Annotated in this window: 45 protein-coding genes (1 of these 45 running past the window's edge); 36 read left to right on the forward strand and 9 right to left on the reverse strand. The window is 42.4% G+C overall.

Translation table 11 applies throughout. The annotated features are described in order from the left end of the window. From dnaA to gyrA, 8 genes are all read left to right on the forward strand, one after another. Positions 1-1,362, forward strand: a complete 1,362-nt coding sequence (dnaA, locus tag RBI_RS00005; protein WP_022287188.1) for a chromosomal replication initiator protein DnaA — start codon at positions 1-3, stop codon at positions 1,360-1,362. A gap of 446 nt (positions 1,363-1,808) precedes the next feature. Continuing rightward, a complete protein-coding gene (gene dnaN, locus RBI_RS00010) occupies positions 1,809-2,915 on the forward strand; it encodes a DNA polymerase III subunit beta (RefSeq protein ID WP_022287189.1) in 1,107 nt (368 codons plus the stop codon). A gap of 4 nt (positions 2,916-2,919) precedes the next feature. Then, positions 2,920-3,144, forward strand: coding sequence for an RNA-binding S4 domain-containing protein (locus RBI_RS00015; RefSeq protein ID WP_022287190.1), 225 nt, complete (start codon positions 2,920-2,922; stop codon positions 3,142-3,144). Position 3,145: 1 nt separating this feature from the next. Further along, positions 3,146-4,276 (forward strand): DNA replication/repair protein RecF, encoded by a 1,131-nt coding sequence (recF, locus tag RBI_RS00020; protein WP_038670137.1) that lies wholly within the window; start codon positions 3,146-3,148, stop codon positions 4,274-4,276. Beyond that, the gene (remB, locus tag RBI_RS00025; protein ID WP_022287192.1) at positions 4,276-4,536 is read left to right on the forward strand and encodes an extracellular matrix regulator RemB; all 261 of its coding nucleotides are present in this window, start codon (positions 4,276-4,278) and stop codon (positions 4,534-4,536) included. The genes recF and remB overlap by 1 nt, the downstream gene beginning before the upstream one ends. A 103-nt stretch (positions 4,537-4,639) precedes the next feature. Then, positions 4,640-6,568: a DNA topoisomerase (ATP-hydrolyzing) subunit B gene (gyrB, locus tag RBI_RS00030; protein ID WP_081856017.1), complete on the forward strand. Its 1,929-nt coding sequence runs from the start codon at positions 4,640-4,642 to the stop codon at positions 6,566-6,568. A gap of 15 nt (positions 6,569-6,583) precedes the next feature. Further along, positions 6,584-7,273 (forward strand): YcxB family protein, encoded by a 690-nt coding sequence (locus RBI_RS00035; protein ID WP_038670141.1) that lies wholly within the window; start codon positions 6,584-6,586, stop codon positions 7,271-7,273. A gap of 55 nt (positions 7,274-7,328) precedes the next feature. Beyond that, positions 7,329-9,866: a DNA gyrase subunit A gene (gyrA, locus tag RBI_RS00040; protein WP_437436332.1), complete on the forward strand. Its 2,538-nt coding sequence runs from the start codon at positions 7,329-7,331 to the stop codon at positions 9,864-9,866. Between the two features lie 169 nt (positions 9,867-10,035). Here the strand turns inward: gyrA and serS are convergent, their stop codons facing one another. After that, positions 10,036-11,319: a serine--tRNA ligase gene (gene serS, locus RBI_RS00045; protein WP_038670146.1), complete on the reverse strand. Its 1,284-nt coding sequence runs from the start codon at positions 11,317-11,319 to the stop codon at positions 10,036-10,038. A 315-nt stretch (positions 11,320-11,634) separates the two neighbouring features. Between serS and RBI_RS00050 the strand changes: the two genes are divergently transcribed. Both RBI_RS00050 and secF read left to right on the forward strand, forming a co-directional pair. Continuing rightward, on the forward strand, positions 11,635-13,017 hold the full coding sequence (locus RBI_RS00050) for a preprotein translocase subunit SecD (protein WP_038670148.1): 1,383 nt from the start codon (positions 11,635-11,637) through the stop codon (positions 13,015-13,017). Beyond that, the gene (gene secF / locus RBI_RS00055) at positions 13,010-13,990 is read left to right on the forward strand and encodes a protein translocase subunit SecF (RefSeq protein ID WP_038670150.1); all 981 of its coding nucleotides are present in this window, start codon (positions 13,010-13,012) and stop codon (positions 13,988-13,990) included. Before RBI_RS00050 ends, secF begins: the two co-directional genes overlap by 8 nt. A gap of 57 nt (positions 13,991-14,047) precedes the next feature. Here the strand turns inward: secF and RBI_RS00060 are convergent, their stop codons facing one another. Further along, complete coding sequence (locus RBI_RS00060; protein WP_022287199.1) at positions 14,048-14,743, reverse strand: JAB domain-containing protein; 696 nt, start codon at positions 14,741-14,743, stop codon at positions 14,048-14,050. A 260-nt stretch (positions 14,744-15,003) separates the two neighbouring features. Here RBI_RS00060 and RBI_RS00065 point away from each other — a divergent pair, with 260 nt between their 5' ends. Next, a complete protein-coding gene (locus RBI_RS00065; RefSeq protein WP_038670152.1) occupies positions 15,004-16,338 on the forward strand; it encodes an MATE family efflux transporter in 1,335 nt (444 codons plus the stop codon). A gap of 482 nt (positions 16,339-16,820) precedes the next feature. Then, the gene (gene guaB, locus RBI_RS00070) at positions 16,821-18,299 is read left to right on the forward strand and encodes an IMP dehydrogenase (protein ID WP_171028772.1); all 1,479 of its coding nucleotides are present in this window, start codon (positions 16,821-16,823) and stop codon (positions 18,297-18,299) included. A 71-nt stretch (positions 18,300-18,370) separates the two neighbouring features. Here guaB and RBI_RS00075 read toward each other — a convergent pair whose 3' ends face one another. Continuing rightward, the gene (locus RBI_RS00075) at positions 18,371-18,820 is read right to left on the reverse strand and encodes a C-GCAxxG-C-C family protein (RefSeq protein ID WP_038670154.1); all 450 of its coding nucleotides are present in this window, start codon (positions 18,818-18,820) and stop codon (positions 18,371-18,373) included. A 294-nt stretch (positions 18,821-19,114) separates the two neighbouring features. Here RBI_RS00075 and RBI_RS00080 point away from each other — a divergent pair, with 294 nt between their 5' ends. The 10 genes from RBI_RS00080 to cbiB all read left to right on the forward strand — a co-directional run bounded on the left by RBI_RS00080 (position 19,115) and on the right by cbiB (position 30,594). Beyond that, a complete protein-coding gene (locus RBI_RS00080; RefSeq protein ID WP_022287215.1) occupies positions 19,115-19,666 on the forward strand; it encodes an NADH peroxidase in 552 nt (183 codons plus the stop codon). A gap of 188 nt (positions 19,667-19,854) precedes the next feature. Continuing rightward, a complete protein-coding gene (locus RBI_RS00085; protein WP_022287216.1) occupies positions 19,855-20,196 on the forward strand; it encodes a hypothetical protein in 342 nt (113 codons plus the stop codon). Beyond that, on the forward strand, positions 20,193-21,149 hold the full coding sequence (locus RBI_RS00090) for a D-2-hydroxyacid dehydrogenase (RefSeq protein WP_038670156.1): 957 nt from the start codon (positions 20,193-20,195) through the stop codon (positions 21,147-21,149). The genes RBI_RS00085 and RBI_RS00090 overlap by 4 nt, the downstream gene beginning before the upstream one ends. 19 nt (positions 21,150-21,168) lie before the next feature. Beyond that, complete coding sequence (proB, locus tag RBI_RS00095) at positions 21,169-21,966, forward strand: glutamate 5-kinase (RefSeq protein WP_038670159.1); 798 nt, start codon at positions 21,169-21,171, stop codon at positions 21,964-21,966. A 5-nt stretch (positions 21,967-21,971) separates the two neighbouring features. After that, positions 21,972-23,225 (forward strand): glutamate-5-semialdehyde dehydrogenase, encoded by a 1,254-nt coding sequence (locus RBI_RS00100; RefSeq protein WP_038670160.1) that lies wholly within the window; start codon positions 21,972-21,974, stop codon positions 23,223-23,225. A gap of 134 nt (positions 23,226-23,359) precedes the next feature. Next, on the forward strand, positions 23,360-23,974 hold the full coding sequence (locus RBI_RS00105) for a TIGR04100 family radical SAM protein (RefSeq protein ID WP_242843644.1): 615 nt from the start codon (positions 23,360-23,362) through the stop codon (positions 23,972-23,974). Between the two features lie 142 nt (positions 23,975-24,116). After that, positions 24,117-25,880, forward strand: a complete 1,764-nt coding sequence (locus RBI_RS00110) for an RNA polymerase sigma factor (RefSeq protein ID WP_038670162.1) — start codon at positions 24,117-24,119, stop codon at positions 25,878-25,880. A gap of 236 nt (positions 25,881-26,116) precedes the next feature. Continuing rightward, positions 26,117-28,246: an RNA polymerase sigma factor gene (locus RBI_RS00115; RefSeq protein WP_038670164.1), complete on the forward strand. Its 2,130-nt coding sequence runs from the start codon at positions 26,117-26,119 to the stop codon at positions 28,244-28,246. 91 nt (positions 28,247-28,337) lie between these two features. Next, positions 28,338-29,399: a histidinol-phosphate transaminase gene (hisC, locus tag RBI_RS00120; protein ID WP_038670166.1), complete on the forward strand. Its 1,062-nt coding sequence runs from the start codon at positions 28,338-28,340 to the stop codon at positions 29,397-29,399. A 223-nt stretch (positions 29,400-29,622) separates the two neighbouring features. Continuing rightward, positions 29,623-30,594 (forward strand): adenosylcobinamide-phosphate synthase CbiB, encoded by a 972-nt coding sequence (cbiB, locus tag RBI_RS00125; protein WP_022287224.1) that lies wholly within the window; start codon positions 29,623-29,625, stop codon positions 30,592-30,594. 136 nt (positions 30,595-30,730) lie between these two features. On the opposite strand, the gene RBI_RS13830 is transcribed toward cbiB, so the two are convergent. Beyond that, positions 30,731-32,365 carry a cellulase family glycosylhydrolase gene (locus tag RBI_RS13830; RefSeq protein WP_051706202.1) on the reverse strand — a complete coding sequence of 545 codons (1,635 nt, stop codon included), beginning with the start codon at positions 32,363-32,365 and terminating at the stop codon, positions 30,731-30,733. A 716-nt stretch (positions 32,366-33,081) separates the two neighbouring features. On the opposite strand from RBI_RS13830, the gene RBI_RS00135 reads away from it, so the two are divergent. Together RBI_RS00135 and RBI_RS00140 are read left to right on the forward strand one after the other, a co-directional pair. Beyond that, entirely contained in the window at positions 33,082-33,822 is a 741-nt protein-coding gene (locus RBI_RS00135; protein ID WP_022287226.1) for an ABC transporter ATP-binding protein, read from the forward strand. After that, a complete protein-coding gene (locus RBI_RS00140) occupies positions 33,809-35,131 on the forward strand; it encodes an ABC transporter permease (protein WP_038670168.1) in 1,323 nt (440 codons plus the stop codon). Before RBI_RS00135 ends, RBI_RS00140 begins: the two co-directional genes overlap by 14 nt. Before the next feature lie 152 nt (positions 35,132-35,283). On the opposite strand, the gene RBI_RS00145 is transcribed toward RBI_RS00140, so the two are convergent. The 5 genes from RBI_RS00145 to RBI_RS00165 form a co-directional block, all read right to left on the reverse strand. Beyond that, complete coding sequence (locus tag RBI_RS00145) at positions 35,284-35,889, reverse strand: hypothetical protein (protein ID WP_038670170.1); 606 nt, start codon at positions 35,887-35,889, stop codon at positions 35,284-35,286. Beyond that, positions 35,856-36,053, reverse strand: a complete 198-nt coding sequence (locus tag RBI_RS15135; RefSeq protein WP_038670172.1) for a hypothetical protein — start codon at positions 36,051-36,053, stop codon at positions 35,856-35,858. Before RBI_RS15135 ends, RBI_RS00145 begins: the two co-directional genes overlap by 34 nt. An 81-nt stretch (positions 36,054-36,134) precedes the next feature. Then, complete coding sequence (locus tag RBI_RS00155) at positions 36,135-37,352, reverse strand: pyridoxal phosphate-dependent aminotransferase (RefSeq protein ID WP_038670174.1); 1,218 nt, start codon at positions 37,350-37,352, stop codon at positions 36,135-36,137. 1 nt (position 37,353) lies between these two features. Beyond that, positions 37,354-37,722 (reverse strand): MmcQ/YjbR family DNA-binding protein, encoded by a 369-nt coding sequence (locus RBI_RS00160; protein WP_038670176.1) that lies wholly within the window; start codon positions 37,720-37,722, stop codon positions 37,354-37,356. 209 nt (positions 37,723-37,931) lie between these two features. Beyond that, entirely contained in the window at positions 37,932-39,398 is a 1,467-nt protein-coding gene (locus tag RBI_RS00165) for a S1C family serine protease (protein ID WP_038670178.1), read from the reverse strand. Between the two features lie 811 nt (positions 39,399-40,209). Here RBI_RS00165 and RBI_RS00170 point away from each other — a divergent pair. The 12 genes from RBI_RS00170 to RBI_RS00225 all read left to right on the forward strand — a co-directional run. After that, entirely contained in the window at positions 40,210-40,887 is a 678-nt protein-coding gene (locus tag RBI_RS00170) for an ABC transporter ATP-binding protein (RefSeq protein ID WP_038670180.1), read from the forward strand. A 40-nt stretch (positions 40,888-40,927) separates the two neighbouring features. After that, the gene (locus RBI_RS00175; protein ID WP_046439215.1) at positions 40,928-41,827 is read left to right on the forward strand and encodes an ATP-binding cassette domain-containing protein; all 900 of its coding nucleotides are present in this window, start codon (positions 40,928-40,930) and stop codon (positions 41,825-41,827) included. A 131-nt stretch (positions 41,828-41,958) separates the two neighbouring features. After that, positions 41,959-44,925, forward strand: coding sequence for an extracellular solute-binding protein (locus RBI_RS00180; RefSeq protein WP_051706204.1), 2,967 nt, complete (start codon positions 41,959-41,961; stop codon positions 44,923-44,925). 17 nt (positions 44,926-44,942) lie between these two features. Further along, entirely contained in the window at positions 44,943-45,881 is a 939-nt protein-coding gene (locus tag RBI_RS00185) for a carbohydrate ABC transporter permease (RefSeq protein WP_022287235.1), read from the forward strand. A gap of 18 nt (positions 45,882-45,899) precedes the next feature. Further along, a complete protein-coding gene (locus RBI_RS00190) occupies positions 45,900-46,802 on the forward strand; it encodes a carbohydrate ABC transporter permease (RefSeq protein ID WP_022287236.1) in 903 nt (300 codons plus the stop codon). 41 nt (positions 46,803-46,843) lie between these two features. Continuing rightward, complete coding sequence (locus RBI_RS00195; RefSeq protein WP_148303533.1) at positions 46,844-48,454, forward strand: tetratricopeptide repeat protein; 1,611 nt, start codon at positions 46,844-46,846, stop codon at positions 48,452-48,454. A 1-nt stretch (position 48,455) separates the two neighbouring features. Beyond that, complete coding sequence (locus RBI_RS00200; RefSeq protein WP_022287238.1) at positions 48,456-49,085, forward strand: Yip1 family protein; 630 nt, start codon at positions 48,456-48,458, stop codon at positions 49,083-49,085. Between the two features lie 26 nt (positions 49,086-49,111). Further along, positions 49,112-51,589 (forward strand): DUF5696 domain-containing protein, encoded by a 2,478-nt coding sequence (locus RBI_RS00205; protein WP_038670184.1) that lies wholly within the window; start codon positions 49,112-49,114, stop codon positions 51,587-51,589. Then, positions 51,589-52,671, forward strand: a complete 1,083-nt coding sequence (locus tag RBI_RS00210; RefSeq protein WP_242843645.1) for a carbohydrate ABC transporter permease — start codon at positions 51,589-51,591, stop codon at positions 52,669-52,671. The genes RBI_RS00205 and RBI_RS00210 overlap by 1 nt, the downstream gene beginning before the upstream one ends. 12 nt (positions 52,672-52,683) lie before the next feature. After that, positions 52,684-53,733, forward strand: a complete 1,050-nt coding sequence (locus RBI_RS00215) for a carbohydrate ABC transporter permease (protein WP_038670186.1) — start codon at positions 52,684-52,686, stop codon at positions 53,731-53,733. 258 nt (positions 53,734-53,991) lie between these two features. Further along, positions 53,992-55,044: an efflux RND transporter periplasmic adaptor subunit gene (locus RBI_RS00220; RefSeq protein ID WP_022287242.1), complete on the forward strand. Its 1,053-nt coding sequence runs from the start codon at positions 53,992-53,994 to the stop codon at positions 55,042-55,044. A gap of 18 nt (positions 55,045-55,062) precedes the next feature. Next, positions 55,063-57,671: the 5' portion of an ABC transporter permease gene (locus tag RBI_RS00225; protein WP_038670188.1), read on the forward strand. It continues 367 nt past the right edge of the window; the window shows 2,609 of its 2,976 coding nt (coding positions 1-2,609); its start codon is at positions 55,063-55,065; the stop codon falls past the right edge of the window.

The raw sequence follows: 57,671 nt of genomic DNA on the forward strand, positions 1-57,671 counted from the left end.
ATGGATTCCTTTAATGACGTATTTCAGGAGGTCCTGAAATATTGCCGAAACTGCAAAAGTATCAGCGAGCCGGGATATAACAAATGGATAAAGATACTTGAACCGATGAAGCTTGAAAACAATGTGGCTTATTTGCTCACTGATTCTGATTTTTCAAGAGATATCACTATGAACGCCTATGAGAATCTTTTAAAAGAAGCTTTTCTCAATACTTTGGGCTTTGAGGTAGATATAAAAATACTTGTTAAAGACAAAGAAGAAGTTAATGAAACTGAGGAAAAGGATATAGAAGTCAAGGTGGCTGACTTTTCTGATGAAGAAAACAACAATCTTACCTTTGATAACTTTATCAAAGGTAAATCGAATGATCTTGCCTATGCTTTCAGCACGGCTGTCGCACATAAGTATGACGAGGATCAGAAAACACCGTCTAACACAAATACTATATTCAACCCTCTCATCATATACGGTGATTCGGGACTTGGAAAAACTCACCTTATGAAAGCTATCGAGCATGAGGTAAAGAAAAATCACCCTGAGCTGAAAATTATTTACACCACAGGTGAATCCTTTATAAACCAGCTCGTTAAAGCTATCGAGTCAAAGGAAACTAATAAATTTCATGATAAATACAGGAATGCCGACTATCTTATGGTAGACGATATACAGACCATTGCAGGCAAGGAGCGTATGCAGGAAGAATTTTTCCATACCTTCAATGATCTTTACAATGCAGGCAAGCAGATAGTTCTCACATCGGATATTGCACCGTCAAAGATATCGAAGCTTCAAAACAGGATACTTACCAGATTTTCACTGGGCGTACAGGTAGACGTTACACCGCCTGATTTTGAAACAAGAATGGCTATCGTAAAGAAAAAGGCTGATATGCTGGACTTACAGCTTTCTGACAATGTCGTAAGGATAATAGCAGAGAAGATAAAGACGAACATACGTCAGCTTGAGGGAACTGTAAACAAAATAAAGGCTCTTACCATTTATACAAATGAAAGCCCGTCCATATCTATGGCTCAGAGGATAATCAAGGAAATAATCATTGAAAATCACCCTGCTGAGATAACGGTTGACAGGATACTTCAGGAGGTAGCAGCGGCATTTGACGTTACTGCTGACGACATAAAGTCAACAAACAGACGTGCAAACGTATCCCTTGCAAGAAAAATAGCGATCTATCTCTTCAAGGACGTAAAGGGCATGACCTTTATACAGATAGGAAATGAGCTTAACAAAAATCATTCAACTATGACCATACACTATCAGGACGTTGTTAAAAATCTTAAAGAGAATAAACAGCTAAAAGATACCGTTGACGACATAATCAAAAACCTCAAGGACAATTAAACGGACTATTTCAACATTTTCAACATAGTTTTCAACAATTTTGTTGAATATCCGGACTTGGATATATAAAGCTTTGCGGAATGTTTTTCAAAACTTTGCACAATGAAGTTTAAACAATGGTGTTATAAAATAAAACACCGATTTTCAGGTTTCAACATTTTTTGCGATAATAATAAACATTCAACAAACATTTTTTCAACTTTTTAAACACAAAAAAAGTTTTTGAAAACACAGTTGAAGTGATGTTAAAATAAACTTGAAAAGCAAAACAAGTCTGCAAAAGGCTTTGAATAACTTTTCAACCATTTCAACACACTCTACTACTAATACTAATTTAATATTGATTTATTTATATATTATCAGAGCAAAAAATATAAATTTGAGAAATTCATATGTTGAAAAAACAAGAGTCAGATAAATGTAATTTTTTTAGAAAGGAAATTGCTATGAAAATTCTGTGTAATAATGCTTCACTTTGCGGAGCAGTAACAAATGTTTCAAAAGCAGTGTCAGAACGTGCTGCACTTAAATCTCTTGAGGGAATAAAATTCAAGCTTGAAAACTCAATGCTGGAGCTTACCGGCTATGACCTTGAGATAGGTATAAAAACTGTTATTCCGGTAAAGAGCGACGATTCGGGAGAATTTATACTTAATGCAAGACTTTTTGCTGAAATGATAAGGAAAATGCCTTCTGAAGAGATCCTGATAGAGGTTTCTGAAAATTTTCAGGTAACGATCTCAGGAGGAGTTACCACATTCAATATCCCTGCAACATCAGCAGAGGAATATCCTGCACTTCCTAAGAAAGAGGAAGAAAACAAGATAACTATCTCTCAGCCTGTTCTTAAGGATATGATAAATCAGACAAAGTTTGCCGTGGCTGTTACAGATCTCAAGCCTGTTCTTAAGGGCGAGCTTTTTGAGATCGAAAACGGTACTCTTACTCTTGTTGCCCTTGACGGATATAGACTTGCTGTGAGATATGAGCCTATAAAGTATGACGGAAGTCTTAAATTCGTCGTTCCTGCAAAAACTCTCTCTGAAATAGCTGCACTTCTGGGAGATAATGACGAAGAAACAGCCTCCGTTTATCTCTCAAAAAATCATGTTGTGTTTGAATTAAACGGCTATCTTGTTTATTCAAGACTTATCGAGGGCGAGTTCCACCCTTATAAGTCAGCTATACCAACTACTTGCACAACTGAGGTCATTGTTGACAGGAAAGAGCTTATTGCCGCTCTTGAAAGAAGTTTGATACTTATAAGTGACAGAACACCGTCACCTGCAAGATGCTATTTTGAAAATAATTCTATAAAAATAAACTGCTCAACAAGCGTTGGAAAGATAACAGACGAGATAAAGGCTGATATAGCAGGTCCTGTTATCGAGATAGGCTTCAAGTGCAAATATCTTCTTGACCCTCTGAAGGTCATAAAGGAAGATAAGGTCAAATTGCAGATGAGCGGAAGTCTGCTGCCTATGAAGATAGTTCCGTGTGAGGGCGACGCTTATACTTACCTCGTTCTCCCTGTAAGACTAGCAAAGGAATAAGAATATGAAATATCAACAGATAGATGTAAATATAAAATCAGAGTTTATAAAGCTCGATTCTCTGCTTAAATATGCAGGCGTTGTGGAAACAGGCGGCATTGGCAAGGAGATAATCCTCGAAGAGAGAATTAAAGTAAATGGTGAGGTCTGCACAATGAGGGGAAAGAAGATCCGCCCCGGGGATAAGGTGCAGATAGACGAGATAGCTACAGAGATAGTGGTAAAATAAAATGGTGATAACCAAAATTTCCGCAGACGGATTTAAAAATCTCAAAAAAGTCGAGATATATCCTCATGAGAAAATGAATATTTTCTGCGGAAAGAATGCTCAGGGCAAAACAAATCTTATAGAAGCTATATGGCTTTGCAGCGGAGTGAGGTCTTTTCGCAACACAAAAGACAGAGAAATGATAGATATAAACGGACAGTTCATGAATATCGACATTTCATTTAAAAACAGCTTCCGCAGTCAGGATATACATTTTGCAATGGCTAGACCTAATGTGAGAGAAAAAAACGTCACCTTGAACGGCGTAAAACTGAAAACTCCCTCAAAGCTTTTCGGAAGCCTTGATTGTGTTATCTTTACTCCTGAGGATCTGGAGCTTTCAAAAGGCTCTCCCGAAAACAGACGGCAGTTTCTTGACCTTTCAGTGTCACAGATAAAAAATTCCTACAGCTCTGTTATCTCAAAATATGATGATCTTATAGAGCAGAGAAATATATTGTTAAAAAATATATGTTACGGCAGATCAAAAAGAGAAGAGCTTGAAGTGTGGGATATCCAGCTTGCTCAGCTTGGGGCTTATATCTCGCTTTTAAGATATAATTATACCAAAAAGCTCGATATGTTCGCAAAAAAGCTTTATGAGGATATATCAGAGGGCAGAGAAATGTTGGAGCTTGAATATTATTCCACTGTGTATTCAAATCTGGAGGGCAGAAAAGATTATGCAGGAGAAATGGCTGAAGAGTATCTAAGCTGTCTGCAAAATAATCTTGATGACGATATAAGAGCAGGATTTACACAGAAAGGCGTTCACAGAGACGATCTTGCGGGAAAAATAAACGGACTGGCAGTTAGACAGTTCGCTTCTCAGGGACAGCACCGCTCTCTTGCTCTTATTTTGAAGCTTTCGCAGGCTTATATACTTGCCGAGGAGATAGACGACAGCCCGTGTATACTTCTCGATGATGTTTTGAGCGAGCTTGACCTATCAAGGCAGAAGTTCGTTATCTCGAAAATACACGATATGCAGGTCTTTATAACCTGCTGTGACAGGAATATCCCCTTTGACGAGAAAAGCCATGGAAAGATATTCAATATAGAAAACGGAATGATAGTTCAGGAGAATAAGTGATGTTTCTGCATTTAGGAAATAACTATTTAGTCAATACTAAAGATATCATAGGGATCTTCGATATAGAGAACACCTCTGTTTCTGCCAACACAAAGGAATTTCTTAATTTTGCGGCAAAAAACAGACGTGTTGTGAACTGCACATATGAGATGCCTAAAAGCTTTGTGGTGTGCCTTGATAAAGACTTTACGGAAACTGTGTATATAAGTCAGATGAGCTGTGCCACACTTTTGAAAAGAAGCAAAAGAATGCCTGAATAATGAATAAAAGATATAAGATGATAAGATAAAAACCAAGTGATGAGGGGGTTATTTTTTGGAAAATAACAACGAGATCGAGATCCAGAACACCGAGGAAATATCCATGGTGGATAAGCAGAATGATTATAATGAAAATCAGATACAGGTGCTGGAGGGTCTTGAAGCGGTAAGAAAAAGACCTGGTATGTATATCGGATCAACAGGTCCAAAGGGACTTCACCACCTTGTCTACGAGATAGTTGACAACGCTATCGATGAGGCATTGGCAGGATATTGCACTGAGATAGAAGTAGAGATACTTCCCGGGGACATTATCAGAGTTACCGATAACGGACGTGGTATCCCTACAGGTATACACCCAAAGGAGAAAATATCTGCTGCAACGGTAGTTTATACCATTCTCCACGCAGGCGGAAAGTTCGGCGGCGGCGGATATAAGGTAGCAGGCGGACTTCACGGCGTTGGTGCGTCTGTAGTAAACGCCCTCTCGGAATATCTTGAGCTTACGGTTTATGACGGAAAACATATTCATTTTCAGAGGTTTGACAGAGGTAATTATTCAGAGCCTCTGAAAATAATCGGCGATACTGATAAAACAGGTACTTCCGTTCTCTTTAAGCCTGACCCTGAGATCTTTCAGGAAACAACAGTGTTTGACTATGAAACACTGCTTAAAAGACTTAGAGAACAGGCATTTCTTAATGCTGGCATAAAGATAATATTCACTGATAAGAGAAATGAATCAGAGCCTGTGGGCGAAACTCTCCATTATGAGGGCGGTATAAGACAGTTTGTGGAGCATATCCACAAAACAAGAGGCGTTACACCACTTTCTGAGGAAGTTATCTATGTCAACGGCATGGAGGGCGATACTTTTGCCGAGATAGCTTTGCAGTATAACGATACTTATAATGACCTTATACTTTCATTTGCTAATAATATCCATACTCCTGACGGCGGTACTCATGAAACAGGTTTCAAGAACGCTCTTACAAAGGTAATAAATAACTACGGTAAGAAGTTCGGCTATCTTAAAGACGACGATAAGCTTCTTGGCGACGATGTAAGAGAGGGTCTGACGGCTATAGTATCCGTTAAGCTCACAAACTGTGAGTTTGAGGGACAGACAAAGGGCAGACTTGGCAATCCTGAGGTAAGACCTTTCGTTGATAAGATAGTTACCGAAAAGCTTATGAACTACTTTGAGGAAAATCCTACTGTAGCAAAGGCTATATTTGATAAATCCGTTCAGGCACAAAAGGCAAGAGAAGCCGCAAAGAAAGCAAGAGAACTTACAAGAAGAAAATCTGCTCTTGAATCCTCTTCATTGCCTGGCAAACTTGCAGATTGCTCAGAGAGAGATGCTTCACTCACCGAGATCTATATCGTCGAGGGAGATTCTGCGGGCGGTTCTGCAAAGGAAGGCAGAGATAGAAAATATCAGGCTATACTTCCTTTGTGGGGAAAAATGCTCAACGTTGAAAAAGCTAGGATAGATAAGGTATACGGCAATGAAAAGCTTATGCCTGTTGTTACCGCACTTGGAACATCAATAGGCGAGGACTTTGACCTTTCAAAGCTTCGTTACGGCAAAGTTATAATCATGGCCGATGCCGATGTGGACGGTTCTCATATCAGAACGCTTCTGCTTACATTCTTCTTTAGATTTATGCGTCCTCTTATCGAGGATGGTCATATCTATCTTGCTCAGCCACCGCTTTTCAAGGTTGCAAGGGGCAAGCAGGTCAGATATGCTTTTTCAGACGCAGAAAGAGATCAGTATATTTCTGAGCTTTCAGGAGAGAACAACCTGAAGGTAAACGTTCAGAGATATAAAGGTCTTGGTGAGATGGACCCTGAACAGCTTTGGGAAACAACCATGGATCCTGAAAGAAGAACTATGATAAAGGTGACAATGGAGGACGCTGTTAAGGCGGACGAGATATTCACTATTCTTATGGGCGATAAGGTCGCACCGAGAAAAGAATTTATAGAGAAAAATGCAGAGTATGTAAAGGATCTTGACGTTTAAAGAAAGGATACTGCTTTGGATAACAACGAAAATAAAAATCAGGAAACAGAGCTTGAAGAGGTAAAAACAGAGGAAGCTGTTGAAACGGCTGAGAAAGCTGTTGATAATGCTGATGAGGTGGAAGAAGCACAGATAGAAAAAGAGCCTGTTTTGAGCTTTGAGTATGATGTGAAAAACGAGGAAGAGGAAAGAGCTTTTTTAGCCTTTCAGAGAAAATTCGTTTATGCGCATAACTGGAAGATAACAGCGGCTTTCGGCGTTGTTGCGGTGCTTTTTATAGTGTCCATAGTGAGAAACCCTTCGGGATATCTTAACTGGGTGCTGGCGTTCATATGCCTTGCAATAATCGTTCTCACATGGTATAACACCAGAAGAATAAGAAAATATCTTATGCAGGCACTTAAACCTCTTGAGGACGACAAGTATGTTTTCACCCTCTATGATGACAGCTTCAAAATAGAAACGCTGCCGACAGAGGAGGAAAAGCAGGAGGAGGACTTTACCCCTGTTCCACCGAGGATAGTTGGTTTTGAGGATATCTCACTGAACGTTTTGGAAAATGACGAAATGTTTATTATAATACTCAAAAAGGAAACTATTTATGTGCTTGCAAAAAGAGTTATGAACGAGCAGCAGCAGGAAACACTGAGAAAAACTTTTTCAGAGCTGCTTGATAGCGATTATGAAATGATAGATAATAAATAAGAACAGGATATGTTCTTTTCAAAGTAAACCGAAAGGTTAAAAAGGAGTGGATAAAGTGAGCGATTATAACGTTATTGACACTGATGTTGAAGCGATAATGAAAGAATCTTTCATTCAATATTCAATGGCGGTAATTGTATCCAGAGCCTTACCTGATGTAAGGGACGGACTTAAACCTGTTCACAGAAGAATTTTATATACCATGTATGAAAATGGTCTTACACCTGATCAAGCTTACAGAAAATGTGCTGACACAGTAGGTTCTGTGCTTGGTAAATATCACCCACACGGTGACGCATCAGTTTATGACGCACTTGTAAGACTTGCTCAGAAGTTCTCAATGAGATATCCTCTTGTTGACGGTCACGGAAACTTTGGTTCCGTTGACGGCGACCCTCCGGCTGCCTACCGTTATACTGAGGCTAAAATGGCTAAGATGTCAGTAAATATGCTGACAGATATAAACAAAACAACTGTTGATTTTCAGTCAAACTATGATGACAGACTGAAAGAGCCTGTTGTGCTGCCGTCAAGATTTCCAAATCTTCTTTGTAACGGCTCAGTAGGTATCGCTGTCGGCATGGCAACGAATATCCCTCCTCATAACCTTCATGAAGTTATCGAGGGCATGAAAACTGTCATGAAAAACCCTGATTGCACACTTGATGAGCTTATGCAGAGCATAAAGGGTCCTGACTTCCCTACAGGCGGTATCATCATGGGCAGGTCCGGTATCAGAGCGGCTTACGGTACTGGCCGAGGCAAGATAACACTGCGTTCAAAGACCTCTATCGAGGAGATAAAGGGCAGAAACTGCATTATCGTCACTGAGATACCTTACATGGTAAACAAGGCAAGACTTGTTGAGTCTATCGCTGACCTTGTTAAGGAAAAGCGTATCGACGGAATACATTATATCAACGATGAATCCGGCAAGGACGGAATGAGGATCGTTATCGAGCTTAAAAAGGACGCTAATCCGCAGGTAGTTCTCAACAAGCTGTTCAGCTATACACAGCTTCAGGATACTGTGGGCGTTATAATGCTTGCTCTTGTGAACGGTATCCCTAAGGTGCTGACCCTCAAGGAAATGCTTGAGCAGTATATAGACTTTCAGGTCGATGTTATCACAAGAAGAACTAAGTTCGACCTTAACAAGGCTAAGGAAAGAGAGCATGTCTTAAAGGGTCTTGTTATCGCACTTGACAATATCGACGAAGTTATCGAGATAATGAAAACTTCTAAGAATATCCCTGAGGCTAAGCAAAGACTTAATCAGCGTTTTGGTCTTACAGATATTCAGGCTGACCATATCGCAAATATGACCCTCGGACGTCTGACCGGTATGGAAAGACAGAAGATAATAGACGAGTTGGCTGAGATCGAAGTTAAGATAGCTGACCTTGAAGATATCCTTGCAAATCATCAGAGAATACTTGATATAATCATTGAAGAGGTCGAGGCTATTCAGGATAAGTTCGGTGACGAGAGAAGAACTCAGATAGAAAATGTCAGCGGTGAAGTTGATATTGAAGACCTTATCCCTGTTGAGGAAAGCGTTGTTACTTATACAAATGCAGGATATATAAAGAGAATGCCTGTTTCAGAGTATAAGGCTCAGAAGCGTGGCGGACGTGGTGTAACGGGTATGAAACAGCGTGAGGACGATTATATCGACGAGCTTCAGACCTGTTCTTCACATGACAATATACTCTTTATCTCCAATAAGGGCATAATGTATAAGCTCAAATGCTATGAGCTTCCGGAAGGCTCAAAGGCTTCAAGAGGCACAAATATAGTAAATCTTCTTGAACTTGGCGAGGGCGAGAAGATAGCCGCAATGATAAAAACTGCCGACTTTGACGAGGGCAAGTATATCGTCATGGTAACAAAGAACGGCAAGATAAAGAGAACTCCGCTGACTTCCTACAGAAATGTAAGAAAGAACGGTCTTATTGCAATCGGTCTTGATGAGGGCGATGAGATAGCAGGAGTAAGAATGACCTTTGGCGACAATGAGGTTATCGTTGCAACGCATAATGGTTATGCTATCAGGATAAGAGAAACTGACATAAGAGAGATGTCAAGAGTTGCACATGGCGTAAAGGCTATTAAACTCAGGGGCAGCGACTATGTTGTATCAATGGCAAGAGTAAGAGATGGTGCAAGCGTTCTCACTGTTGCTGAAAATGGTCTTGGCAGACGTGTTCCGCTGGAGTCTTATAAGGTACAGAACAGAGGCGGCTATGGTCTTATGAACTATAAGAGTGGCGGAGTATGCGGAATAAAGGTCGTTGATGATGAAGATGATATCATCATGATATCCACAGACGGCATTGTTATCAGAATAAGAGCCTGCGATATCAGTATGATGAGCAGATACTCCCGTGGCGTAAGACTTATGAGAGTCGGCGAGGACGGCAGAGTGGTTTCATTCACAAGAACTGAGCATGACGATGATGTTGAAACGGCAGAGGTAGAAAAGGCTACTGCCGAGGAGATAGCAGAGGCTCAGGCTGAGGAAAATGCTGAGGTCATTGAAGATAATACCGAAAGCGTTGAGAATGAGGATTCTGAGAACACGGAAGAATAATATAAAAATCAAGTAAAGACAAAATAAACGGGCGAACACTGTTCGCACCTGCATTGACTAAAAAATTAACGGACGGCTAAAAACCGTCCGTTTTTTGTATCTATATGATTTTTCAGACAACAAAAAAAGGTGAGCGGCACATGACCGTTCACCTTTTTGCATATCAAAATTACTTTGTTATCTTGTCCTTGCCACCCATGTACATTCTCAGTGGCTCAGGGATATTAACTGTTCCGTCAGCATTGAGATTGTTCTCGAGGAATGCGATAAGCATTCTTGGAGGTGCAACAACTGTGTTGTTAAGAGTGTGAGCAAAATACTTCGTGCCGTCCTCTGCCTTTATTCTTATGCCAAGACGTCTTGCCTGTGCGTCGCCAAGATTTGAGCATGAACCAACTTCAAAATACTTCTTCTGTCTTGGGCTCCATGCCTCAACGTCACAGCTCTTTACCTTAAGGTCTGCAAGGTCGCCTGAGCAGCACTCAAGTGTTCTTACAGGAATATCGAGTGAACGGAAGAAATCAACAGAATTCTGCCACAGCTTGTCATACCATGCCATGCTATCTTCAGGTTTGCAGACAACTATCATTTCCTGCTTTTCAAACTGGTGTATTCTGTAAACGCCTCTCTCTTCGATGCCGTGTGCGCCAACTTCTTTTCTGAAGCATGGTGAATAGCTTGTGAGAGTTTTTGGAAGCTCACCCTCTGGAATGATAGTGTCGATAAATCTACCTATCATTGAATGCTCAGAAGTACCGATGAGATAAAGATCTTCTCCCTCTATCTTGTACATCATGCCTTCCATTTCAGAAAAGCTCATAACGCCTGTAACAACGTCTGAACGTATCATGTAAGGAGGAATGAAATATGTGAAACCTCTGTCTATCATGAAATCTCTGGCATATGAAAGAATTGCAGAATGAAGTCTTGCAATGTCGCCCATAAGATAATAGAAGCCGTTTCCTGATGTTCTTCTTGCACTGTCAAGATCGATGCCGTTAAAGCTTTCCATAATGTCAACGTGATATGGGATCTCATAATCAGGAACAACAGGCTCTCCGAACTTTTCAATCTCTACGTTCTCGCTGTCGTCCTTGCCTATTGGAACGCTTGGGTCGATTATGTTAGGGATAACGAGCATTCTCTCACGTATCTTAGCTTCAAGGTCTTTTTCCTTTTCAGCCATAGCGTCAAGCTCAGCACCGATAGCGGAAACCTCAGCCTTTACTTTCTCAGCTTCGTCCTTCTGACCCTTAGCCATAAGACCGCCTATCTGCTTGCTCATTACCTTTCTTTTATTTCTCAGCTCGTCAGCTTTTGTCTTAGCTGCTCTGTATTCCTCGTCAAACTGAGCTACCTCGTCAACAAGAACGAGCTTTTCGTCCTGAAACTTCTTTTTGATGTTTTCCTTGACAAGCTCAGGATTTGTACGGATAAGCTTAATATCTATCATTTTACATACTCCTTTTAGCTGACGCAAAAAAAATTCCTTACGTCGCAATATTTATCCTTTTAATAATATCACTAAAAGGAGATTTTGTCAAGACAAAGCCCCTTTAAAACAGGCTTTTGAAACAGGTTTTGAGAGAACTTATTTCATAGATAAAATACTATCATGATATAAGTAACAGTGCGAATTTCATAAAAACTATTGACATTTTGTATCAAACGTTTTATAATTATAAGGTGAATGTGTTCGTTATGGGCGTATTGTGCCATGACGGCAGAAAAGCCTCTGGGCTTAATAAATTTATCAGGAGGATTAAAGGTGCGAAAAGTTAAAAAACCCGTGTTTTTTATCGTGCTTTTGTGTATAATTGCATTTGGATATCTCACTTATGCAGGAATACATACTCAGTACGGAGATATAAAAACAAGCTATATCAAGGGCGTTGAAGATATCCGCTGGGGTATCGATATTCAGGGTGGCGTAAATGCTACGTTTGAACCTGCCGATAATTACGACGCCACAAAGGAAGAAATGGACGCTGCAAAGGCTGTTATCGAGCAAAGACTTGTAAGCCTTAATATCACAGACAGCGAGGTCTATGTAGACTATAAGAAAAATAAGGTAATGGTTTCATTCCCATGGCAGGCTAACGAAGAAAGCTTTGACCCTGAGGCTGCTGTTTCTGAGCTTGGCGAAACTGCAAAGCTTGTATTCAGAAAGGGTAAAGAAGAAAAAGGCGAGCAGGTGCTTACAGGAAATGACGTTAAAAAGGCTGAGGTAAGACAAACTCAGGACGAAACTACAGGAAATATCAAGTATGTAGTAAGCCTGACACTCAATAACAGCGGTAAAAAAGCTTTTGCTGACGCTACAACTGAGCTTGCCGGAAAAGGCTCTATCTCTATCTGGATGGACGATAAGTGTATTTCTGCCCCAAGCGTAAATTCAGCTATCACTGACGGCGAGTGCGTTATCGAGGGCAACTTCACATATGATTCCGCAAAAGCTCTTTCAGATAAGATAAATGCAGGTTCTATCCCATTTGATCTTAAAACAACAAGCACGAACATCATTTCACCTACACTTGGCGAGGGTGCAAAGAACGCAATGGTGCTTGCAGGAATTATCGCATTTATCGTTATCGCTGCATATATCATCATTATCTATAAGCTGCCGGGCTTTGTTGCGTCTATCGCACTTATAGGTCAGGTAATAGGTTCTATCGCTTGTATCACAGGCTTCTTTGGAAATATCGACAGCTTTACGCTGACTATCCCTGGTATCGCAGGTATTATCCTTTCTATCGGTATGGGCGTTGACGCTAACGTTATCACAGCCGAGAGAATAAAGGAAGAGCTTAACAACGGCAAGACCCTTAACGGAGCTATCGAGCTTGGCTATAAGAGAGCATGGAGCGCAGTATTCGACGGAAACATCACAGTAGTATTCGTTGCAATAATCCTTATGGGTGCCTTCGGACCTACAGACAGCGTTTTCGGAACACTTCTCAGCCCTGTATTCTCAGTATTCGGCGCAAGCACAGCAGGTACTATCTATTCACTTGGATATACTCTCCTTGTAGGTATCCTCCTGAACTTTGTATTCGGTATCTTCTGTTCAAGACTTATGCTTTCGTCCCTCTCAAAGTTCAAGTGCTTTAAGAAACGCAAGCTTTACGGAGGTGCTGAAATAAATGAGTAAAGAAAAAAAGACCCTGAATGTTGTGGGTCACAGCAAATTATTCTATTCCATATCATGCGCACTTATCGCAATTTTTATCATTCTTACATTCGTTATAGGTCTTAACGTGGCTATCGAGTTCAAAGGCGGTACAGTTTTGACTTATACATATGAGGGCGATATAAAAACATCTGACGTTTCAAATACCGTTTCTGACAGTATCGGAGATAAATGTACAGTAACTCTTGGCGAAAACACAGGAAACGCAGGAAAGACAGTAGAAATAAAATTCTCATCAACAAAGGGTATAAGCGATGATAAGCAGAACACCCTGAAAACAGCCCTTGAAAAGGACTTTCCTGATAATAACATAGAAGTTTACGAGTCAAACGACGTTGCAGCTTCAAGCGGTATGAACTTCTTCTTCAAGTGCCTTGCTGCTTGCGCACTGGCAATGGTCATCACTATCATTTATATCGGCTTCAGATTTAAGAAGATAGGCGGTATCTCAGCAGGTGTGTTCTCAGTAGTTGCCCTTGCACACGATATGTGCATGGTATACGGTTGCTTTGTAATATGCAGATTTGACATCAACGCAAACTTTATGGCAGTTCTGCTGACTATCCTTGGATATTCTATCAACGCAACTATCATCATTTACGACAGAATAAGAGAGAATGAAAATCTTCTTGGCAACAAAATGGAGCTTGAGGATCTTGTAAACCTCTCTATTACACAGACAATGGGACGTTCTATCCATACAACTGTTACAACAGTTCTTGCTATGGCTACAGTTTGTATCGTCTGCATAATCTGCGGAGTAACATCTATCCTGAGCTTTGCCTTCCCACTTATCATCGGTATGATATCAGGTGTTTATTCTTCTAACTGTATCGCACCTACACTGTGGGTACATTGGAAAAAACATCAGGCAAAGAAGTCACATTCAGGCTCAAAAACAGGCAGCACAAAGAAAAAGGCTTCAAGAAGATAAAATTTTATGGACGGTATGTTAAACATATCGTCCATTTTTTTTTGTGATATTCTATTTTTAACACTCCATATCATGGATAAGTCCGCAGTTTCGCATGGAGATAGTTCCGTTATTGCCTGTTATATAATGGTCAAGAACTGTCACACCTAAACATCTCATATATCTCATGACCTCACGGGTGAGAGTAACGTCCTCCTGAGAGGGGGTGTTGGGTGAGTCAGGGTGATTGTGGGCAAGGATAACAATATCAGTGCCGCTGTTGAGAACGGCTTTTGTAAGCTCACGAAAATCAACAGGGGTAAATCTCGCACCGCCTGCGGATATGTCTGTTACGCTCTTTATGTGAAAGCCAGAGTCGATACAAATTACCTTGAACTTCTCCTGCTTTTCGTTTCTAAAACAATTATTTACAAAACTCAGTGCCGCAGATATGTTTCTAATGTCTATCCTGCTGTCTGTGACAGTGGAGCAGTAGTTTATAAGCTCTCTGAAAAATAAAAGTGAGTTCGCAGAGCTTTCGCCCATGTCCTTTACCGAAGAAAGCTCCTCCACAGAAGCGTTAAGAACGCTGTTTAAGCTTCCAAACTTTTTTATAAGCTCGTGCGCAATATCATTGGTGTTCTTTCTCGGCACAATGTAAAATAAAAGCATTTCAAGTATCTCATGCTCGGAAAAGCCTTTGAAATTTCCCGATTCTTTGAAACGCTTCCTCATTCTCTCTCTGTGACCACCGTGGTCTGCTTGACTGCTCATTTTATCACCTCTTATACAAGTATAAAATATCCGCACTTTTTTGTCAATAAAAAACCATTGTGACTTTATTCTTTACAGATAATTTCAGCAAGAGGGTAAGCTAATAATATTTAGAAAATTTTATTAATCAATCGCAAATAGCGTAAAATGCTAAAAAAACCTTCAGAAATATCAAAAGTGTCTGTGCGAAATGACGTTGAAAAAGGTTGTTTTTTTATGATATAATGAAATGGTAACTATTATATTATGGAGATGTTTTTATGACAGACCTGACGGTGGGAAAACCGTGGACAGTGCTGTGGAAATTTTCCCTGCCTATGTTCGTGAGCGTGATATTTCAGCAGATGTATTCCATTTTCGACAGTATCATAGCAGGAAAATTCGCAGGCGAGGACGCTCTTGCGGCAGTTGGTGCGTCTTATCCTATAACAATGATATTTATGGCGTTTGCAGTGGGAAGCAATGTTGGCTGTTGTGTGGTGATATCTCAATTCTTTGGTGGAAAAGAGTTCTCAAAGGTAAAAACTGCGTCAACTACTACTATAATTTCATGTACGATACTTGCGACAGTTCTGACAGTTTTTGGACTTGCGTTCTCTACTCCTCTTATGAGAATGATAAACACGCCTGATAACATTTTCCGTGACGGTGAGCTTTATCTGAAGATCTATATCGCAGGTCTTATCTTCCTGTTTCTTTATAACGTGGGTACAGGTATTTATAACGCAATGGGCGACTCGAAAACACCATTGTATCTCCTTATCGGCTCATCAGTTGGAAACGTTGTTCTCGACTATGTGTTCGTGAAGTTCTTTAAATGGGGTGTGGCAGGCGTTGCATGGGCTACTTTTATCGCTCAGGGAGTGGCTTGCGTGTTCTCACTGCTTATTTTGGTGAAGAAAACCGCAGAAATTAAAACAGAGGATAAACCACCGCTGTTTTCAGGAAAAATACTTAAAAAGATAACCCTTTATTCTATACCTAGTATTTTACAGCAGAGTTTTATCTCAGTGGGAAATATCTTTGTGCAGTATCTTGTAAACAGCTTCGGCTCGTCTTGTATCGCAGGATATTCTTCTGCAATAAAGCTAAATACCTTTGCTATAACAAGCTTTACAACGCTTTCTAACGGGCTTTCAAGCTTTGTTGCACAGAATTACGGTGCAGGCAGGAACGATAGGATAAAAAGCGGATATAAAGCAGGACTTGTTATCTCGGCTATCGTGGCAGTGCCTTTTATACTCTGCTTTTTCTGTATGCCAAAAACTATGATAAATTTGTTCCTTGACGACGGAGGAACAAAAGCCGTTGAGATAGGCACAACATTTTTGAGAATAATATCGCCTTTCTATGTGTTTGTGGGCATAAAAATAATGTCAGACGGGGCATTAAGAGGTAAGGGCGCAATGCAGTATTTTATGATATCAACTTTTACGGACTTGATACTCAGAGTAGTGCTTGCGTTCGTGTTGGCAAGACCATATGGGTCAACGGGAATATGGCTGTCATGGCCGATAGGTTGGCTTGTGTCAACAGTGCTGTCAGTGGTGTTTGCGAGAGTGAAAGTGATGAAAAAGACATTGAATGAGGAATGAGGAGTGAGGAATGAGGAATGGCAAAGCCAAACTGAGCTAAGCACCAATACAAAGTAAAAGCACCCACCGAGCGAAGCGAGCAAAAGGTCCAGGGGCACGCCCCTGGTCAGGGTCAAGGGGTGAAACCCATTGTGGGTACAGGGCAAAGCCCTGTCGGAGTTTGAGGCAGAGCCTCAATAGGCGCAAGCCTACTAAGCGGTGCAGAGAGAAAAAGAAGAATTGCAGAGTTGCAATCTGATACAAAGCGAATATCGAAGCACAAAACTGCACCGCTTATACTATCTCCTTATACAAAGTAAAATCCGCAAAGAGCGCAGCGATTTTGCGGCATAACAAACCTTGGCTAAAACAACGTAACTCCGATTAGCAAAGACTAAATTAAAAAAAAGTTCTCAATAATGATGTTGACAAGTTTAATTAAATGTTGTATGATTATAAGAATAATAAATTAAGAATTCAAAATGTTTGCGGGAGGTTAATTTATGCTGGATACTAATGTAAACAATAAGTTTGGTAAAGAGGGTCTTACCTTTGATGACGTTCTCCTTATCCCAGGCGAGTCGGATTGTACACCTGATATGGTGGATATCCATACACACCTCACTAAGGATATAGTCCTCAATACACCTATAATGACATCTGCTATGGATACAGTCACAGAGTCAAAAATGGCTATCGCTATCGCAAGAGAGGGCGGTATCGGTATTATCCATAAGAATATGACTATCGCTCAGCAGGCAGAAGAGGTGGATAAGGTAAAGCGTTCTGAAAACGGCGTTATCGTTAATCCTTTCTCTCTTACAGCCGATAAAACTGTTGCTGAAGCTGATAAGCTCATGGGCAAGTATAAGATCTCCGGCGTGCCTATAGTCGATAAGGATGGCAAGCTCGAGGGTATCCTCACTAACAGAGATCTTAGATTTATCACTGATTTTGAAAATATCAAGATCGGTGACGTTATGACTAAGGAAAACCTCGTTACTGCTCCTGTTGATACGGATCTTGAAGGCGCTCAGAAGATACTTATGAAGCATAAGATCGAGAAGCTTCCTCTTGTTGATGCAAACGGCGTTCTTAAGGGCCTTATCACTATCAAGGATATTGAAAAGGCTGTTCAGTATCCAAATTCCGCAAGAGATAAAAAGGGCAGACTTCTTTGCGGTGCTACTATCGGCATGACTAACGATATTCTTGAAAGAGTTGCCGCTCTCGTTGAAGCTCAGGTAGATGTACTGGTACTTGACTCTGCACACGGCCATTCTATGAACGTTATAAATTGTCTTAAAAAAGTTAAGGCTGCTTTCCCTGATACACCGGTTATTGCAGGTAATATCGCTACTGCCGAAGCCGCCAGAGCGCTCTGCGAAGCAGGTGCTGACGCTATAAAGGTCGGTATCGGCCCTGGTTCTATCTGTACTACCCGTGTAGTCGCTGGTATAGGTGTTCCTCAGGTCACTGCAGTTTATGACGCTGCTTGCGCTGCTGCTGAGTATGGCATTCCTGTTATTGCTGACGGCGGTATCAAGTATTCAGGCGATATCGTTAAGGCTCTTGCCGCTGGTGCAAACGTTGTAATGCTTGGTTCACTCCTTGCAGGATGTGACGAAGCTCCAGGCGAAACTGAGATCTATCAGGGCAGACAGTTCAAGGTATACAGAGGCATGGGTTCTCTTGCCGCTATGAATAAAGGCTCAAAGGACAGATATTTCCAGACAAACTCAAAGAAGCTCGTTCCAGAGGGCGTTGAGGGTCGTGTGGCTTATAAGGGTCCAGTTTCAGATACTATCTTCCAGCTTGTTGGCGGTATCCGTTCAGGTATGGGCTATTGCGGTTGTCATACTATTGCAGAGCTTGGCGAAAAGGCTAAGTTCATCAGGATAACAGGCGCAGGTCTTAAGGAGTCACACCCACACGATATTTATATCACAAAGGAAGCTCCAAACTATTCCGCAGGTATCTAACAGAATTTATATACAAAAAAAGAGCAGAGATCTCGTTTCTCTGCTCTTTTTTGCGTTGTTTTGCAAAAATATTACTCCATAAATTCTCCCAAAAGACCACTTGCAATTGCTACAGTTTCAGGACATGGACGCTTCTGATAGTATTCTTTTGTGCGCTTTGCAGGGTCAGGGTCACTAGGTCCGCTCAGACCGAGAAGCTCACGGCAGATGATAGTGTCAGAGCCAAGCTCTTCCTTGAAACGCTTTGCAAAAAGCTGAACACGCTCATAATCCTTGCCCTTTGCCGCCCTGTCATTGCCTATGGTGTTGCCAAATTTCAATCCAAGCACCATGACTGCACCTGTAAATGCTCCGCAGACCTCTCTCATTCTGCCTATTCCGCCGCCAAAGCCCGAAGCTATCTTGTATGCAGTTTCGCTGTCAAGGCCGATATCCTCAGCCCATGCGCCTACTACCGCCTGTGAACAGTTGTAGCCCTCCATAAAAAGAGCCTTTGCTGCCGCTGCTTTTTCCTTATTCATTTAAAAAAAACTCCTTTTTTGTCATATATTGATTTTCATTATAGCATAGCTTTAAGTTTTTTTCAAGACGTATTATTGGTTAGTATAGTCTACGTCAAATTGCATAAAAAATTGCCATAAAATTTTGCAATATTTTTATATTGTTAGACAAAACTAACCTATTGACAAATGTACACTAATGTGGTATACTTTAATTACAGCAAGGGAAAAGCTGCAAAGAATAACGCAGATAAAGCGAAAACGCTGGTCTGTGGAAAAGTAAAAAATGATATTAAAATAAGGAGGACAAAAATTATGTCAAAGTTTGTATGTTCAGTATGCGGTTACGTTTATGAGGGCGAGGCTGCTCCAAAGGAGTGTCCTATCTGTCACGCACCAGCAGAAAAGTTCAATAAAGTAGAAGAAACAGCTATCACATGGGCTGACGAGCATAAGGTAGGCGTTGCAGAGGGTCTTGATGAGGAAGTTGTTGCAGGTCTTAGAGAGAACTTCAACGGCGAGTGCTCTGAGGTAGGTATGTATCTTGCAATGGCAAGAGTTGCTTACAGAGAAGGCTATCCTGAGGTAGGTATGTACTATGAGAAGGCTGCTTATGAAGAGGCTGAGCACGCTGCTAAGTTCGCAGAGCTTCTTGGCGAGGTAGTAACACCTTCTACAAAGAAAAATCTTGAGATGAGATATATGGCTGAGAATGGTGCTTGTGAGGGCAAGATGAAGCTTGCTAAGAGAGCAAAGGAGCTTGGCTATGACGCTATCCATGACACTGTTCATGAAATGGCTAAGGACGAAGCAAGACATGGATGCGGCTTCAAGGGTCTGCTTGACAGATATTTCGCTAACAAGTAATTTATCTTAAAATAGTATAAATTAAAGATTACGACGAATTTTTCCCGAAAAAGGCGGAGGTATTTGAAAAAATACTTCTGTCTTTTTGTTTTATAAAGCCGTTATAAAGGCTCAAATCTATTGCAAATGACGTAAAACTGTGGTATAATATTTTAGTATGATAAAATAATGCTTTAGGAGATGATAGTGTGATAGAAACACTGGCGGCGGAAACTGCGACCTTGCAGAACGTTTATGCCCCCTTGCCTTTCAAGGTGCATATGATATTCTGCGTTATTGCTACGCTTTTATATATAACTCAGTTCATAAGGAAAGGCTCTTATCATTATCTTACATTAATGATAGCTATCGACCTTACTATAGTTACTCAGTTTACCACAAAAAGCTTTGTTATCGGTATGCTTTTCGGTGCAGAGGTAGCGCTTCTTGCGGCAACAGCTTTTATTTCCCATAGGTTTGCTAAAAAGCAGAAAGCTTTGGAGAATGCCGAGGAAAAGTCGGAAACTGCTCAAAAGGAAGATGAAGAATGAAAATAGTTATACTTGACTCTGAAACAGTTTCAAGAAACGATGTGTCGCTGGAGGGTATAACAGTCCTTGGTGAAAGCATTGTTTATGGTTTTACACCAAATGAACAGGTCGCAGAAAAGATAGGCGACGCTGACGCTGTTATATGCAATAAGTGCCTTATAACAGAGGAGGTATTCTCAAAGTGCAAAAACCTGAAATACGTCGGTCTTTTTGCAACGGGATATAATAATGTTGACCTCTCCGCCGCAGACAGGCATGACGCAGTGGTCTGCAATGTGCCTTTCTATTCAACAAACGCAGTTGCTCAGCATACTTTTGCACTTATCCTCAACTATTTCAGCAAGATAAGAGAATATGCCGAGAAAGTTGACGAGGGCGGCTGGGTGAATTATAAGCTGTTTTCATATTTTGGTATTCCTACCTATGAGCTTGCAGGAAAAACCATTGGTATAGTAGGCTATGGCGACATAGGAAAGAAAGTTGCTGAGATAGCAAGAGCATTCGGCATGAAGGTCATCACCTTTACACGCTCTCCCCAGAAAATAACTGATGGCACGCCTGCGGTAAGCCTTGAAGAGCTTTTGAAAAGCTCAGACGTTGTAACGCTCCATTGTCCTCTTACAAAGGATAATGAGAAAATGATAAATGCCGAAAGCCTTGGCATAATGAAAAAGTCAGCATTTTTCGTCAACACTGCAAGGGGCGGACTTGTGGACGAAAAGGCACTTGCACAGGCTCTTGAAAATGAAGTCATTGCAGGTGCAGGAATTGATGTTCTCACGAATGAACCGATGCGTGAGGATTGTCCACTGAGAAACGCAAAGAACTGCACTGTTACCCCACATATAGCGTGGGCACCAAAGCAGACGAGAGAAAGGCTTCTTGAAACTGTTGCGCAGAACTTGAAAATGTGGATAGAGGGTACGCCGCAGAACGTTGTCAACGGAAAATAACAATAAGGACATGATGAAAATGATAGATATGACAAAAAAGAAAAGAGTTGTGGTAAAGGTAGGAACTTCTACTCTTACTCACAGCACGGGGCTTCTTAATATACGCCGTGTGGAACAGCTCGTTAAAACTCTTGCCGATCTGCAAAATGCAGGACATGAGATAATCCTTGTATCAAGCGGTGCGGTGGGTCTTGGCAGAGCAAAACTGGGCATAAAGGAAAGACCAAAGGACACTCCCACAAGACAGGCTTGTGCGGCGGTGGGTCAGTGTGAGCTTATGTATCTTTACGATAATCTTTTCTCTGAATACAGCCTTAATGTGGCTCAGCTTCTGCTTACAAAGTATATTCTTCTGGAAGACAGAAAGATAAACGTGCAGAACGCCCTTAACCGCATTATAGAGCTTGGTTCTATCCCTATTGTGAACGAGAACGATACGGTGTCTATTGATGAGCTGGAGCTTGAAATGGGCGAGAACGATTCTCTTGCGGCAAATGTTGCGGTGCTTGCTAATGCAGATCTGCTTATAATAATGTCTGATATCGAGGGACTTTTTGACAAAGACCCTCATAAGTATGATGACGCTGAGCTTATCCCTGTTGTGCCTGAGATAACGGAGGAGATAAAGGCTATTGCAGGGGGTGCAGGTTCTTCACTTGGCACAGGCGGAATGGCGACAAAGATAAAAGCCGCTGAGATATGCAAAAATGGCGGAATAGATCTTATAATAATGAATGGCAGAGATCCAAGACATTTGTATAAGGTATTTGAAAATAAACCTATAGGAACACTTTTTACAGCTAACGGGGAGGTATAGTAAAAATGAGTTACATCGATATTTTGGGACAGAAAGCAAAAGCTTGCAAAAAGGATATCGCCTTCGCTTCAACAACACAGAAAAATGACGCACTTCTTGAGATCGCACATATCCTGAGAGTTTGCAAGGACGATATTATCGAAGCAAACAAGGTGGACCTTGAAAACGGCAGAATGAGGAAAATGTCTGAGGCAATGCTTGACAGACTTGCACTCAATGACAGCCGTATAGAGGGCATGGCAAAGGCTTGCGAGGAGCTTTCACAGCTTGACGACCCTGTGGGCGAGGTAGTTTCAGGCTCAACAAGACCTAACGGCATGAAGATCGAGAAAGTAAGAGTGCCAATGGGTGTTATAGGCATTATTTTTGAAGCCAGACCTAACGTTACTGTAGACGGCGCTATACTTTGCCTTAAAAGTGGAAACGCTGTTATACTCAGGGGCGGAAAGGAAGCAATAAACTCAAACAAAATGCTTGCTGACCTTATGAGAAAGGCTGTCGAAAGGGCAGGCTTCAGCCCTGATATCATTCAGCTTGTGGAGGATACTGACAGAGGCATCGCTCTTGATATGATGAAAGCTAATGATTATATTGATGTCCTTATCCCAAGGGGAGGCGCACAGCTTATAAAGGCTGTTGTACAGTCTGCCACTGTGCCTGTTATCGAGACCGGCACAGGAAACTGTCACGTTTATGTTGACGCAAGTGCGGATATAAAAATGGCTGTGAACATTGTTGATAACGGCAAGACCTCTCGTCCGTCTGTATGCAACGCAGTTGAAAGCTGTCTTGTTCACAGGGATATTGCAGAGGATTTTCTCCCGAAGCTTAAAGAAAGACTTGACAAGCACCACGTTGAGATAAGAGGCTGTGAGCTTACAAGGCAGATACTTGGCTCTGAAAACGTTACTCCTGCTGATGATGACGATTATGCAACAGAGTTTCTTGACTATATAATCTCTATCAAGGTCGTTGATGACATGGCGGAAGCCCTTGAACATATCGACAGATTTTCTACAGGACATTCTGAGTGTATCGTTACGGAAAGCCTTTTTGCCGCACAGGAATTTCAAAAGCGTGTTGATTCAGCGGCAGTATATGTAAACTGCTCAACAAGATTTACAGACGGCGGAATGTTCGGTCTTGGTGCTGAGATAGGAATTTCCACTCAGAAGCTTCATGCAAGAGGTCCTATGGGTCTTAGAGAAATGACCACCACAAAGTATCTTATCTCTGGAAAAGGACAGATAAGAGAATAGATATTAGTGAGGAGTTAGGAGTGAGGAATGAGGAATTAAGGTATCGCCTGCGGCGATGATTTCTCTGTAGGGGCGACCTTTGGTCGCCTGTCTGCTCTGATACTTTGATATATTACAAAAAAGAGGTAATTATAATGATAAAAGCTATGAATATTTCTTATGAGATAGGCGATAAGCTTTATCTCAACATCACAAACAAGTGTCCATGCAACTGCACATTCTGTATTCGTCACAACGGCGACGGTGCTTATGGCTCTGACCCACTGTGGCTTGAACATCAGCCTACTGCCGAAGAGGTAATAGACAACATCAAAAAGCGTGACCTTGACAGCTACAAGGAAATTATTTTCTGCGGCTATGGCGAGCCTACCTGTGAGCTTGAAATACTCAAAGAAACTGCAAAGTATATAAAATCTGTTACAAAGACACCTGTAAGACTCAACACAAATGGTCTTAGCGACCTTATCAACAAGCGTGAAACTCCTGCTGAGTTCAAGGGACTTGTTGATATAATCTCAATAAGCCTTAACGCTTCTGACGCAAAGGCTTATGACGAGGTAACAAGACCCTCATTCAAGGGCGTGAACTGCTTTGAAGAAATGCTCTCTTTTGCAAAAAGAGTGAAAGAGTTCGTGCCGGAGGTAATGCTCACTGTGGTTGATATAATCGGCGAAGAGGAGATAAAAAAATCTCAGGCGGTTGCTGACAGCGTGGGTATACATCTCAGAGTCAGAGAATATGTTGATTAATATTTTGTAAACAATATATTAAGTTTTATATTTGCTCAATATTCCGTTTTCAGCAAACATCTAAGTGATGTCGGAACAATAACCGAGTGCTGAAAACGGATATTTTTTTGTTCGATAATAAAAAGAAAGCTTGGTAGAAAAAATGGAAAAGGAAAAGATAAGACGTCTTGTTTTGCAGGCAGGACAGGGTGACAGGGCAGCTTTCGGTGAGCTTTACGAAGAAATGGGCAGGTCGGTATATTTTAATTGCCTGAAGCTTCTTGGAAATGCTCAGAAGGCAGAGGATATAACTCAGGACACTTTCATGAAAGCTCTTGAAAAGCTTGACAGCCTTAAAGAGCCTGAGAATTTCTCAGCATGGGTAAACCGCATTGCCATAAACAACTGCAAAATGTATTTCAGGAAAAATCCCCGCACTGCTGAGGAGGAGTCGGAAAAGATAATCGACGATACACCCGACAGCGAGCTTATCCCTGACGATTATGCCGACAGCGAAGAAAAACGCAGGATAATAATGAACATTATCGACATCGCTCTCACTGACGAACAGCGTCAGACAATAATACTTTACTATTTTGATATGATGAGCGTGGCTGAGATATCAGAGATAATGGAATGTTCTGTTGGCACTGTCACTTCCCGTCTTAGCGCTGCAAGAAAGAAGATAAGGGAGGCGGTGCTTATTTACGAAAAGAAAAACAATGACAGGCTTCATGCTGTTATGCCTATACCTGTTCTGTCAAAGATATTTATGCAGGAATGTCAGCATTTGAAGCTGCCTGAATTATCCGTTTTCAGCAAGGCGTCAGCCACGGAAGTTGTTCCCGATAAAAATACTACAATAAGTAAATCGGGAGGAAAAGGTATGTTTTCAACAGTAAAAGCAAAAGTAATAGCAGGTGTGGTCGCAGTGGCAGTAGTTGGCGGAGGTATCACAGCGGTGGTGCTTGCAAACAGAGATAAGACAGCAGATGCTGATAAGCCAAACACAGCCGTTCAGACAGACGCACAGGGGGAAGTGAACGAGCAGGAGATAGAGGACAACCTAAACGAACTTGATGAAAATGCTGATAATGAAGATAATGTTACTGACGATGATGCAAGCGGTACAAATTCAAACAGCGAGCTTGAAATGGCTGTTTACACTGTGTCTGACGAGATAAAAAATGCTGATCTTTCGTCAGGTCTTGTTCAGCTCAACGGTGACATCATGCAGGTGGGCGGATATATAAAGACGTCTGATTTCTATGCAAAATATGCTGACGAGTATAGCTTTGTATACTGCGATGGAGGTCACTATGAGGATAAAAAGGGCGAAATGCTCAATTATCGTGTAGGTGCTGACAACTATTTCGGCGGAGAATGGTGGGATAGCTATTACATGACCCTTATCCCAAAGGTCGAGCCACAGGGAGATGAGATAACGGTCTATGTTGCAAACCTCACAAACCCTGACGGACAGGTATCTCTTGCAGACAGCTATGTGGTATGGGCAGAGGAAACGCCTATGTCAAACGATATTTACACCCCTGCTTGGATACCGACCGGTATGCCAACAAGGCTTTGCTATGATGTCACAAGCACAAAGAAGCTTGATGAGATATATGACAACATAGACGATTATTCAGCACAATCAGTGCAGGATATGCTTGCTTCTCAGGGCATCTCAAAGGGCGAGAACAGCATTTCAGGCAACTATCTTTCCTATGTTTATTCACAGGGCGATATGTCAATGAGCGGAACATACTGTGTGAACAGCGACACTGACCCTGATGTTTTCGTTGCATATGTTACAGGTGAGAAAAATGCCGCAGGGCTTACACCTCTCTACAGATATCATTTTGCCTTCGATACAAATTCAAAAAAGCTTTATGAAAGCAGAATGTATCTTGCAGGTATGTTCTAAAAAACCTATCCCTCACATTTGTGGGGGATATTTTTTGCTCGTTGACAGGCATTTTGTTATGTGATATAATTATTTCGGCAATATTATAATAATAAATATTAATTATATGTAAACTATATATGAAAATTTTGAATTTGCTCAACAAATCGTCTGCGTTTTGCATCTAACTAATGTCGGGACTGATAAAACAGCGGACGAGAAAACGGCAATTCGGAAAGAAAGAGCAGGTCAAAAACATGGAAAAAGATGATATCAAAAAACTTGTATTGCAGGCGGCACAGGGAAACAAGGCGGCGTTCGGTGCGCTTTATGAAGAAACGGGCAGAACAGTGTATTTTAGCTGCCTGAAGCTTCTTGGCGACCCACAGCTTGCAGAGGATATCACTCAGGAAACTTATCTTACAGCTCTTCAAAAGCTTGGCACTCTTGCACAGCCTGAGAATTTTCCAGCATGGGTAAACAGGATAGGGATAAATCTCTGCAAAATGCACTTTAGAAACAATTCCGCCCCTGAGGACAACTCAGAGGAGATAATAGAGGAGATCCCTGACGAGGGGCTTATCCCGGAGGAATATGTGAGCAATGACGCTAAAAGAAAGATAATAATGGATATTATCGACACTGTTCTCACAGAGGAGCAAAGACAGTCGGTGATACTGTATTATTTCGATATGCTCACAGTGCCTGAGATAGCAGAGGTAATGAACTGCACCACAGGTACAGTAACTTCCCGTCTTAGTGCCGCAAGAAAAAAGATAAAGGAGGCGGTGCTTATATACGAGGAAAACAACAACGACAGACTTCATGCTGTCGTGCCTGTATTTATTCTTTCAAAGCTTCTTAATAAAGAGGCTTCAAACACCGTTCTTCCGAAACTTACCGTTTTCACAGGCTCAGCCTCAGCCGCTAATGCAGTTCCTGATAGCGTAACATCAACAAAAACTATATCGGGAGGAAAAGTAATGTTTTCAACAGTAAAAGCAAAGGTTATAGCAGGCGTTTGTGCCGTGGCAGTTGTGGGCGGAGGTATCACAGCGGCGGTAATGCTTAGTTCAAATAATAGTGATGACGATGATAATAATGATATTGTTGTTGCTTCTTCACAAAATGACAGCACAGCTTCAAAGGGCGATGAAGACGTGTCTGATACCGCTAACGATAACAAAGACAGCGACTTATATTGGATAGACAGCTTTCAGGGCGGTACGCCGTCAGATACTTTGCCGCAGGATATTTTCGGCAGCAAAATATCAGTGCCTGTTGACCTTAGTGCCATAGACGGCGGCAATGCCAATATGAAAATGTACGGCGACGATATCGGCAGATCTAGTGATATTATGAGCGTTGATAAAATGATAGGTGAAAACAGTGACGTTGAGATAACCTTCGTTTCATCAGATGAGAGCCAAACAAACTACGATCTTACCGGTGCAAACCCATTTGACCGTGACGCAAGTGTGGCTGACATTCTCAAGGAAAACAGCTGGAGCATTACCATACCTTTAGAAGAGGCTGTGGATACCTCCGGCTGGGAGTATGAAAGCTACGGCTGCTACAGCAATAAAGAAGATCTTGATAAAATAATCGACAAAATGGGCTGCCCTACAAGCATTTATATGAACAGCGAATATGACGGCATGGACAATTACAAATGCTATACAATGTATTGGGAGAACGTTGACTATACAATTTCACTCGGTGTGGTGGAAACATATGAAAATTACGAAGAGTATGACGTAGTGCTTGATTACTTCTCGGTTTCCGATTTCACATACTACAGCAAAAACTATCCGCAGGAAGAAATACACGAAAAAGACGGAGAGGCTGTTTTCACATCTGAGTATACAGGCATAACAACACCGGGCGAGAGCACTGTAAACACTGATGAGAACAGAGTAAAGGTATATGATGACCTCAAGACCCTTGACCTTACTTCAGACGCTGCTCTGCCTAAGGATATAAGCGTAAGCTATAAGGGCATAGACCACGTTTTCACAGGCACTGAGCTTATTGATGATGTAAGAGAAGAAATGGTGGATACCCCTGACGATGAATACGAGTCTGCTCTTTGCTACGGAAAAACAAGCTCGACTGTGGATAATATCATCATCTTCGATTTCTGGCTCAACAGCGATCATACCCTCCATAAGATAAGAATGAGTTTCACCACCGAAAGCGACTGCTCAATATTCGGTATAACAAAAAATTCAACTCCTGAGGAGATGGCTGCGATTCTCGGCACACCTGAGGTCAGCGACAGAAACGGCAAAGATCAGTTTCTTGATTGGAAGAGCGATTCCATGAGCGTGAACGCATATTACTATGACGGCGTTTTGCAGTCTATACAGGCTTACTTTGAAAGCTAGGCGGCTTTTATTTGACAACATAAGCGGTATGTGCTATAATATTTTATATTAATGCTTTACTATGATAAAATATAGAAAGGGATAATGTAAAATGAGCGAGAAGCTTTGGAGAAAAAACCTTATAAATATAGAGCCATACGTTGCAGGGGAACAGCCTAAAAACGATAAGATAATAAAGCTCAATGCTAATGAGAACCCTTATCCGCCGTCACCAAAGGTAAAGGCGATATTGGAGGGGAAAACTATTGCGGAGCTTAGAAAATACCCTAGTGCTGACGCGTCTGTTCTTAGGGCAGCGCTTGCGGAGCGTGTGGGACTGAAAAGCGAAAATGTTTTCTGCGGAAACGGCTCAGACGATGTGCTTGCCACAGCTTTCAGAGCGTTTTTCAACTCTGATAAGCCTATACTTTATCCTGATATAACTTACTCTTTCTATCCCGTTTGGTGTGAGCTTTTGAAAATACCATACAAGACTAAGAGCGTTGACGATGATTTTGTAATAAATATCGAGGACTTCAAAGAGCCTAACGGCGGCGTTGTTATCCCTAACCCTAATGCACCGACAAGCCTTGGTGTGGGTGAGAAATTTATAAGAGAACTTCTTGAAAACAATCAGGACAGCATTGTTATAATCGACGAGGCATATGTGGATTTCGGCAGGTATTCCTGCGTTGAGCTTGTGAAAGAATATGACAATTTGGTCGTAACGCAGACTTTCTCAAAGTCACGTTCCCTTGCAGGCATGAGAGTGGGCATGGCGTTCGCAAGTGCCGAGCTTATCAGCTATATGCAGGCTGTGAAAGACTCATACAATTCCTATCCTCTCGACCAGATAGCCATAGAAACTGCCGTTGCAAGCCTTTCTGACGAGGATTATTTCAAGGCGACAGTTGAAAAGGTCAAGGCAACAAGGGATAGAACAGCGAAAAAAATGCGTGAAATGGGCTTCAACGTCCTTGACAGCGAAACGAATTTTCTCTTTGCACAGCATGAAAAGCTCTCTGCAAAGGAGATCTTCACATACCTCCGTGAAAATGGTATCTTCGTGAGATACTTCAACAAGCCGAGAATAGATAACTTTCTGAGAATTACTATCGGCACAGACGAGGAAATGGAGCTTATGCTTGAAAAGCTTTCGGAGATATGCAAATAATATAGTTATCACAAAAGCTTATGGATATATCTATTCAGTGTAGGGGCAAACAGTGTTCGCACCTTAGTTTCTGATTTTTTTGAAAGACTTTTGTTCGGGCGGCTCTGACCGCCCTTTTTTGTGCCTTATCCCTTAAAATCAAAGCATAAAGGTATTGAAAATCAGAAAATGTTGTGATATAATTATCATAAGTAATTATTGCCTGAAGAAAGGATATGTATATATGTTGATAAATTCACTGGCGGCGCTTGCGCTTGGCTTTGCGCTGGATATGCTCCTTGGCGACCCTGAAGTAGTGGTCTATCCTCAGTATTTTATAAAAAAGCTTGTGGCAAAGCTTGATAAGTCTTTCAGAAACAGCTATAAAAACACCCCCGAAGCACAGCGCATGGCAGGTCTTATGATGACTGTGATAGTGCTTCTTATAGTTGCCGCTGTGGCATTGCTTCTTCTATTCGTGGGCTATAAGCTAAATGCCGCACTTGGCATCTTCCTCGAGGGCATAATGTGCTGGTCAGCACTTTCTGTAAAGTCCCTTAAAACTGCGGCAGGGGGAGTGATGCGTGCTGCAAGGGCAGGCAATCTTTCTTCTGCACAGCGCAAGGTAAAAAAAGTGACCTTCCGTGACACCGACGATATGAACATTGACGCTGTTATAAAAAGCACGGTGGAGTCGGTTGCAGAGAACACCACAGATTGGGCGGTCGCACCTATTTTCTGGTCTGCGATATTCGGCGGTCTGGGCGGAATACTCTACAGAACAGTGAATATTATCGACAATACAGTGGGCTATAAAACAGACACATACATAAACTTCGGCAAATTTCCTGCAAAGCTCGACGACGTTCTCAGCTTTATACCTGCAAGAATAGCCGCCCTGCTTATGAAAATGAACGTTTCTTATCTTCACCTTGACAGCAAGAACGCTTCTCAGGTATACAAAAAAGACAGAAGAAAATCCCCTAGTCCTAATTCAGCGCAAACTCAGTCGGTGTGTGCAGGTGCATTGGGTATCCAGCTTGGCAGTGATGAGTATTACGGCGGACAGCTTGTAAGAAAGCCTGTTATAGGCAGAAATCTAAAGCCATGCGAGCCTAACGATATATTCTGGGCAAATCAGCTTTTGCTTGGCACATCGTTCTATGCTATGCTTTTTACAGCCGTTATAAGAACGGCACTGTTCTTTGTGATATGATATAAAATAACAATAGCCGAGAGGTAAATGCCCCTCGGCTTTGTTTTTATAGTGTAGAGGCGACCTTGGGTCGCCCGCTTATCGTTAGTTTCTGTGCAAAAAAAAGACCTCCCACCAAGAGAGGTCTTTTGTGTTATCAGTGGTTTCTGTACCAATCACGAATGAACTTGCCGCTTGCTGTGAGCTGTGAAGTGCCGCTCTTTATAGCTTTGAGGTTCGTACCGCTATTGAATGCGGAAGCCGTTTCGCTCTTTCCACAGGCTGACCAGTTTATGTAGCCTACTTTTAGTGAGTCGAGAAGCTTGAGCCATTTTGTGCTTTCTGTTGAGTTATATCCGCCGTTTCCGCTTGCGTCGCAAGTTCCGAACTCAGATACAAGAACAGGAAGTCCCTTTTTGTAGCAGTTCTGAAGTCTGTTTCTCAGCCAATCAGTGTGAGTGTTTGCATAGAAGTGAAGAGCATAAACGCAGTTTTTGTCTGAAAGCTTGTTGCCAAGCACCTGATCTATGTCCTGACTCCATGTGCCTGTACCGCAAATTATGATAGCGTCACTGTCGTATTTTCTGATAGTGCTTACAACGCTCTGGCAGTAACTTTTTATGCCGCCTGTCCATGTTACACCGCCGTTAGGCTCGTTGCAGATCTCGTAAATAACGTTATTGTAGTCCTTGTAGGTCTTAGCCATTTCTGTGAAGAACTTGATAGCGTCATTTTTGTGGTTGTTAGGGTTTTGGTCACTGAGAACGTGCCAGTCGATTATAGCATACATTCCAAGAGACTTTGCGTTCTCAACGCCTGTCTTGACTTTCTGCTTTGCCTGTGCCTGATACTTGCCGTTCTCGGTGCAGTAGCCACCCCATTCTTCTGTGTACATTGCAATTCTTATAGTGTTGACCTTCCAGTCATCTCTCAGCACTTTAAGAGAGTCCTTTGTAAGGATATCGGAGAAATCTTCCCACATGATGCCGTGAGTTGACATACCCTTTATCTTGAATACCTTGCCGTTCTTGTCAACAATATTTGCACCCTTTACAGAAAGCTGACCATGCTGTGAAACTGGGGTCACAACAGCAGGAGCTTTAGATGTGGTAGCCGATACCTCTGCAGAATATTTTCCGTAGTGGTTGGCTTTCTTGTCGTCTGTCTTGCAGGCTCTTATCTTGAACTTGTATGTGGTCTTTTGGCTGAGATTTTTTACAGTGTAGCTTGTGCCTGTGGTCTTCGCGATCTCTTTCCACTGACCATTTTTAAGCTGAAATACTCTGTAATTTGTGCATCCTATTTTTGTCCATGAAAGCTTTACGCTGTCATAGGAAACGCTTGATACTTTAAGACCCTTTGCAGGCTGTGGGTTCGTGGCGGTGTTCCAGTTGTCGGAATATGCACCGTATACCTTTTTTCCTTTCACGGTCTTGTAGGCTCTTACCTTGAAGTTTTCACGGGTAGCATTTGGCAGATTTTTCACAGTGTATGTGAGGGTCGAGCCACTTTTTACGTCTGCGATCTGCGGATATTTACCGTTTTTTCTCATACAAACTGAGTATCCCGAAGCTCCGCTGACCTTTTTCCAGCTAAGCTTTATCTCGCTGTTGCTAAGTGTTTTTGAAGTAAGCCCTGTGACTTTTCCGACGCTTGCCGCCTCAACAGTTATCGCCGTCTGCGAAAGAAGCGGCGTTTCGTCCACAGCAGGCAGTGCCGCCGCAGCCGACATGAGTGTTACCGAAGTCAGCAGCACAGCGGCGGCTTTCTTCAGGCTGATTAATTTTACCATAATTTTTCCTCCAATAATGAATATTGTAACTTTTCATTCATATTTATTATAAGTTTAACATATTTTCATTCGTTTGTAAACAGCAAAAGCCTATTTTAAAACTTAAATACTTCACAAATTTTAAATTCGTTCATTGGTGAAAATGTAATAAATCCTCCCTATTTACTATAGAAGTACGAAAAATGAATAAATTACAAATGATTAAAAAACGGTAACAAGAGCTTTTTTGGACAGTTGAAAACTACAGTTGAAAACTTTTGAAAATGTTGAAAACTATGTTGAAAATGTTTAAAACTCATGCTATAACAGCAATTTGGTGTTGAAAATAATAAAGTTTTCAACAATCGTCCGTTTTTTTACCCTTGTCTGTAACCAAAATGTAATCAAATCATTACATTGTGATATCCAAAAAAACGTACTTGAAAGAGTTGAAAATGTACAGAATATTATTTGATTTGTAATCATTGTGTAACGTGGTTTACTTTATCTCACAAAGTAAGTGAATTTTACATTCTAACGCATAAATAATAAAAATCATGCCTGTTTTGGTGAAAACCGCTATTGACATCGTGCCGTAGACAGTGTATACTGTTAGTAAACCATATTTACATAACAGTGCATGACAAATGTCAATTGACAGTTGGAACGTGGTGTGCTATACTTGATTTATTCACAAAAAATACAATGATACAGACAAAGAAAGGAATGGGAAAACGATGGAAACCGTTTTACAGGTCAAAGGGCTTTCAAAGCAGTACAAAAAAGGCATTTACGCCTCCCATAACGTCACTTTTGACGTTGGAAAGGGCGAGATATTTGCGCTGATAGGTCCAAACGGTGCAGGAAAGACCACGACCATAAGAATGATATCAACACTTTTGCAGGCAACAGAGGGCGACGCTATCGTGGCAGGTCATAGTATTCTCACTGAACCTGATATGGTAAGAAAAAGCATTACATACCTCCCTGACGAGGCTGGTGCGTATAAGACCATGACAGGCAGAGAATATCTGGAGTTCATGGCTTCTATCTATGCCGACAACGGAGAACAGGCTTACGAGTTTGTTAAGCGTGGCTGTGAGATATGCGAGCTTGGTGACAGGCTTAACGATAAAATATCAAATTATTCCCGTGGTATGGCAAGAAAGCTTCTCCTTGCAAGGGCGATAATGCCGCTCCCTGCACTGGCTATCCTTGACGAGCCGACTTCGGGACTTGATATCATAAACGCCCTTGAAATAAGAAGAATGATAAGAAAGCTTGCTTCTGAGGGCATGAGCTTTCTGCTTTCTTCCCACAATATGCTTGAAATAGAGTATGTTTCAGACAGAGTGGGTATTATTGCAAAGGGTGAGTTGCTGGAAGTCGGCAAGCCTGCGGAGCTTATTGAAAAATATGGCGCTCAGAACCTTGAAGAAGTCTTTGAAAGGGTGGTGCTTGACCGTGAAGTTTTATAGTCTTTTCCGCAAGGAATTAAAGGAAATGCTCAGCCTGCAAACTATTATAACAATGATAGTCACAGTAGTGGTGCTTGTTATGGCAGGTCAGGCAATGTCAGGGGCAATAAGCGACAGTGCCGAAAAGGCTTCCGACCTTACTATCTGCGACCTTGACAAAACAGAGTTCACAGAAAACGTTTTAAACTCTCTGAAAGCTACCGCAAAGGCTGGTGACGGCAAGATAACAGTTGTAGATATAAAGTCTGACGACTATGCCGCAGAGCTTAAAAGGCTCGATCAGGACAGCGTTGTGATAATACCAAAAGGCTTTACAGAGCAGGTAAAACAGCATAAAAAGGCAGACGTTGGATATGTTCAGAGAATGACCTCTCTTGCGACCATGTCAAATATAAATACAGGCTCAGACACTGCCCTTGCAGTTATACAGCAGGCAGTAAAATCAACTATCTATCAGGATAAGCTTTCAAGCGGCGCAATGACAGAGGACGAAATGAATCAGCTTGAAGACCCTGTACTGCTTTCTGAAACAACGGTTGTTGGCGACAAGGCAGATAAAGTGAGCAGTTCTGTAGTGATGTCCCTTTGCTCGGCACAAAGCATGGTAGTGCCTATAATAATGTTCGTTCTTATAATGTTCTCGGCTCAGATGATACTTAGCGCGATCTCTACCGAGAAAATAGACAAGACCCTTGAAACGCTTCTTTCCGCACCTGTTTCAAGACTTTCAGTCCTTGCGTCAAAAATGCTTGCCGCAGGTGTTGTTGCGGCTTTGCAGGCTGTGGTCTATATGTTCGGCATGAGCAAAATGACAGGCGGTCTTACTGAGGGCATGGGAGATACCTCAGCATATGAATCTGCAATGGAAAACCTTGGTCTTACTATGAGCGTCGGACAGTATGTTCTTGTGGGAATACAGATGTTTGTGTCTATCCTTATCTCATTGTCACTCTCAATGGTATTAGGAGCACTTGCAAAAGACGCAAAATCTGCCCAGACAATGCTTTTGCCTATAACCTTCTCCGCAATGATACCATATCTTCTTGCAATGGTAGTTGATATCAGAACGCTTTCACCTGTTATAAAGTATATCGTCTATGCTATACCGTTCACCCATACCTTTATGGCAAGCGAGAACGTAATGTTTGGCAACTACAGCTTTTATGCAGGGGGACTTATCTATCAGATAGTGCTTCTTGTAGTGTGCATGACTGTCGCACTGAAAATCTTCATGAGCGACAAGATATTCACAATGTCAATAGGCGGAAAGCAGAGAACAAGAAAGTCATTTGCTTTTAAGAAGAGATAATATCACATAAAAGCGTATAATTACGCCACTTATATGTAGAGGAGCGACTCAATTTCTGTTTAACAGAAATACGACGTCCCACCATATAGGTTTTATCGCAAAACAAAAAACCGCTGCGGATTTTTCTCCGTGGCGGTTTTGCTTTGTGCTATTTAATTTTCTGAAGTTTTAAGCCCCGTGTCCTCGTCAACAATGCCGTTATCCTGCGTGATATTGAAAATGCACCATTTTCCGCTGCATTTTCCAACGTAGATGTAAAGCTTTGCGTCCTCACTGCCCTTTGAGCCTTTGAAAGTCACGTTCGTTACTATCTCATAAGCCTCTGAAACATTCGGTGCAGAGCCGTAAAAGCTTTTGTATTCGCTCAGGTCATATTCAGATTTTTTAAGCTTTGTTTCTCTGCCGAAAGATACGTCGATAGTGTAATCAGAACCATAGCTTTCAATGAAATCACCGTAAAGGACTTCTTTCATGACCTGCTCTTTGCCATATCCGCCTTCGGTTCGCTGCTGTTCGTATTCGTTCTTCATCTCTTTCGGAAAGCACTCCACGAATGAGTCGAAATCGCTTGTCTGTATGGACTTGAAGTATTTTTCTATTACCTCTGTCTTTGTGGAGCTGAAAATAACTCCGCTTTTGTATAGCACAGCCACGATAACGCCTATAACAACTACCGCCACAATGGCAAGGGTCTTTTTGCCTGCGTTGGGATCATAGTGACGCTTTATCTCAGTGTCCTCTTTTTTTCCTTTTCCCACTCGGCGTAAAGCTCTTTTTCCTCCTCCGTCCTGAAACGTTCAGGCTTTGTGGGCTTTTTGTATTTGTCGGCGGCGTGGGTCTTTAAGTTTGGGTCGCCATAGCCGCACTTGTCGCAGTGATCTCCCTCATAATAGTTTCCACATGATTTGCAAAGTTTTGACATTTTTGTACCTCGTGTCTGTGTTTGTAGATGTATGGTATGAGCATAAAAGCATATTGGGCGAACACTGTCCGCTCTACAGTTTTACTTCTGCTTGTAGTCTTTGAGGAAATCTCTCATTTCATTCATGGAGTATTCAAGATCCTCAAGCTTAGGAAGATAAACTATCCTGAAATGGTCAGGCTGTTCCCAGTGGAAGCCGCCGCCATGAACAAGAAGTATCTTCTTCTCACGGAGAAAATCAAGCACGAACTGCTCGTCATTTGTGATGTTGAAACGCTTTGCGTCTATCTTAGGGAAGATATAGAATGCCGCCTTAGGCTTTACAGCCGACAGACCGTCAATGCTGTTAAGTGCGTTGTAGATATACTCTCTCTGATCGTAGATACGTCCCCCCGGCAGGAGCAGATCGTCAGTTTTTGTGTAATCACCAAGAGCATATTTGATTATATACTGGCTCGGTACATTTGAACAAAGCCTCATGCTTGAAAGCATATTAAGACCCTCTATGTAGCCTTTTACTCTGCTCTTATCACCGCTAAGGGTCATCCAGCCTACACGGAAGCCTGCGATACGATGTGACTTTGAAAGTCCGTTAAGAGTGATGCAGAAAACGTCAGGGCAAAGTGAAGCGATAGAAGTATGCTCAACGCCGTCCATAAGAAGTCTGTCATATATCTCGTCTGAGAATATGATAAGCTCATGACGTCTTGCCATGTCTGCTATCTTTTCAAGTATCTCTTTTGGATATACCGCACCTGTCGGGTTGTTAGGGTTGATGATAACGATAGCCTTTGTCTTGTTTGTTATCTTCTTTTCCATGTCCTCAAGGTCAGGATACCATTCGGAGCTTTCATCACAAATATAGTGAACGGCAGTACCACCTGCAAGAGTAACGGAAGCTGTCCAAAGCGGATAGTCAGGGGCAGGAACAAGCACCTCGTCGCCGTTGTTGAGAAGACCCTGCATTACCATTGTGATAAGCTCGGAAACACCGTTTCCGGTGTAGATATCGTTAAGACTTTCAACAGGTATGCCCTTGAAGTGTGCATAATCATAAATAGCCTGTCTTGCTTCTGTTATGCCCTTTGAGTCGGAATAGCCCTGAGCGTTTCTCAGATTGTCTGTCATTGCCTGTATTATCTCGTCAGGGGCATTGAATGCAAACGGAGCAGGGTTTCCGATATTGAGCTTGAATATCTTCTCTCCCTTTGCTATCATTTCATTTGCTTCGTCCATAACAGGACCTCTTATATCATAACACACGTTATCAAGCTTGCTTGATTTTGAAAAAGTTCTCATTTTATAAAGCTTCCTTTCGCTTTTTGGTTTTCTTTTTATCTTTACTCTTTGTAAGCTCAAAGCTTCTGAGGGTAAGATCTTCTATCTCCTCTGTTGGCACGTCGCTGTCGAGATACAATGTTATCCAGTGGACCTTGTTCATGTGATAAGCTTCCGTCACGCCCTCGTAGATATCCCTGTAAAACAGCACTTCTTCGGGTTTTAGCTTTAAGTTTACTATCCACCTGTCATTGTGGAACATCAAAAGCCCGAACCACTTTTTCGTGTCCCAGTGGCGCAGTGCAGTGGACTGAAAGTCCTCGTTGAAAGGCTGGTCATATGTCGCACCTGCAATAGAGCCGCAAAAGTCAAGATATTCTTCTTTTGTCATAAAATCACCGACCTTTGCAAAATAAAGAAGTGTACTCGTTTAAGGCAATACCGTCAGGCGGGCTTTGCCTTAATAGTATACCTTATTATAATAACACTGCTTTGACCCTCTGTCAAGAAGAAAGTCAAGAAAAAAGCTGTCCCGATCTCTCGGAACAGCTCTTTCCCTGAAGTAAAAGAATATGAAAAATATGAAGAAAGCTTTGTTATTTAGAAACCATAGCCGTAATTATAGCCGCCAAGACCATTGCCATAGTTTCCATAGTAATCGTTGTAGTCGTCGTTGTTATTATTATTGTTATTGTTGTTCTGGTCGTTGTCATTTGACTCAGAAGTGTCCTCTGTGGATTCGCCGAGAACAACGTCAACATTTATCATTTTCTTGTTTCTGTATATAGTAAGCTGAACAGTGTCACCGACTTTGCACTTGTTCTTTATTTCATTCAGCTCGCTGATGTTTGATATAACAGTTCCGTTTATGCCTATAACGATATCATTTTCCTGAATACCAGCCTTTTCAGAACCGCTTCCCTTAGTAACGCTCTTTACAAGGAAGCCCTGTGGGATACCATAGTATGATGAATATGCGCTTGTGATGTCTGTGCCTGAAATTCCAAGGCTAGGTCTGCCTGTAACGTAACCGTTCTTCATAAGGTCCTCAACAATAGGGAGCGCCTCGTCGATAGGGATAGCAAACCCAAGTCCCTCGCCCACAGATGATGATACCTTTGCAGAGGTGATGCCTATTACCTGACCATATGCGTTGATGAGTGGTCCGCCTGAGTTACCGCTGTTGATAGAAGCGTCTGTCTGGATAAGATTCATTGTCCTGTCCTCAACAGTGAGCGTTCTGTCTGTTGCGGAGATTATACCTGCTGTTACAGAGTTTGCAAGTGAGAAGCCAAGTGGGTTGCCTATTACGATAGAAGCTTCACCTACCTGAAGATCTGCAGATGTGCCGAACTCAGCGGCTGTAAGTCCCTTTGCGTCTATCTTCAAAACTGCGATATCAGTCTGAGTGTCTTTGCCTACAAGGGTAGCTGTGTATGTGAGGTTGTCCTCATCGTCATCAGAGCTGCTGTCAGAGCTTGATTTGCTGTCATCTGATTTGCTTGAAGTATCGTTGTAGCTGTCAGGAAGCACAACTGAAATAGACTGTGCACCATCAACAACGTGTGCGTTGGTTACGATGTAGCCGTCCTCGCTCATTACGATACCTGAACCTGTTGCAGTGCCGTTTGAAAGGATACAGGAGATGCCTACAACAGAAGGTGAGACCTTCTTTACTATCTCAGGGATAGTCAGTGCGTCGGACGGAGTTGAGAGCTGCTGGATAGTTGGCAGATTTGAACGGTCAACAGTGCTTTTTGCACTGTTTGATGAGCTGTCGTCCTTTGAAACAACGGTGCCGTTGTTTGAAGAGCCTACAGCGTTCTTTCCTGTAACAAGATTGTAGCCTACAATGGAAGTAGTTCCGATAGCTGCAACGCAAAGCACTGCAATAATGCCTGAAAGCACCTTCTTGCCCTTTGACTTTTTCTTATTAGGATTGTATGTGAACTCATTCATGCTGCCTGCCTGAGCCTGATATTGATTATATCCGTTTTGCTGTGTATAGCTATTCTCAAAATTGTTATTATTGTTATCATTGAAGTTGTTGTTTCTGTATTCATTCATGATGAAAACCTCCTGGTATGTCAGCGGCGTGAGCCGTGGTAGTCAATTTTAACCGCCCCTTGTGGGGCTTTCTTGTTTCGTTATCTAATATTATACTTGTTTATGTGAAAACTGTATGATAAATAGGACAATGTTTAATGTTTTTTACGGGAATATTACGTCATATTGCAGGCTTATTTCTTTCACATTTGGCTTTTTTTATAGGTTCAAATTGCACAAATGCCTTTTTTGTATAGTTTTTTTTGCCTCCTTTTACATAATGTTAAGAACAGTTTTGCTTTTGCATATTTTAAATAAATATATCAAATGTTTTTTGTGCATATCGGTAGAAATTTTTCGGATTTTATTCTTCAAAATGTAAAATTATTATTAATTGAAAGCTAAAATCTTGACGGCTACAGAGTTTTCAACCTTTTTTGACAAGATTTATTGCGAAATGCACAAAAAATGATTTTATAGTTTGTTTAAGGTGACTAAATCCTCCGCAAGCCTCGTTTTTATGTTATCTTAAACGTTTAACATCCTTGACAAAATACAGAGAAATTGATATAATTAAGATTAGCTGAATGAACCCATTTTGGCATTTTACATAAAATTATGGGCTGATTTGCATAATTTATTGCCCGAAATTTGAACATATTGTACAAGAAATACAATATGTTGTGGTCGTTGTGTGCTTCTGACACGATATGTGAATAATGCACAAATATTTTAACCTTTGTTTGAGTATATTACATAGGTCAAAATGACCAATGCAGTGGATGAGATGAGGGCGAAGACCCTGTTTGATGTGATAAAGGAGCCATGCGGTATGGACACTATACTTTCAACTGAAAATCTGTGCCGTGACTTTAAGATCGGCGACGGAAGCGTTGTGAATGCGCTGAAAAATATCAACATCGAAATAGAAAAGGGCAAGCTGACGATCCTTAGAGGACGTTCAGGAAGCGGTAAGACTACTCTTATCAATATTCTTGGAGCGCTTGACAAGCCAACAAAGGGCAAGGTCATGTTTGGCGGACGGGATATTACAAGGCTTTCTGAAAGAGCCAGAGATGATATACGACGGTATAAAATGGCGTTCGTGTTCCAATCTGTGGCACTCATGTCGGGAATGACCGCTTATGAAAACGTTGACTTTGGTCTAAGACTTGCGAAATATCCATATGAAGAAAGGGATAAGCGCACAAGGGAATGTCTGCGAAGCGTGGGACTTGAAAAGCGAATGTTCCACCGGCCGGGGGAAATGTCCGGTGGTGAACAGCAGCGAGTTGCTATAGCAAGAGCTATCGCACATAAGCCTGACATAATTTTTGCGGACGAGCCTACTGCCGAGCTTGATACGGCAACTGCGCTCCATGTTGTAAAGCTTTTCAAAGAGCTGGTGGCGAGAGATGAGATGACTATCATAATGACCACTCACGACCCCAGCATGATAGATATAGCTGATAAGGTTTATACATTAGAGGACGGTGAGATAGTTGAGTGATGAACTTGATACTATTGTAGCTGCCGACAATGATAAATATATGATACGGTGTGAAAATCTGGTGAAGATCTACAAAACTTCTGATGTTGAGGTGGTGGCGCTCCAAGGACTTGACCTGGATGTCGAGCGTGGAGAACTCATGGCGATCGTCGGAAACTCAGGAAGTGGTAAATCGACGCTGCTCAATATGCTTGGAGGACTTGATAAGCCTTCGGCGGGAAACCTTTATGTGGACGGTAAGGACCTTCTGAAGTTTACTGATAAGGATTATATGGAGTATAAAAGGAACACCGTAGGCTTTGTGTGGCAGAATAATGCAAGAAATCTTGTGCCGTATCTTACGGCTGTGCAGAATGTTGAGCTCCCTATGCTGCTCAACGGCGAGCATAAAAGACGGCAGAAAGCACTGGAGCTGCTTGACAGAGTGGGACTGCTGAAAAGAAAAAACAGCAGGCTTGACCAGATGTCGGGAGGCGAACAGCAAAGAGTTGCAATAGCTATTGCATTGGCAAATGATCCGAGATTACTGTTGGCTGATGAACCTACAGGCTCGGTGGATACAAAGACTTCCAATATGATACTTGATATATTCAAGGAGCTTAATAAAGATGAGAAGATCACTATAGTGATCGTTACCCATGACCTTAAGCTTGCCGATCATATCGACAGAGTGGTGGCTATCAGAGATGGAAGAACAAGCTCTGAGATCGTAAGAAAGCGTTCTTATGTGGAGGAGCTTAATGAAATGGGAGATATCGTGCTGGTTGAGAACAGCGAGGAAACGGCTCATGAAGAGCTTATCGTCCTCGACAGATCCGGACGGCTGCAGCTCCCGAAGGACTTTATGGACGCTCTTGAGATAAAAGGCGGCGATAAGGTCAAGGTCGAACTTGATGAGAACGGCGAAAAGCTTGTGCTGTTCAGATCGGGGGGGACGTAAGCTTTATTTTCTTTATTTCCCGTGGGGGATCACATAATGAAGAGGTTCTATACTATTTATATTAGAATGTAATTAAGTAGGCTTGATTCTCGCAAAACCAAAAGCAATTTATTTAGAAAGGTGGATTCATAGTGAAAGACACAATGTTTAGGCGTGTTATTGCTTCCGCATTGGCACTTGCTCTGTGTGCAAGCGCATCAGTTCCAGCATTTGCAGACAGTGAAGCGGCGGACGACAGCACTCTAGGCACGCAGGCAACTGCTGATGATTCTGCAACAGGCGACGGAAGCTCCGCTGCCACGACGGGTACCGATTCGATCCGTCAGACTTCTTATACTAACTATGTAAAGAAGTATACCGACGCTGCAAGACCTGATCAGACAGTCGAGGTCTTGGGAAAGGATTACGATCCTGCTTCAGTAACAGACGCTCAGATCACTGTAACTACAGTAGATGGAGAGAATGATGTTATGCAGTGGGCAAATCAGGAGGGTTCAGTTTCTTGGACGGTGAACATTCCTGAAACAGGCGTCTACAATATCAAGATGATATATGAGGCACTTGAAAGCAACACAAACGACGTTGAGTTTTCGTTGCTTATCGACGGCGAAAGCCCATATGCAACAGCGTCAAGAATCACGCTGAGCAAGAGATGGATCAACGAATCTGAGATCAAACAGGATTCAAGACAGAACGATATCCGTCCTGGACAGATATCGACTCCATGCTGGCAGGAAACTCCTCTGGAAGACATCGACGGACTGTTTAACGAGCCGCTGGAGTTCTATATGGAGGCTGGCGAACATACGATAACATTTGAATCTGAAAAGGCTGAGTTTGCTGTCAAGAGCTTTACTTTCTATCAGTATGAAGCACCTGCTGCTTACACAGCACCATCAGACAGCGATCTGACACAGGCTCAGGGACAGAAGATCACTCTTGAGGGTGAAACTGCTGCCTACAAGTCATCAAGAACTCTTTATCCTACAGCAGATAAGAGCTCTTATCTCACATCGAGCGCAAACGGCTCAAGCCCTACTAAAACAAGATATAATACTATCGGTTCAGGAAGCTGGACGCAGTCAACTCAGACAGTAACATGGGAGTTCAATGTTGACAAGGCTGGCTACTATAAGATAGGTATAAGAGGCAGACAGGATCAGATGAGAGGTATGTACTCCAACAGACGTCTTTATGTCAATGGCGAAGTACCTTGCCTTGAAGCTAATCAGATAAAGTTCTACTACGATACAGACTGGAGCATCACAACGCCAAAGTCTGAAAACGGCGACGATCTTTATTTCTACCTCCAGGCAGGCACAAACACTATTTCTCTGGAAGCAGTTCCTGGTGAGATCGGTGAGATCATGGGCGATCTGGACGAGCTTGTTTATAACATAAACAGCTACTATAGACAGATCAGACAGATCACAGGTCCTGATCCTGATGAATACAACAACTACATGATCGACACAGCCATCCCTTCTATCGTTCCTGATTTCAAGGAATATGCTAAGACATTGAGAGATAAGAAGGCTGAGATCGAGAAGCTTTCAGGTTCAGGCGGAACTGAGGCTGAAACTCTTGAGAAAATGGCTATCGTTCTTGATAAGTGTATAAAGAAGCCTGACCTTATCCCTGAGATGATGTCACAGATCAAGGATAACATCACATCGGTTTCTTCTTTCGTAAACCAGTATCGTGAGCAGCCTCTTGAAGTCGATATGATCGAGGTAGCTACTTCCGATCAGGATTTCACTTCATGTGACAAGTCATTCTTTGGCTCACTTGGCTTCGGCTTCAAGGGCTTTATCGGTTCATTCTTTGAGGACTACAACGCACTGTCCGATGAGGACGAAAGCGCTATGGAGTGCTGGGTAATGCTCGGTCGTGATAACGCTGAGGCTCTCCAGCAGCTCATTTCAAGTGAATACAATCCAACAGCTAAAACAAAGATCAATCTTAAGCTCGTTCAGGGTGGTATCGTTGAGGCTACATTTGCAGGCAAGGGTCCTGACCTCGCTCTCTTCATGGGCGGCGACTTCCCTATCCAGCTTGCAGCCCGTGGCGTTCTTACAGATCTCACCACATTCAGCGACTTTGACGAGGTAAAGACACGTTTTGCAGACGACGCTACTGTTCTTTATCAGTACAACGGCGGTACATACGGTCTTCCATGTGACCAGACCTTCCCAATGCTGTTCTATCGTTCTGATATCCTCAGCGAGTACGGTATCGACCCAGCAACAGATCTTAACACTTGGGACGGACTTCTTAACTGTCTGCCAACACTTCAGAGAAACTACCTTGAAGTTGGTCTTATCCTCCCTGTAATGACAAGTACAGGCGGAACAACTCAGGTATCTGCTATCACAGAGCCTGGTAACACATTCGCTATGCTTCTTCTCCAGCAGGGTCTTAACTACTACAACGAAGAGCAGACAAAGACAACATTCGATACTCAGGAGGCTGTAAACGCTTTCGATACTTGGACAAAGTTCTATACAACATACAGCTTCCAGCAGACATATGACGCATTCACACGTTTCAGAACAGGTGATATGCCGGTAGTTATCCAGAACTACACATTCTATAACCAGCTTTCTGTAGCCGCTCCTGAGATCAAGGGCTGCTGGGGATTCCAGCCAGTTCCTGGTACTGTTCAGGAAGACGGAACTATCAACCACGCAGCAAACTCCAATGGTTCAGGTGCTATTATCTTCACAAAGGCAGCAGATCAGGAGGGCGCTTGGGACTTCATCAAGTGGTTCACCTCAACTGACGCTCAGGTCAAGTACGGTAACAACATCGAGTCTATCCTTGGTACAATGGGTAGATATGCAACAGCTAACGAAGAAGCTCTTCAGCAGTTGTCTTGGACAACTTCAGAAGTAAATCTTCTTCTTGACCAGCTTAATTCACAGGTAGAGATCCCGATCATTCCTGCATCTTACGGTGTAACAAGAAACGTTATGAACGCATTCAGAGCTGTAGTTAATGACTACGACAACGCTCGTGATACACTGTTCTGGTACAATAAGGATATCAATGACGAGATCACTCGTAAGCTTGAAGATCTTGGTCTGTACGACAATTAATGAAAGGGGAGTAACTAATGGCCAAAACCAATCCTGAAGCGCCTATGATAAAACAGGGCAAGTGGAAGTACACATGGCACATGATGAAAACCAACAAGGCTTGCTATGCAATGCTCCTGCCTTTCATGTCTTTGTTCATTATCTTCACGGTAGTGCCTGTCGTAATGTCGCTGCCAATGGGCTTTACAAACTTTAACATGATCGAAACTCCTAAGTTCGTAGGACTTTCAAACTTCTATACGCTGTTCCTTAACGACGACGTATTCCTTATCGCAGTAAGAAACACTCTTATCTTTGCGATATTCACAGGACCGTTCTCTTATATCCTCAGCTTTATCATTGCTTGGCTGATAAACGAGATGAACGCATTCCTCAAAACCTTCTTCACATTCGTGTTCTATGCACCTTCTATGACAACTTCCGTATATGTTACCTGGCAGCTTATCCTGTCAGGTGACTCCTACGGTTACCTGAACGCTGTGCTTATCGATCTGGGTATCCTGAACGAACCTGCACAGTGGCTCACAGATACAAACTATATCCTTACAGTTGTTATCATCGTTCAGCTTTGGATGTCAATGGGTGCAGGCTTCCTTGCTATCCGTGCAGGCTTCCAGAACATTGATAAGTCAATGTACGAAGCAGGTGCTATCGAGGGTATCAAGAACAGATGGCAGGAGCTTTTCTACATCACTATCCCTTCAATGGGACCACAGCTTCTGTTCGCTGCCGTTATCCAGATCTCAGCATCATTCACAGTCGGTGTTGTTGGTCAGAACCTCGTAGGTCTGCCTTCAACAGACTATGCAGCTCACACGATCATGAACCACGCAACAGACTATGGTAACATTCGTTACGAAATGGGTTATGCGTCAGCAATATGTTTCGTATTGTTCGCTGCAATGCTCCTTGCCAATAAGGGTATCAACTGGCTCTTAGGCAAGTATCTTGACTAAAGGAGGGGAGTATATAAAATGGCTAGAAAAAGAAAAAAGCAGCAGTCTATTGAAAAGCTGAAGGTCAAAGAGAAAAAGGCGAGAGTCAATGGTTCTCTTGGCGGAGATATAGTTATTTTCGTATTCCTCTGTCTCCTTGGTGCATTCATGGTGTTCCCGCTGTATTACTCAGTTATCCAGTCTATGAAGCCTGTTGAGGAGCTGTTCGTGTTCCCTCCAAAGCTTTATGTACTGAATCCGACTACCAACAACTTCTCAGATATGTTCAAGGTAGCCGCAAGCTCATGGCAGGTACCGCTGTCAAGATATATCTTCAACAGCTTCTTTATTACAATAGTAATTTGTATCTGCAACCTTTTCGTTTGCTGCTGCGCAGCATTCGTTCTTGCAAAGTGTAAATTCCCAGGAAACAAGGTCATTAACCAGATCATCGTTATTGCCCTCCTGTTCTCCTCAAATGCAACATGGATCATGCAGTTCCTCGTAATGGCTAAGCTCCATATGATCGATACATACTGGGCATTGATCCTCCCAAGCATTTCAACATCAATGGGTCTTTACCTCATGCGTCAGAGCATGACAACCATCCACGACTCCATGGTGGAAGCGGCTAAGGTGGACGGCGCAGGTCTGTTCAGGATCTGTTGGCAGATCGTCGTTCCAAACTCAAAGCCAGCTTTGATGACACTTATCATCTTCGCTTTCCAGGGAGCATGGAACATTCAGGGCGGAGCACTTATCTACTCCGAGCAGCTCAAAACACTACCTACAGTTGTACAGCAGATCACAGCAGCAGGTCTTGCTCGTCAGGGCGTTACATTTGCCGCAGCAGTTGTACTTCTGATACCACCACTGATCGTATTCCTTGTAGCTCAGGGCAACGTCATGGAAACAATGGCTAACTCAGGTATGAAGGATTAATTTGAACTTAGATTATAGAAAAGGAAAAAAGGTGATAAGTAGTGTCGAGAAATAAAATCTCTCTAAAACGAATGATCTCTGCGGCACTTGCAGCAGGTCTGGCGCTGACCATGACCGTGACTGCTTTCGCAGATGAGCCTTATACAGCCTATAACTACGACTATTGGGACGATGCGATCCCATCGCAGAGTGCCTACCGTGTAGAAAAGACTGTAACAGGTGCAGATATGGGTCTTGACAGGCTTTCAGATCCGAGCGACCCGCTTTATATAAGCGATGACGCTCCTGCAAAGCTCTCAGATGCAAAAGACCTCTTTTACGATCAGGACAACGATACTTTCTGGGTGTGCGATTCAGGCAACAACAGAATACTCCGTCTTGATACTGATCTTAAGGTAACAGGCTGTTATACCGGATTCACAGGCTCTACAGAAATATCTGTAGGCGAGGACGGAAAATCGACCTTCCTTAATCCTAACGGCATATATGTCAAAAAGAGCATCTTTGATGATAAGCTTTATGTTTACATCGCAGATACAGACAATTCAAGGGCTGTTAAGTGTACTGTTGAGTCAGGCACAGAAATGACTCTGGTGCAGGAATACACAAAGCCTGACACAAAGCTTTATGATTCCGAAACATTCAACCCTTCAAAGATACTTGCAGATAAGGCAGAGAATATCTACGTTGTTTGTAAGTCAGTAAACACAGGTTCTGTTCAGTTCAATAAGGACGGTGAGTTCCAGGGCTTCTACGGTGCTAACCGTGTTGAGGTAACAGCTGCCGTTATCGCTCAGAAGCTGTGGAGAAAGATCGCTTCAAACGAGCAGATCTCAGCAATGACAAGAAACGTTCCGGTCGAGTATGCAAACTTCGATATCGACGCAGACGGATTTATCTACACTGTTACTGAGGCTGCAAATACTACGACCGACGCTGTTAAGAAGCTTAACCCAGCTGGTTATAACATCTGGGATAACGCAGTCGGTGATGAGTATTCATTTGGTGACGTTGCTTCAGAGTATGATTCAACAACAAATAAAACTTATAAGTGCAGACTTACAGATATCTGCGTTTCTGACAACGGAACAATAAATGTTCTTGACTATGAAAACGGCAGAGTGTTCCAGTATGATAAGCTCTGTAATCTTCTTTGCATCTTTGGTACAAAGAACTCCACTTCTGATCAGGCAGGAAGCTTCCTTGGACCAAACGCTATCGAGGCAAGAGGCAACGAGGTCTATATCCTTGACGGAACAAAGAACGATATCACAGTTTATACTGAAACAACTTTCGGTAATGTCGTTCACAGAGCAGTTCTCCTCTATGACGAGGGCAGATACTCAGACGCAAGAGCTGATTGGGAAGAAGTTATAAAGAGAGACGGCGGCTATGCAATGGCTTATGTCGGACTTGGTAAGGCTTGCCTTAACGACGGCGAGTATATGAAGGCTCTTGATTACTTCAAAACAGCTTACGATCAGGACGATTACGATAAGGCATTCAAATATGCAAGAGAAGAATGGCTCAGAGATAACTTCACAGTGATAATGATAGTTATTATCGTTTTGATCGCTCTGCTCATCGTAAAGGCAGTTCTCAAGAAAAAGGGCATAAAGCTCATCAAGCGCAAAAAGAAGGAGGGAAACTGATATGTATGAATTTACTCCGGTAGGTTGGCTCAAGCATTGTGTTTTCCACCCTGTTGAGGGCTTTGAGGACCTGAGATGGAAGAAACAAGGCTCAATGAAAATATCGATGCTCATAGTTCTCTTCCTCTTTATTGCAATGGTCGTTGACAGACAGCTCACAGGCTTCCAGTTCAATGACAGCTACGTTAAAGTATTCAACGTTGTTCCGCTTATCGTTCAGTCTGTAGTTTACTTCTTCACTTGGGTACTCGGCAACTGGGCAATATGCACACTTCTCGACGGTGAAGGTACACTTAAAAAGATCTGCATCTATTCTGCATATTCTCTTGTTCCTTACATCGTTTGCACATTTATCGCAGTGATCTTCTCAAACGTTCTGGTACAGGACGAGTCGATCTGGATCACAGCTATCCAGTATCTTGGCATCGGCTGGTCTGTTATCCTTATGGTGCAGGCAATGAGAGCCGTTCACCAGTATTCATTCGGAAAAACACTTGCTTCAATTATTGGTACGATCATCGCAATGCTTCTTATATTGTTCCTTGCGATACTTCTCCTTTCATTGTTCCAGCAGGTATATGTATTCGGTTACTCAGTTTATACTGAGATCATGTACAGGATCAGAGGCTAAAACAGAAACGGTGGTGTAAATAATAAATGCATAACAAAAGTTACAAGAAAGCAGTTGTCTTTGCTATCTGCCTTACAATGCTGATGCCTCTGGGGTCAATGGTGGTTTCTTCCACTGACGAGAGTTCAAGCCAGGCTGATTCAAGCGCCGCAGTAAAGGATACTGACAGCAGTGTCGATTCAGCGGCTGATGATACAAGCTCAGCTGACGCTTCCGACGCAGCAGCTACTGCCGATGAAAGCAGCGATAAAGCTGCTGAAGACTCAGCAGCCGATGAGAAAACAACTACTACAGCAAGCAAGGACGACGAGGTTCAGCCTATAACTGACGAAGAAGCTCTTGCAATGTGCGAAAAGATAACAGAGAACGACAAGATAGCTCTTTATCTTGACGAAGAAAACGAAAGACTTTGTCTTTATGTAAAGGCTTCAGGTAAGTATTGGTGGACTTCGCCTATAAATGTTCAGGCTGACCAGACAATTATCGACACAGTTAAGGGCACAGCAATGAAAAATGCCCAGAGAAAGCAGATCGCTGCAAGTGCCGCTATCAGAGTCGGTGACCTTAGACAGGAAAAGAGAACAGAGTCCCCTGCTCCGGTTTATTCCAACAAGGCAAAGGTAAAATGGCAGAAAAATTCAGACGGCGTTGTTGCTACATATAACTACGTTTCTGATGGTGTGAAGCTCAAGATACATTACGTTCTTGAGGACGATAACCTTTATGTTTACTGCGATTCAGATGAGATCGAGGAGAAAAACACTTCTCAGGTAGACGGAAAGGTGCTTACAAAGATCGAGTTCTGCCCTAACTTCGGCGCTGCTGATTCAACTGCGACAGGCTATATGATAGTTCCTGACGGAAGCGGTGCTGTAATAAACTACAACAACGGCAAGACCGAGTATGCTGACTATAATCAGCAGGTATTCGGCAGAGATTATACAGCCGTTCCAATAACAGCTCCAAGAACCACTCAGCAGGCTTATATGCCAGTCCTTGCAACAGTAAGCGGTTCATCTGGACTTGTTTGCGTTGCTTCTGACGGTGAGTCAAACGTTTATGCTCACGCTCAGGTATGCGGACAGGAAAAGCAGGCTTACAACACTTGTTACTTCGAGTTTGAAACAAGAAGCTCAGACTCATTCTTCATGAGCGGTGATAACTCAAACAAGATCACAGTGTTCGAGAAGAACGGAATAAAGACCGAGAGATTTGGAGTTCGTTATTATCCTGTTGATTCAGACAACGGCGAGGATCTTAACTACGCCGACTGCGCTGAGGTCTACAGAAACTACCTTATCAATAATAGGGGTCTTACAGCTAAGGCTCAGGCAAATAAGAGCGATCTTTACGTTGACCTTTATGGCGGCGTTATGAAGGATACTTCTATTCTCGGTATCCCATTCAATCTTAAAACAGAGATCACTGGCTTCGATCAGGCTTCCGACATACTTGATATCCTCAAGGACGGCGGAGTTGACAACATAACTGTCAACTATAACGACTGGACAAATGACTCTATCAAGAACAAGATATCCACAGAGGTATCTCCGTCCGGCAAGCTTGGCGGTTCAAGCGCATTCGATAAGCTTATCTCAAAGGACGATAATATGAAGATCGTTCCTTCAATGAACAACTTCCAGATGGACAGCGGTTCATGGGGATATATGACTCTTACAAGCACAGCTATCAGAGTTTCAAATGCTTATTCAAGACAGTCATCATACAGCCCGGCATTCGGTGTTGCAGAAAAGGGAGTTTCACCTGCCCTGCTCACACCAAACAAGTACTCGAATGTGTTCACAGAAATGCTCGAGAGCTATACTGATGAAAAGCTCACTTCTATCGGCTTCGGTGATTATTCAACAAAGCTTGTTTCTGACTATTCAAAGAAGGATCCTTCAAGCAGAAGCAAGACCATGAATACTGTCGTTGACGGCTATAAGAGTGCGAGCGAGAAGATCAGTACAGTATTCGCAGACGGTGCGAACTCTTACGTTCTCCCATATGTAACAAACGTTTCAAACGTTCCTGTTTACTCCAGTGGATTCAACGTAACAGATTTCGATATTCCATTCTATCAGATGGTCATTCACGGATATGTTGACTACGCTTCAACACCTATCAATAAGAGCTCAAATTCAGATGAAACATTCCTGCTTTCACTGGCTTCAGGCTCACAGATACACTATGATATGACATACGCTGACGCTGATACGCTTCAGGATACAGAATATGACGACCTGTATTATTCAAACTATGCAGGCTGGACAGATCTTGCGGCTAATCAGTACAAAAAGGTAAGCAGCATACTTTCAGGCGTTTCAGATTATACGATCACAAAGTATGAGCTGAGCGATGACAAGAACGTTCTTACCACAACTTATTCAAAGGACGGAGCTTCAGACGTTGTTATCAGTGTTGATAAGAAGAACGCAACAGCTACCGTAGGCACAGAGGTCTATGACCTTGCAGATTGTATAGAAGGAGGTTTGACAGAATAATGAGCGAAGAGATCAAAAACACTCCTGAAGAGATCGAGGCTGTTAAGGCTGAGGATCTTGAAGATACAGTCGAAAAGGAAAATGACGCTGAGGCTGTTATAGAAGAAATTTCAACAGAGGAGATAATCGCAGAAGAGCCTGCCGCTGAGGCAGTCGCTCCTGCACCTGTGATGAAGGAAAAGAAGCACAGACTTTCTTATGAAAAAAGAAAAGGACTTTACGGCTACGGATTTATAGCGATCTGGGCGCTGGGTACTATCTACTTCTTTATCCTGCCTCTTATAGAATCTCTCATTTACTCATTCAACAAAACTGAGGTAACTCAGGGCGGAATGAAAATGTCCTTTATCGGTTGGAAAAACTATGTAAACGCTTTCCGTAAGGATCAGGATTATTCCAAGGCTCTGGTAGCAATGATCGAGAATACGGTTTTGAGAACTCCTCTTATCCTCATATTCTCTATCTTTATCGCAGTTATCCTTAATCAGAAATTCAAGGGAAGAACATTCGCAAGATCAGTATTCTTCCTCCCTGTTATCATCGCTACAGGTCCTGTTATCGACATCATCAACGGTAACATGAGCACAGGCGGATACGCAGGCGGATCTGAGCAGTTCAGCTCAATGTTCGAGGCTGACCTCGTTGACCAGCTGCTGAACTTCCTCGGTATCTACAACATCAGTGATAAGCTCACTATGATAATAAACTCGCTGACCACCGACATCCTGAACCTTGTATGGAACTCAGGTATCCAGATACTTCTAGTGCTTTCAGCACTTCAGGGTATCCCGCTCTCAGCTAAGGAAGCAGCCCAGATCGAGGGTGCAACTTCATGGGAGTTCTTCTGGAAAGTCACAATTCCTTATATCAGCCCAATGATACTTTCAAGCGTGGTTTATACAATCGTTGACTCATTCGTCGATCCACAGAACGAAGTTATGACGATCGTTCTTAACAAGGCAAGCAACTGGGAGCATGGCTACTCAGCGGCAATGGCTTGGGCATACTTCCTTATTGTAGCAGTATTCCTTGCACTTGTCGTAGCACTTGTTAATAAGTTCGTTTACTATGAAGTAGAATAAGGGGGGATTTAAGTGGCAACTAAAAAAGAAGAAAAAGAGTTCGAAAAAGAACGAAAGGCTGCTATTAAAGCCCGTTATAAGAAGATGAAAGAGGAGGGTCTTGAGAAATATCTCACCCCTGAGCAGATCAGCTATAACAGAAGAAGAAGAGCGATCGGAATGGTTTGGCCGTTCTTCAGATTCCTCATCCTGTTTGGTCTGTGCTTCGTAATCCTCTATCCACTGATATTCATGCTTTCAACTGCGTTCAGACCAAATGAGCAGATGAACGACCCGTCAGTAGTTTGGATCCCTAAGAGCTTCACACTTGATAACATCAAGGACGTTTGGGGAGTAATGAAGTTTGAAGATACTGTTGTAAACACAGTTATCCTTAACCTCGTGGCCTCTGTCCTTCAGGTTATCACCTGCTCTATCACAGGCTACGGCTTTGCTAGATTTAAGTTCAAAGGTAAGGGAATCCTGTTTGGTATCGTTGTTCTTATGATCATCGTACCTCCACAGATCACAACTATCCCACTTTACCTCCAGTATGCTTACTTCAAGCCAGCGTGGCTCGCTAAGGTATTCACACTTGGCAAATCAACATCGCTTATCAACAGCGGTTGGACAATGTATCTTCCTGCATTGTTTGCAAACGGACTCCGTGCAGGTCTGTTTATCTTCATCTTCCGTCAGTTCTTCAGAGGACTTCCTAAGGAGCTTGAAGATGCTGCATACCTCGACGGCTGCAGCCCACTGAAAACATTCCTTGTTATCATGTGTCCTAACGCAAAGTCATCGTTCCTGACAGTATTCCTGTTCTCTATCGTTTGGTATTGGAACGACTACTATGTATCATCATCATTCTTCACACAGAACGACACTGTCGCTCTTATGCTGAAGAACCTGAATACAAACCTGACTCAGCAGCTCTTCGACGGTCAGGCGGTATCTGTAAGACAGATAATCGTATGGCTTGAAGCAGGTTGTCTGCTTTCTATCACACCTATCCTTATTATGTATGTATTTCTCCAGAGATACTTTATTGAGGGTGTTGAAAGATCAGGTCTTGCAAACTAATTTGCAAATAAGCTTATCAAAAGTCCTGCACTTCGGTGTGGGACTTTTTTTTGCGTGAAGCCCTTTTTATGTTCATATATTTAAGACTTATTAAATTTGTACATATATAAAGCAACGCACTTGTGCATATTGCATTGAAATGTCAGGTTAATTTAGTACAATCGTGTATAGAAAAAAAAACTTTTTTTGATATAATTACTTTGGGTATTATTGCCCATGGTAAGTTGTTTATAAAAATATTCAGTTAGGAGTCTGAACATGAATATAAAAGTTGATTTAAAAAAGCTTTTTGCTGCCGCAGTATCAGCGATAATGTGCCTCTCCGCAGGGGGTTGCTATCTGCTTCCTGACGAGGAGGAAGTCCTCGATGCGCCGACCGTGAAGGCAAGCGATGTTACATATTCCACAGTGACGGCAAAGAAAAAAGACCTTGAAAAGAAGATAGTCGCAACGGGCACTGTCACAGCGGAAAATCAGTATACTCTTTCTTATGAAAAGCAGAGTGGCACAGTGTCAAAATTTTATGTAAAAGCAGGCGATAAGGTCAAAAAGGGTGATGTTATCTGTGACCTTGATACATATGACCTTGACTATCAGATAGAAGAAAAACAGCTTTATCTCGAAAAAGCAAAGCTTAATGTTGATATAATTTATGAAGGCGGCGGCTCCCAGGCAGAGATAGACTCTGCTTATGTTGACGTTCAGCTTCTTGAAAAAGAGCTTGAAAAGCTTCAGGCTCAGAAGGAGGATTCAAGCCTGAAATCGCCTATAGACGGCGTTGTTTCGTCACTCTCTGACGTAAGAGCAGGCGACAACGTAAATCCGGGTCAGACTATCGCAACTGTTATAGATACTTCGGCTCTTTATATCGCAATACAGCCTGACGACCTCACCCAGTATGATATCGACACAGAAGTGCAGATAAGGATAGGCGAGGATTATTATGACGGTGTTGTTTTTATGACTCCTAAAAAGCTTGCTGATTATCAGGAAGAGCAGAAAGAGGATCACAATAATGTTGACGATACAGGTATAGATTATCAGGCGGACACTATCTATGTGAGATTTAAGGATACCGCCCCTGCGGAAACAGTGGGTCAGCTTGCAGATACGATACTTGTCCTTGACAGCGTAAAGGACGCTATCGTTATCTCAAATAATCTGATAAAAAAGGTTGACGGCACAAAGGTAGTTTATGTGCTGAAAAACGGTGAAAAAACTGCCGTTGAAGTGGAAACAGGACTTTCTACAGGCTCTCAGACCGAGATAAAATCGGGCCTTAAAGAGGGCGACGAAATTGTTATCAGATAGGTTTGAAAGGATAAGCTTATGTTCACCTTATTGTTCCGTAAAATGCGAAACACCAAATGGATGGTGCTTTGCCTGCTGATAGGCTTTGTTATGGCGTCTGCCATGATGAGCACTATCCCTATTTATATGAACGCTTCTCTGCAAAGAATGCTTGTAAAGGATCTTGAGTCGTTCCAGACAGAATATGATATCTACCCCGGTGCGTATAATACCAGCTATGGATTGAAAATGGATATCTCAGGCAGTGAGCAGCAGAAAGCTGTTGAGAATTATAATAACAAAGTGGAGGCTAAGTTCAAGGAGCTTGGTCTGCCTGAAAAGCTTGATAAGAAGTATATAAGTGACGAGTATCTCTATGTGCGTTCACTTGCCGTTTCAGATGGCAATTCGCAGGCAAGGTTCACTCTCGGCGGTATGACGGATATCTCCGACCATATCAGCATAAAGCAGGGCAGAATGTTCACTGCAGGCAAGCGTTCAGACGGCGTTTACGAGTGCGTTGCCACAGAAAAAGCCATGAAAAGCACAGAGCTTGCTATAAACACAGTATATGAGATAGCCGACGTGTTTGATGATAACAATTCAATAAAAATAGAAATCGTGGGCGTTTTTGACGTTAAGGACGAAAATGACGCATATTGGGCAGAGGGTCTTGATTCTCAGTATACAGCCGTTGTCTTTACAGATTATGACACAATGCTCGGGGATTGCGTTGATACTGGCGTTGTGAATATCACAAAGGCTGTCCATAACTATGCGGTGGATTATGCTTCCATGAATATGACTGACCTTGCAAGCACAAACGAAATGATAGCAAAGCAAAAGACCTATTTTGGTGAAAATTCCATAGGCTTTTCGATGCCTGCCTCAGATATCCTCAAGGACTATGAGAGCCGTTCATCACAGCTCCAGCTTGTTTTGTGGCTTTTGCAGATACCTGTCATACTTATGATAATATTCTATCTCTTTATGGTGTCGCAGCTCAACGTTGAGCAGGAGCGTAATGAGATAGCGGTGTTCAAAAGCCGTGGAGCAAGCCGCTTGCAGATAATGGGCATTTATGCTCTGGAATCTCTCGTACTGGGCGTTCTGACCGTTATAATAGGACCATTCGCAGGTCTTGGACTTTGCAAGGTACTTGGTGCGTCAAACGGATTCTTGGAGTTTGTCAACAGGCGTTCGCTCCCTGTTCATATGACAATAGAAGCTGTCGTCTATGCGGCAATAGCCGTGGCAGTGTTCTTTGTCACAACTATGATACCGATCGTTCCTGCCACAAAAACAACTATTGTTGAGCATAAGCAGTCAAAAGCCAAAAAGAAAAAGCACGCTCTGTGGGAAAAGGTCTGCCTTGATTTTATCCTTGTGGGCGGTTCAGTTGGCTGGCTTTATTATTACAACAAAACTCAGGAAAAGCTTGTTGCAGAGGGTGTAACAGACACCACCGCAACAGTAAACCCTATAATGTTCGTGGCTTCCACTGCCTTTATACTTGGCCTTGGTCTGTTTCTTATAAGGATATATCCTTATATAATAAGGCTTCTCGCAAGAATAGGCAGAAGAGTGTGGTCGCCTGCACAGTATGTTTCACTGACCAATATCGGTCGCTCCTCAACGGGCAGGGAAAGATTTTTGATGCTGTTCCTTGTTCTTACTGTATCATTGGGCGTGTTCTTTGCAAATACCGCAAGAGCCTTGAACAGAAATGCCGAGGAAAGCGTTGCCTATGGGGTTGGCTGCGACGCTGTTCTTACAGAGCAGTGGTATAGCAGTAAAATAGAATCTGCACAGCAGACCACTCCTCAAAGCGCATCTCAGACAGCTCAATCAGGCACAAAGCAGACTTCCGAAGAAAGCGACGAAGAAGATACAGAAACTACCATACAGTATGTAGAGCCTGTTTTTGAGCGATTTGAAAAGCTCGCAGGAGTGGAAAATGTCACAAAGGTTTTCAGAAAAGACGACGTGACCATATCTTCAAACAAAATGAACGTTCCAAGACAGCAGACAAAGTCTGACGATGAGGAAAAGACCCGTGACGATTTCCTTGACCAAAGCGTTGACACAAGCTCAGGCAAAAGCTCAACAAGCAATGTCCAGCTTATGACCATAGTGCCAAGCGATTTCTCAAAGGTCTGCAAATTTGAGGACAGACTTCTGCCAGTTCAGTTAAATAACTACCTGAACGCCCTCGCAGAGTACACCCCGGGAGTTATCCTCTCTTCAAGTTTCAAGAGCTACGGTCTGGAGCTTGGTGATACTGTAGAGTGTAAGTGGGGCGGAAACGAGCCCTTTGAAGTGACCGTCCTTGCATTTGTTGACTACTGGCCGGGACTAAGCCCTTATAAAGAGGCGAAAAACGGAGGTTATATGGACTTTGCCGTTATGAACTACGATTATGTGAACGTTCAGACAAGCATGGAGCCTTATGAGGTATGGTTCAAGCTCAAAGACGGAGCTTCTGTTCAGGAGTTTTATGACTCAATAGACAAAGCAGGCATTAAACCCCTCACCCTTGAATCTGCAAGCCAGCAGACCATAGAAAAGAAAAACGACCCTATGCTCCAGGGCATGAACGGCGCTCTCACTCTCGGCTTTATCATCATCATGGTGATGTGCATAATAGG

Source organism: Ruminococcus bicirculans (ex Wegman et al. 2014) (assembly GCF_000723465.1).
GTDB classification, from domain to species: Bacteria; Bacillota; Clostridia; order Oscillospirales; family Ruminococcaceae; genus Hominimerdicola; species Hominimerdicola aceti.

What these genes read in the sequence shown, in the direction of transcription:
- dnaA (WP_022287188.1), top strand. Translation starts at nt 1, where the DNA reads ATGGATTCCTTTAATGACGTATTTCAGGAGGTCCTGAAATATTGCCGA.
- dnaN (WP_022287189.1), top strand. Translation starts at nt 1,809, where the DNA reads ATGAAAATTCTGTGTAATAATGCTTCACTTTGCGGAGCAGTAACAAAT.
- RBI_RS00015 (WP_022287190.1), top strand. Translation starts at nt 2,920, where the DNA reads ATGAAATATCAACAGATAGATGTAAATATAAAATCAGAGTTTATAAAG.
- recF (WP_038670137.1), top strand. Translation starts at nt 3,146, where the DNA reads ATGGTGATAACCAAAATTTCCGCAGACGGATTTAAAAATCTCAAAAAA.
- remB (WP_022287192.1), top strand. Translation starts at nt 4,276, where the DNA reads ATGTTTCTGCATTTAGGAAATAACTATTTAGTCAATACTAAAGATATC.
- gyrB (WP_081856017.1), top strand. Translation starts at nt 4,640, where the DNA reads ATGGTGGATAAGCAGAATGATTATAATGAAAATCAGATACAGGTGCTG.
- serS (WP_038670146.1), bottom strand. Translation starts at nt 11,319, where the DNA reads ATGATAGATATTAAGCTTATCCGTACAAATCCTGAGCTTGTCAAGGAA.
- secF (WP_038670150.1), top strand. Translation starts at nt 13,010, where the DNA reads ATGAGTAAAGAAAAAAAGACCCTGAATGTTGTGGGTCACAGCAAATTA.
- RBI_RS00060 (WP_022287199.1), bottom strand. Translation starts at nt 14,743, where the DNA reads ATGAGCAGTCAAGCAGACCACGGTGGTCACAGAGAGAGAATGAGGAAG.
- RBI_RS00065 (WP_038670152.1), top strand. Translation starts at nt 15,004, where the DNA reads ATGACAGACCTGACGGTGGGAAAACCGTGGACAGTGCTGTGGAAATTT.
- guaB (WP_171028772.1), top strand. Translation starts at nt 16,821, where the DNA reads ATGCTGGATACTAATGTAAACAATAAGTTTGGTAAAGAGGGTCTTACC.
- RBI_RS00075 (WP_038670154.1), bottom strand. Translation starts at nt 18,820, where the DNA reads ATGAATAAGGAAAAAGCAGCGGCAGCAAAGGCTCTTTTTATGGAGGGC.
- RBI_RS00080 (WP_022287215.1), top strand. Translation starts at nt 19,115, where the DNA reads ATGTCAAAGTTTGTATGTTCAGTATGCGGTTACGTTTATGAGGGCGAG.
- RBI_RS00090 (WP_038670156.1), top strand. Translation starts at nt 20,193, where the DNA reads ATGAAAATAGTTATACTTGACTCTGAAACAGTTTCAAGAAACGATGTG.
- proB (WP_038670159.1), top strand. Translation starts at nt 21,169, where the DNA reads ATGATAGATATGACAAAAAAGAAAAGAGTTGTGGTAAAGGTAGGAACT.
- RBI_RS00100 (WP_038670160.1), top strand. Translation starts at nt 21,972, where the DNA reads ATGAGTTACATCGATATTTTGGGACAGAAAGCAAAAGCTTGCAAAAAG.
- RBI_RS00105 (WP_242843644.1), top strand. Translation starts at nt 23,360, where the DNA reads ATGATAAAAGCTATGAATATTTCTTATGAGATAGGCGATAAGCTTTAT.
- RBI_RS00110 (WP_038670162.1), top strand. Translation starts at nt 24,117, where the DNA reads ATGGAAAAGGAAAAGATAAGACGTCTTGTTTTGCAGGCAGGACAGGGT.
- RBI_RS00115 (WP_038670164.1), top strand. Translation starts at nt 26,117, where the DNA reads ATGGAAAAAGATGATATCAAAAAACTTGTATTGCAGGCGGCACAGGGA.
- hisC (WP_038670166.1), top strand. Translation starts at nt 28,338, where the DNA reads ATGAGCGAGAAGCTTTGGAGAAAAAACCTTATAAATATAGAGCCATAC.
- cbiB (WP_022287224.1), top strand. Translation starts at nt 29,623, where the DNA reads ATGTTGATAAATTCACTGGCGGCGCTTGCGCTTGGCTTTGCGCTGGAT.
- RBI_RS13830 (WP_051706202.1), bottom strand. Translation starts at nt 32,365, where the DNA reads ATGGTAAAATTAATCAGCCTGAAGAAAGCCGCCGCTGTGCTGCTGACT.
- RBI_RS00135 (WP_022287226.1), top strand. Translation starts at nt 33,082, where the DNA reads ATGGAAACCGTTTTACAGGTCAAAGGGCTTTCAAAGCAGTACAAAAAA.
- RBI_RS15135 (WP_038670172.1), bottom strand. Translation starts at nt 36,053, where the DNA reads ATGTCAAAACTTTGCAAATCATGTGGAAACTATTATGAGGGAGATCAC.
- RBI_RS00155 (WP_038670174.1), bottom strand. Translation starts at nt 37,352, where the DNA reads ATGAGAACTTTTTCAAAATCAAGCAAGCTTGATAACGTGTGTTATGAT.
- RBI_RS00160 (WP_038670176.1), bottom strand. Translation starts at nt 37,722, where the DNA reads ATGACAAAAGAAGAATATCTTGACTTTTGCGGCTCTATTGCAGGTGCG.
- RBI_RS00165 (WP_038670178.1), bottom strand. Translation starts at nt 39,398, where the DNA reads ATGAATGAATACAGAAACAACAACTTCAATGATAACAATAATAACAAT.
- RBI_RS00170 (WP_038670180.1), top strand. Translation starts at nt 40,210, where the DNA reads ATGGACACTATACTTTCAACTGAAAATCTGTGCCGTGACTTTAAGATC.
- RBI_RS00175 (WP_046439215.1), top strand. Translation starts at nt 40,928, where the DNA reads ATGATACGGTGTGAAAATCTGGTGAAGATCTACAAAACTTCTGATGTT.
- RBI_RS00185 (WP_022287235.1), top strand. Translation starts at nt 44,943, where the DNA reads ATGGCCAAAACCAATCCTGAAGCGCCTATGATAAAACAGGGCAAGTGG.
- RBI_RS00190 (WP_022287236.1), top strand. Translation starts at nt 45,900, where the DNA reads ATGGCTAGAAAAAGAAAAAAGCAGCAGTCTATTGAAAAGCTGAAGGTC.
- RBI_RS00200 (WP_022287238.1), top strand. Translation starts at nt 48,456, where the DNA reads ATGTATGAATTTACTCCGGTAGGTTGGCTCAAGCATTGTGTTTTCCAC.
- RBI_RS00205 (WP_038670184.1), top strand. Translation starts at nt 49,112, where the DNA reads ATGCATAACAAAAGTTACAAGAAAGCAGTTGTCTTTGCTATCTGCCTT.
- RBI_RS00210 (WP_242843645.1), top strand. Translation starts at nt 51,589, where the DNA reads ATGAGCGAAGAGATCAAAAACACTCCTGAAGAGATCGAGGCTGTTAAG.
- RBI_RS00220 (WP_022287242.1), top strand. Translation starts at nt 53,992, where the DNA reads ATGAATATAAAAGTTGATTTAAAAAAGCTTTTTGCTGCCGCAGTATCA.